Annotated in this window: 59 protein-coding genes (2 of these 59 cut by a window edge); 36 read left to right on the top strand and 23 right to left on the bottom strand. The window is 70.4% G+C overall.

All coding sequences use genetic code 11. From position 1 onward, the window contains the following. The 4 genes from LO931_RS13125 to LO931_RS13110 all read right to left on the bottom strand — a co-directional run. Positions 1-928: the 5' end (the start) of a CocE/NonD family hydrolase gene (locus LO931_RS13125; RefSeq protein WP_229054168.1), read on the bottom strand. The gene continues 983 nt to the left of window position 1, outside the view; only the first 928 of its 1,911 coding nucleotides appear in the window; the start codon lies at positions 926-928; its stop codon lies beyond the left edge, outside the window. 69 nt (positions 929-997) lie between these two features. Further along, positions 998-3,154: a CocE/NonD family hydrolase gene (locus LO931_RS13120; RefSeq protein ID WP_229054167.1), complete on the bottom strand. Its 2,157-nt coding sequence runs from the start codon at positions 3,152-3,154 to the stop codon at positions 998-1,000. A gap of 90 nt (positions 3,155-3,244) precedes the next feature. Continuing rightward, positions 3,245-4,126 carry a MaoC family dehydratase gene (locus LO931_RS13115; protein WP_229054166.1) on the bottom strand — a complete coding sequence of 294 codons (882 nt, stop codon included), beginning with the start codon at positions 4,124-4,126 and terminating at the stop codon, positions 3,245-3,247. Between the two features lie 2 nt (positions 4,127-4,128). Further along, positions 4,129-5,481, bottom strand: a complete 1,353-nt coding sequence (locus tag LO931_RS13110; protein WP_229054165.1) for a 3-oxoacyl-ACP reductase — start codon at positions 5,479-5,481, stop codon at positions 4,129-4,131. 147 nt (positions 5,482-5,628) lie between these two features. On the opposite strand from LO931_RS13110, the gene LO931_RS13105 reads away from it, so the two are divergent. Further along, the gene (locus tag LO931_RS13105; protein ID WP_229054164.1) at positions 5,629-7,080 is read left to right on the top strand and encodes an acetyl-CoA C-acetyltransferase; all 1,452 of its coding nucleotides are present in this window, start codon (positions 5,629-5,631) and stop codon (positions 7,078-7,080) included. A 97-nt stretch (positions 7,081-7,177) separates the two neighbouring features. Here LO931_RS13105 and LO931_RS13100 read toward each other — a convergent pair whose 3' ends face one another. Then, positions 7,178-7,846 (bottom strand): TetR/AcrR family transcriptional regulator, encoded by a 669-nt coding sequence (locus LO931_RS13100; RefSeq protein WP_229054163.1) that lies wholly within the window; start codon positions 7,844-7,846, stop codon positions 7,178-7,180. A 97-nt stretch (positions 7,847-7,943) separates the two neighbouring features. Here LO931_RS13100 and uvrB point away from each other — a divergent pair, with 97 nt between their 5' ends. After that, positions 7,944-10,028: an excinuclease ABC subunit UvrB gene (gene uvrB / locus LO931_RS13095; protein WP_229054162.1), complete on the top strand. Its 2,085-nt coding sequence runs from the start codon at positions 7,944-7,946 to the stop codon at positions 10,026-10,028. An 11-nt stretch (positions 10,029-10,039) separates the two neighbouring features. Here uvrB and LO931_RS13090 read toward each other — a convergent pair whose 3' ends face one another. Next, positions 10,040-10,636, bottom strand: coding sequence for a TetR/AcrR family transcriptional regulator (locus LO931_RS13090; protein WP_229054161.1), 597 nt, complete (start codon positions 10,634-10,636; stop codon positions 10,040-10,042). Between the two features lie 138 nt (positions 10,637-10,774). On the opposite strand from LO931_RS13090, the gene LO931_RS13085 reads away from it, so the two are divergent. After that, positions 10,775-11,269 (top strand): carbonic anhydrase, encoded by a 495-nt coding sequence (locus tag LO931_RS13085; protein ID WP_229054160.1) that lies wholly within the window; start codon positions 10,775-10,777, stop codon positions 11,267-11,269. A gap of 193 nt (positions 11,270-11,462) precedes the next feature. Next, on the top strand, positions 11,463-12,539 hold the full coding sequence (locus tag LO931_RS13080) for a TerC family protein (RefSeq protein ID WP_229054159.1): 1,077 nt from the start codon (positions 11,463-11,465) through the stop codon (positions 12,537-12,539). A gap of 75 nt (positions 12,540-12,614) precedes the next feature. Here LO931_RS13080 and LO931_RS13075 read toward each other — a convergent pair whose 3' ends face one another. After that, positions 12,615-12,890: a putative quinol monooxygenase gene (locus LO931_RS13075; RefSeq protein WP_229054158.1), complete on the bottom strand. Its 276-nt coding sequence runs from the start codon at positions 12,888-12,890 to the stop codon at positions 12,615-12,617. A 10-nt stretch (positions 12,891-12,900) separates the two neighbouring features. After that, positions 12,901-14,304: an APC family permease gene (locus tag LO931_RS13070; protein ID WP_229054157.1), complete on the bottom strand. Its 1,404-nt coding sequence runs from the start codon at positions 14,302-14,304 to the stop codon at positions 12,901-12,903. A 172-nt stretch (positions 14,305-14,476) separates the two neighbouring features. Between LO931_RS13070 and LO931_RS13065 the strand changes: the two genes are divergently transcribed. Then, positions 14,477-15,787, top strand: a complete 1,311-nt coding sequence (locus LO931_RS13065) for a cytochrome P450 (protein ID WP_229054156.1) — start codon at positions 14,477-14,479, stop codon at positions 15,785-15,787. Further along, the gene (locus LO931_RS13060; RefSeq protein ID WP_229054155.1) at positions 15,784-16,758 is read left to right on the top strand and encodes a hypothetical protein; all 975 of its coding nucleotides are present in this window, start codon (positions 15,784-15,786) and stop codon (positions 16,756-16,758) included. Before LO931_RS13065 ends, LO931_RS13060 begins: the two co-directional genes overlap by 4 nt. Positions 16,759-16,762: 4 nt before the next feature. Here LO931_RS13060 and LO931_RS13055 read toward each other — a convergent pair whose 3' ends face one another. After that, complete coding sequence (locus LO931_RS13055) at positions 16,763-17,416, bottom strand: MBL fold metallo-hydrolase (RefSeq protein ID WP_229054154.1); 654 nt, start codon at positions 17,414-17,416, stop codon at positions 16,763-16,765. Between the two features lie 130 nt (positions 17,417-17,546). Between LO931_RS13055 and uvrA the strand changes: the two genes are divergently transcribed. From uvrA to LO931_RS13000, 11 genes are read left to right on the top strand one after another with little or no spacing between them, the layout of a single operon-like run. Continuing rightward, positions 17,547-20,402 (top strand): excinuclease ABC subunit UvrA, encoded by a 2,856-nt coding sequence (gene uvrA, locus LO931_RS13050; protein ID WP_229054299.1) that lies wholly within the window; start codon positions 17,547-17,549, stop codon positions 20,400-20,402. A gap of 6 nt (positions 20,403-20,408) precedes the next feature. After that, positions 20,409-22,355, top strand: a complete 1,947-nt coding sequence (uvrC, locus tag LO931_RS13045; protein ID WP_229054153.1) for an excinuclease ABC subunit UvrC — start codon at positions 20,409-20,411, stop codon at positions 22,353-22,355. Between the two features lie 19 nt (positions 22,356-22,374). After that, complete coding sequence (gene rapZ, locus LO931_RS13040; protein ID WP_229054152.1) at positions 22,375-23,238, top strand: RNase adapter RapZ; 864 nt, start codon at positions 22,375-22,377, stop codon at positions 23,236-23,238. Next, on the top strand, positions 23,235-24,188 hold the full coding sequence (gene yvcK / locus LO931_RS13035; RefSeq protein ID WP_229054151.1) for a uridine diphosphate-N-acetylglucosamine-binding protein YvcK: 954 nt from the start codon (positions 23,235-23,237) through the stop codon (positions 24,186-24,188). The genes rapZ and yvcK overlap by 4 nt, the downstream gene beginning before the upstream one ends. Positions 24,189-24,198: 10 nt before the next feature. After that, the gene (gene whiA, locus LO931_RS13030; protein ID WP_229054150.1) at positions 24,199-25,176 is read left to right on the top strand and encodes a DNA-binding protein WhiA; all 978 of its coding nucleotides are present in this window, start codon (positions 24,199-24,201) and stop codon (positions 25,174-25,176) included. Then, positions 25,173-25,979 (top strand): putative protein N(5)-glutamine methyltransferase, encoded by an 807-nt coding sequence (locus LO931_RS13025; protein ID WP_229054149.1) that lies wholly within the window; start codon positions 25,173-25,175, stop codon positions 25,977-25,979. Before whiA ends, LO931_RS13025 begins: the two co-directional genes overlap by 4 nt. Then, positions 25,976-26,980, top strand: coding sequence for a type I glyceraldehyde-3-phosphate dehydrogenase (gene gap, locus LO931_RS13020; protein ID WP_229054148.1), 1,005 nt, complete (start codon positions 25,976-25,978; stop codon positions 26,978-26,980). The genes LO931_RS13025 and gap overlap by 4 nt, the downstream gene beginning before the upstream one ends. A gap of 20 nt (positions 26,981-27,000) precedes the next feature. After that, positions 27,001-28,197, top strand: coding sequence for a phosphoglycerate kinase (pgk, locus tag LO931_RS13015; RefSeq protein ID WP_229054147.1), 1,197 nt, complete (start codon positions 27,001-27,003; stop codon positions 28,195-28,197). Beyond that, positions 28,194-28,988 carry a triose-phosphate isomerase gene (tpiA, locus tag LO931_RS13010; RefSeq protein WP_229054146.1) on the top strand — a complete coding sequence of 265 codons (795 nt, stop codon included), beginning with the start codon at positions 28,194-28,196 and terminating at the stop codon, positions 28,986-28,988. The genes pgk and tpiA overlap by 4 nt, the downstream gene beginning before the upstream one ends. A gap of 40 nt (positions 28,989-29,028) precedes the next feature. Then, the gene (secG, locus tag LO931_RS13005; RefSeq protein ID WP_229054145.1) at positions 29,029-29,265 is read left to right on the top strand and encodes a preprotein translocase subunit SecG; all 237 of its coding nucleotides are present in this window, start codon (positions 29,029-29,031) and stop codon (positions 29,263-29,265) included. Beyond that, positions 29,265-29,618, top strand: coding sequence for an RNA polymerase-binding protein RbpA (locus tag LO931_RS13000; protein ID WP_255657928.1), 354 nt, complete (start codon positions 29,265-29,267; stop codon positions 29,616-29,618). Before secG ends, LO931_RS13000 begins: the two co-directional genes overlap by 1 nt. Here LO931_RS13000 and pgl read toward each other — a convergent pair. Genes pgl through tkt form a run of 4 tightly spaced genes read right to left on the bottom strand, consistent with a single transcriptional unit; the run spans position 29,615 to position 35,173 of the window. After that, entirely contained in the window at positions 29,615-30,322 is a 708-nt protein-coding gene (pgl, locus tag LO931_RS12995; protein WP_229054143.1) for a 6-phosphogluconolactonase, read from the bottom strand. The genes LO931_RS13000 and pgl overlap by 4 nt on opposite strands. Next, on the bottom strand, positions 30,319-31,887 hold the full coding sequence (locus LO931_RS12990) for a glucose-6-phosphate isomerase (protein ID WP_229054142.1): 1,569 nt from the start codon (positions 31,885-31,887) through the stop codon (positions 30,319-30,321). The genes pgl and LO931_RS12990 overlap by 4 nt, the downstream gene beginning before the upstream one ends. A gap of 2 nt (positions 31,888-31,889) precedes the next feature. After that, positions 31,890-32,978 (bottom strand): transaldolase, encoded by a 1,089-nt coding sequence (gene tal / locus LO931_RS12985; protein WP_229054141.1) that lies wholly within the window; start codon positions 32,976-32,978, stop codon positions 31,890-31,892. Positions 32,979-33,004: 26 nt separating this feature from the next. After that, positions 33,005-35,173 carry a transketolase gene (gene tkt, locus LO931_RS12980; protein WP_229054140.1) on the bottom strand — a complete coding sequence of 723 codons (2,169 nt, stop codon included), beginning with the start codon at positions 35,171-35,173 and terminating at the stop codon, positions 33,005-33,007. Between the two features lie 92 nt (positions 35,174-35,265). On the opposite strand from tkt, the gene LO931_RS12975 reads away from it, so the two are divergent. Then, positions 35,266-36,204, top strand: a complete 939-nt coding sequence (locus LO931_RS12975; RefSeq protein ID WP_229054139.1) for a heme o synthase — start codon at positions 35,266-35,268, stop codon at positions 36,202-36,204. Between the two features lie 5 nt (positions 36,205-36,209). Then, positions 36,210-36,563 (top strand): hypothetical protein, encoded by a 354-nt coding sequence (locus LO931_RS12970; RefSeq protein WP_229054138.1) that lies wholly within the window; start codon positions 36,210-36,212, stop codon positions 36,561-36,563. Positions 36,564-36,566: 3 nt separating this feature from the next. On the opposite strand, the gene LO931_RS12965 is transcribed toward LO931_RS12970, so the two are convergent. Genes LO931_RS12965 through LO931_RS12950 form a run of 4 tightly spaced genes read right to left on the bottom strand, consistent with a single transcriptional unit; the run spans position 36,567 to position 39,860 of the window. Further along, positions 36,567-37,247 (bottom strand): hypothetical protein, encoded by a 681-nt coding sequence (locus LO931_RS12965; protein ID WP_229054137.1) that lies wholly within the window; start codon positions 37,245-37,247, stop codon positions 36,567-36,569. After that, on the bottom strand, positions 37,244-38,173 hold the full coding sequence (locus tag LO931_RS12960; protein ID WP_229054136.1) for a heme A synthase: 930 nt from the start codon (positions 38,171-38,173) through the stop codon (positions 37,244-37,246). The genes LO931_RS12965 and LO931_RS12960 overlap by 4 nt, the downstream gene beginning before the upstream one ends. Positions 38,174-38,178: 5 nt before the next feature. Further along, positions 38,179-38,949, bottom strand: a complete 771-nt coding sequence (locus LO931_RS12955; RefSeq protein WP_229054135.1) for an ABC transporter permease — start codon at positions 38,947-38,949, stop codon at positions 38,179-38,181. After that, on the bottom strand, positions 38,946-39,860 hold the full coding sequence (locus LO931_RS12950; protein ID WP_229054134.1) for an ABC transporter ATP-binding protein: 915 nt from the start codon (positions 39,858-39,860) through the stop codon (positions 38,946-38,948). Before LO931_RS12950 ends, LO931_RS12955 begins: the two co-directional genes overlap by 4 nt. A 203-nt stretch (positions 39,861-40,063) precedes the next feature. Between LO931_RS12950 and LO931_RS12945 the strand changes: the two genes are divergently transcribed. Genes LO931_RS12945 through LO931_RS12935 form a run of 3 tightly spaced genes read left to right on the top strand, consistent with a single transcriptional unit; the run spans position 40,064 to position 42,187 of the window. Then, positions 40,064-41,128 carry an ATP-dependent DNA ligase gene (locus LO931_RS12945; protein ID WP_229054133.1) on the top strand — a complete coding sequence of 355 codons (1,065 nt, stop codon included), beginning with the start codon at positions 40,064-40,066 and terminating at the stop codon, positions 41,126-41,128. Further along, positions 41,125-41,700, top strand: a complete 576-nt coding sequence (locus LO931_RS12940; protein WP_229054131.1) for a YdeI family protein — start codon at positions 41,125-41,127, stop codon at positions 41,698-41,700. Before LO931_RS12945 ends, LO931_RS12940 begins: the two co-directional genes overlap by 4 nt. Before the next feature lie 13 nt (positions 41,701-41,713). Then, entirely contained in the window at positions 41,714-42,187 is a 474-nt protein-coding gene (locus LO931_RS12935; RefSeq protein WP_229054129.1) for an OsmC family protein, read from the top strand. Here the strand turns inward: LO931_RS12935 and LO931_RS12930 are convergent. Continuing rightward, entirely contained in the window at positions 42,180-42,749 is a 570-nt protein-coding gene (locus LO931_RS12930) for a putative glycolipid-binding domain-containing protein (protein ID WP_229054127.1), read from the bottom strand. The genes LO931_RS12935 and LO931_RS12930 overlap by 8 nt on opposite strands. A gap of 3 nt (positions 42,750-42,752) precedes the next feature. Further along, positions 42,753-43,547 carry a GTP pyrophosphokinase family protein gene (locus LO931_RS12925; protein ID WP_229054126.1) on the bottom strand — a complete coding sequence of 265 codons (795 nt, stop codon included), beginning with the start codon at positions 43,545-43,547 and terminating at the stop codon, positions 42,753-42,755. A 264-nt stretch (positions 43,548-43,811) separates the two neighbouring features. Between LO931_RS12925 and LO931_RS12920 the strand changes: the two genes are divergently transcribed. Genes LO931_RS12920 through LO931_RS12910 form a run of 3 tightly spaced genes read left to right on the top strand, consistent with a single transcriptional unit; the run spans position 43,812 to position 44,867 of the window. Further along, entirely contained in the window at positions 43,812-44,105 is a 294-nt protein-coding gene (locus LO931_RS12920; protein WP_229054124.1) for a hypothetical protein, read from the top strand. 7 nt (positions 44,106-44,112) lie between these two features. After that, a complete protein-coding gene (locus tag LO931_RS12915; protein WP_229054122.1) occupies positions 44,113-44,409 on the top strand; it encodes a hypothetical protein in 297 nt (98 codons plus the stop codon). Then, complete coding sequence (locus LO931_RS12910) at positions 44,406-44,867, top strand: hypothetical protein (RefSeq protein ID WP_229054121.1); 462 nt, start codon at positions 44,406-44,408, stop codon at positions 44,865-44,867. The genes LO931_RS12915 and LO931_RS12910 overlap by 4 nt, the downstream gene beginning before the upstream one ends. 25 nt (positions 44,868-44,892) lie before the next feature. Here the strand turns inward: LO931_RS12910 and LO931_RS12905 are convergent, their stop codons facing one another. The 3 genes from LO931_RS12905 to LO931_RS12895 form a co-directional block, all read right to left on the bottom strand. Further along, positions 44,893-45,381 (bottom strand): hypothetical protein, encoded by a 489-nt coding sequence (locus LO931_RS12905; protein WP_229054119.1) that lies wholly within the window; start codon positions 45,379-45,381, stop codon positions 44,893-44,895. Between the two features lie 50 nt (positions 45,382-45,431). Further along, complete coding sequence (locus LO931_RS12900) at positions 45,432-45,722, bottom strand: hypothetical protein (protein ID WP_229054117.1); 291 nt, start codon at positions 45,720-45,722, stop codon at positions 45,432-45,434. Positions 45,723-45,786: 64 nt separating this feature from the next. After that, positions 45,787-46,071 (bottom strand): hypothetical protein, encoded by a 285-nt coding sequence (locus LO931_RS12895; RefSeq protein ID WP_229054116.1) that lies wholly within the window; start codon positions 46,069-46,071, stop codon positions 45,787-45,789. Between the two features lie 94 nt (positions 46,072-46,165). Between LO931_RS12895 and LO931_RS12890 the strand changes: the two genes are divergently transcribed. Then, positions 46,166-46,426 (top strand): hypothetical protein, encoded by a 261-nt coding sequence (locus LO931_RS12890; protein WP_229054115.1) that lies wholly within the window; start codon positions 46,166-46,168, stop codon positions 46,424-46,426. Positions 46,427-46,602: 176 nt separating this feature from the next. On the opposite strand, the gene LO931_RS12885 is transcribed toward LO931_RS12890, so the two are convergent. After that, positions 46,603-47,649 (bottom strand): DNA polymerase domain-containing protein, encoded by a 1,047-nt coding sequence (locus tag LO931_RS12885; RefSeq protein ID WP_229054114.1) that lies wholly within the window; start codon positions 47,647-47,649, stop codon positions 46,603-46,605. A gap of 137 nt (positions 47,650-47,786) precedes the next feature. Between LO931_RS12885 and LO931_RS12880 the strand changes: the two genes are divergently transcribed. The 10 genes from LO931_RS12880 to LO931_RS12835 form a co-directional block, all read left to right on the top strand. Then, entirely contained in the window at positions 47,787-48,473 is a 687-nt protein-coding gene (locus LO931_RS12880) for a metalloregulator ArsR/SmtB family transcription factor (protein WP_229054113.1), read from the top strand. Beyond that, complete coding sequence (sufB, locus tag LO931_RS12875) at positions 48,470-49,921, top strand: Fe-S cluster assembly protein SufB (protein WP_229054111.1); 1,452 nt, start codon at positions 48,470-48,472, stop codon at positions 49,919-49,921. The genes LO931_RS12880 and sufB overlap by 4 nt, the downstream gene beginning before the upstream one ends. After that, the gene (sufD, locus tag LO931_RS12870; protein ID WP_229054110.1) at positions 49,918-51,069 is read left to right on the top strand and encodes a Fe-S cluster assembly protein SufD; all 1,152 of its coding nucleotides are present in this window, start codon (positions 49,918-49,920) and stop codon (positions 51,067-51,069) included. The genes sufB and sufD overlap by 4 nt, the downstream gene beginning before the upstream one ends. Beyond that, positions 51,062-51,397, top strand: coding sequence for a non-heme iron oxygenase ferredoxin subunit (locus LO931_RS12865; RefSeq protein WP_229054108.1), 336 nt, complete (start codon positions 51,062-51,064; stop codon positions 51,395-51,397). Before sufD ends, LO931_RS12865 begins: the two co-directional genes overlap by 8 nt. Position 51,398: 1 nt before the next feature. Next, on the top strand, positions 51,399-52,187 hold the full coding sequence (sufC, locus tag LO931_RS12860; RefSeq protein WP_229054106.1) for a Fe-S cluster assembly ATPase SufC: 789 nt from the start codon (positions 51,399-51,401) through the stop codon (positions 52,185-52,187). A gap of 1 nt (position 52,188) precedes the next feature. Beyond that, complete coding sequence (locus tag LO931_RS12855) at positions 52,189-53,424, top strand: cysteine desulfurase (protein ID WP_229054104.1); 1,236 nt, start codon at positions 52,189-52,191, stop codon at positions 53,422-53,424. A 29-nt stretch (positions 53,425-53,453) separates the two neighbouring features. Then, positions 53,454-53,915 carry a Fe-S cluster assembly sulfur transfer protein SufU gene (sufU, locus tag LO931_RS12850; protein ID WP_229054102.1) on the top strand — a complete coding sequence of 154 codons (462 nt, stop codon included), beginning with the start codon at positions 53,454-53,456 and terminating at the stop codon, positions 53,913-53,915. Continuing rightward, positions 53,912-54,280 carry a metal-sulfur cluster assembly factor gene (locus tag LO931_RS12845; protein WP_255657922.1) on the top strand — a complete coding sequence of 123 codons (369 nt, stop codon included), beginning with the start codon at positions 53,912-53,914 and terminating at the stop codon, positions 54,278-54,280. Before sufU ends, LO931_RS12845 begins: the two co-directional genes overlap by 4 nt. A 169-nt stretch (positions 54,281-54,449) precedes the next feature. Next, entirely contained in the window at positions 54,450-54,623 is a 174-nt protein-coding gene (locus LO931_RS12840) for a hypothetical protein (protein WP_229054101.1), read from the top strand. A 47-nt stretch (positions 54,624-54,670) separates the two neighbouring features. After that, positions 54,671-56,022, top strand: partial view of a LuxR family transcriptional regulator gene (locus tag LO931_RS12835; RefSeq protein WP_229054100.1) — the beginning only. 1,525 nt of this gene lie beyond the right edge of the window; 1,352 of the gene's 2,877 nt are visible here — the first part of the coding sequence; the start codon lies at positions 54,671-54,673; its stop codon lies beyond the right edge, outside the window.

Here is a 56,022-nt window from a genome sequence, read left to right as displayed (position 1 = left end):
GGTCCTCGTCGATGCCGTTGTCGATGTCGCGCAGGTAGTGGTCGAACCAGGCCTGCATGTCGGCCTCGCCGTTGTCGGTCCCGGCGGGGAAGCCGTCATGGCCACCGGCGAGCAGCAGGTGCGACCCGTTGTCGCGCAGCTCCTGGTAGCCCTCGAAGGCGCCCCGTGACTCGACGTCGAAGATCCCGTTGACGGCCAGGATCGGGAGGTCGTTGGCGTCGCCGCGGAACCCGCGCTCGGCCCAGAAGGTGTCGAGCGTGGGATGCAGGAAGCCGGCCTGCAGGCCGCTGTCGAGCAGGCCGACCACGGAGTCGATCGAGGCGACCGGATCGGTCGCCAGCCGGTTCGGTCCCTGGGCGAGGGCCAGTGCGCCGATGCCGAGGATCACGGCCGCGCCGGGCACGATGTTGCTGACGCCGCCGGGCACCAGGAGGTCGCGGTACAGCTCGAAGGTCCCGGAGCGCAGGGTCGCGGTGTCGACGCAGGGCAGCTCCTGGTGCATCGAGTTGTAGACGATGATCGCGCTCGCGGAGAAGCCGTGGATCCCGAGGCGCCCGTTGCTCCAGGGCTGCTCGCAGGCCCACTGCAGGGTCTCCGCCACGTCCTGCTGGCTGCGCGGGCCGAGGGCGTCGAACCCGCCCGTGCTCGAGCCCGTGCCGCGCAGCTGCACGAGCAGGTGGTTGTAGTTCTCGTCGGGGGTGAACGTCGCGCTGCCCGGTCCGTACGGCGTGAACTCGATGACGGTGGGCCGCGCCGTGAGGGGGCCGGGGCCCGTCAGGGTCGTCTGCAGCTGCACGCCGTCGGACGTCGTGAAGCGGATCTCCTGGGTCTCGGTGGCGGCCGAGGCGGAGGTCGCTGTCGTCACGACGAGCAGTGGGAGCAGCAGGACGGCGGTGGCGGCGATGCGGAGCTGTCGCAAGGAGTTCACGCAAGGTCTAACGCGGGCCTGTGACCTGGGTCACGGCTCGTGAGCGCTTTTCTTGTACGAATGTACCGGTTAGTCGCGGGGGTCCGACTCCCACGCGTCCCGCCGCCGCAGCTGCCAGCGCGCCGCGGCAGACATCGCCAGTCCGGAGGCCACGATCAGCAGCACCCAGGTGAGCGGCACGGCCGGGTCGTCGGCCAGGCTCGTCGAGGCGGACTTGGGGGCGTAGCCCGGCACGAAGGACTCGCTCGTCTCGCCCTCCGGAGCGTCGAGGACCTCGCCACCGTCGTAGCCCGCGCGCGGGTCGCCGGCCGCGGCCGAGGCGTCGGCCGCCTCGAGAGCCGAGCGCACGTCCTCGAGCACCGCGGCCTCCGCCGTGGCGTTCTCGCTGCCGGTCGAGCCGAGGGTGGGCAGCGTCAAGCGTGACGGGTGCTCGACGTCGTTGTGGATCGTGATGACCCCGAGCTGCCCGGCCAGGTTCGTGAGCGGCGAGAGCAGGTGCGGGGTGTCGAACGACTGCACCGAGATGCGCAGCCGGTCGCCCTCGTTGACGACGGCACCGGTGGGGAACACCTCGACGTCGACGGGGACGATCTCACCCGGTGCCAGCACGCGCCGGGACTCCTGCGTGAACGGGTGCCACGGCTGGATGATCTCGCCGTCGAGCACCACGGAGCGCGACTCGTCCAGCTCGGCGAGCGAGATGACCTGCCAGCCGCCGGTGAGTCGGTCGACCACGCCGTCCGGCGTGACGCGCGAGACGCTCACCGACAGCATGCCGTCGCCCGTCGTGCTGGAGGTGTACAGCCGAGCGTTGATCGGGCCGAGGACCTCCAGGTCGCTCGTGAGCGGGGCCGTCTCGAAGACGACGCCGGTCGAGTCGTTGACCGCGGCGTTCTGGTTGCAGGTCTCCCACGCGCCGATGAGGTTGAGGATGCCGGCGGTCCACTGCGACGTGCTGCGGGAGCACAGGCCGGCGACCGGGATCGGCAGGATCTGCGAGGAGCCGGGGACGACCTCGCCCTGCGTGAGCTGTCCGTTCGCCCCGCCGAGGGTCGTGGACGTGCCCGAGAGCTTGAACGACGCCGCGGTCTGGTCGCTCAGGTAGGTGTCGCGGTACTTCCACTCGCCCGAGCCGAGCTCGTGGTAGGTGAAGCTCGGGACGTCGCTGTCGAGCGCAGGGTCGGGGAGGCCCTTGACGTAGTGGTCGAACCAGCGCAGCTGGAGCTCGGCCAGCGTGCCGAGGCCCGCCTCGGCCACCTCCGAGCCGCTGGAGCCCTGCAGGTGGTCCCAGGGACCGAGGATCATCTTGACCGGCACGCCGCGCTCCCGCAGGGCCTGGTAGATCAGCGGGGTGCCGCGCTGGAAGAGGTCGTACTCGCCGCCGATCAGGAAGGTCGGCACCTCGATGTTCGGCACGGAGCGCGTCAGGGTGCTGCGCTCCTCGTAGAACGCGCCGTCGTACGCCTGAGGGCCGCCCAGCGCGGCCTCGGCGAGCAGCTGGATCGACGACGACCCGTTGCCCACGAGGTGGGTCACGAGGTTCTCGACGGCCTGGGGCGAGGTGGAGGGGACGAGACCGGTCAGGTTGACCAGGCCGAGCCAGAGCGGCATGAACCCGGTGTCGAGCTGGCCGCCCGAGGCGACGACGTCGCGGTACACCTCGCCGCCGGGGACCTGCGGGAAGATCGCCTTCAGCCCCTCGGGCTGCTGCCCTGCGGCGAAGAGCTGGCTGATCCCCATGTAGGACGGGCCCGACATCGCGACCGCGCCGTTGCTCCACTCCTGCTGCGCGGCCCACTCGACGATCTCCTTGGCGTCGAGCTGCTCCCGCTCGCCGAAGACCTGCCAGGTGCCGCCGGAGCTGCCGGTGCCGCGTGCGTCGACGGTGAGCTGCACGTACCCACGCTTGACCAGGAACTCCGGGTCGGCCCCGCCGAGCGTCGCGCCCGTGGGACTGCCGATGACGGTCTTGCTGTACGCCGTGATCGTCACGACGACGGGCAGCGGAGTCTGCACCGGCTGGCCGGCCGCGTCGACCGGACGCTTCAGGTCGGCCAGGAGCACGGTGCCGTCCGAGGTGGGGATCTCCAGGTTCGTCTCGACCGCGGTGGACGCGTACTCCTCCGCCCGCGGCTGCCAGCCCGAGTCGGACGGGGGAGCCGCGCTCGCCGTGGTGGGCACGACGAGCGCGGCTGCCGTCAGGGCAGCGGCCGTCAAGAGACGCATCTGGACCTCCGGTGTCCTCGGCTGTGTCGTCGTGACCAACGACACAGTGGACGCGGAGTTACAGCAGGGTCGCGGGGTTGCAGCAGGGCCTCAGCCGAGCGGGGTGACCCGTCCGACCATGTGCGGCACGGCCTTGCGGGCGCCGACGACGCCGAGCTCGATCGTGTCGCCGACCGACCGCGAGCCGAAGACGACCGTGGCCGGCAGCAGCACCGGCTTCTTGAACTCCACGTCGACGCGGTAGGCGTCGGGCAGGCGGTTTGCGAGCGCCGCGAGCGCGTGTGCCTTGGTCCACATGCCGTGCGCGATGTTCGTCGGGAACCCGAAGGCCTTGGCCGTCAGCGGGTACAGGTGGATCGGGTTGCGGTCGCCCGAGACGGCCCCGTAGCGCCGACCGAGGTTGCCCGCGAGCTTCCAGTGCACGACACCTGAGGGGGCCGAGACGCCCTCGAGCGGGGCCGTGGAGGTCTCCGGCGCACCGCCGCGTCCGCGCGCGAACAAGGTGGTGACCTCGCTCCAGACCGTCTCGCCGTCCACGGTGACGTCGGTCAGCAGGTCGATCAGGCGGCCCTTGGGGTGGGGCCGGAGGTCGGTCGCGCGGACCGAGACGTCGAACGTCTCGTCGACGCCGATGGGGCGGTGCTGCGTGATCGCGTTGCGCAGGTGCACCAGGCCCATCGGCGCGAACGGGAACGCCGTGTCGGTCATGAGCGACATGTGCAGCGCGAACGCCGCCATGTGCGGGTACGTGACCGGCAGCGTGTCGCCGCGACCGAACCCGCACACCTCGCGGTACCGCTCGAGGTGGTCGGGGTCCGTCGCGACGCCGCTGCGCACGAGGGTGAGGTCCGGTGCGCCGCCCGAGGCGTGCTTGACCCCCGGGAGACCGCCGACCACGGGGATGGCCGGCAGCGCCGCCTTGAGCATCAGCGGCGCCGTCGAGGGCGCCTTCGTGAAGGTGCGGGTGACCATGGTCAGGAGGCCCCGAGGAGCATCTGGCCGTTGACGCCGACGACGTTGCCGCTGACCGACGCCGAGCCGGGGCTCGAGAGCCACGCGATGGCCTCGGCGACGTCGACGGGCAGACCGCCCTGCGACATCGAGTTCATGCGACGACCGGCCTCACGGATGCCGAGCGGGATGGTCTTGACCATCTCGGTCTCCATGAAGCCCGGGGCGATGACGTTGGCCGTGATGCCCTGGTCGGCGACGCGCTTGGCGAGCGACTGGATCCAGCCGATGACGCCGGCCTTGGCCGAGGCGTAGTTCGTCTGGCCGTTGTTGCCCGCGATGCCGGCGATCGAGGCGATGCCGATCACGGTGCCGCCGCGGTTCACGAGGCCCTCCTCGATGAGGTGGTCGGTGATGCGCTGCGGAGCGCCGACCGAGATCTCGACGACGAGCTGCCAGTTCTCGGGCTTCATGTTGCGCAGGCGCTTGTCGCGCGTGATGCCGGCGTTGTGCACGATGACGTCGACGCCACCGTGGTTCGCCTTGATGTACTCGGCAATGAGCGCAGGGGCGTCGGGCGAGGTGATGTCGCCCACGATGTAGCCACCGCCCAGCTCCTCGGCGAGGGCCTTGAGGTCGTCGGCTAGCGGCGGGACGTCGAGGCCGATCACGGTGGCGCCGTCACGAGCGAGGGTGCGCATGTCGGCCTCGCCGAGACCGCGCGAGGCGCCCGTGACGAGCGCGACCTTGCCGGCGAGCGGCTTCGTGACGTCCTTGACAGGACCGGCCTTGGTGATGCCGGTGGTGCCCAGTCGCACGACCTGGCCCGAGACGTAGGCCGACTTGGGGGAGAGCAGGAACCCGAGCGTCGAGCCCAGCGTCTTCTCGGCTCCGGCGGCGACGTAGACCAGGTTGGCGGTGGAGCCGCCCCCGACCTCCTTGCCGAGCGAGCGGGTGAAGCCCTCGAGCGCGCGCTGGGCGATCGCGGCGCTCTCGGTGGCGGCCTCCTCGGGCAGCGCACCGATGACGACGACGCGGCCGCTGCTGGCGAGCTGCCGCAGGACGGGGGTGAAGAACTCCTGCAGGGCGACCAGGCCGGCGGCGGAGTCGATGCCGGACGCGTCGAACACCAGGCCCTTGTACTTCTTGCCGTCGGCGCGGACGCCCGTGGCGTCGATGCCGTAGGCCTTGAGTGCGGCGGTGACCTCCTTGGCGACCGGGCCGGGCTTCGCGCCCGCGCTGCCGGTGAGGACGCTGCCCTTCACGAGCGCGCCGCCGGCGTACCGGTCGAGGTACGGCGGGTTCGGCAGGCCCAGGTTCTTGACGAGGAACTTGCCGACGGGGTTGTGCGCGAGATCCTGGTAGCGATCACTCACGAGGTGTGTCCTATCTCTCGAATACCGGTGGTATCTGAATGCGACACCTGACTGTAACCTCGTGTGACAACACCGGTCCACTCTGCTCCGACGAGGCACACGTCACGTTCTGGGACCATCATCGACCACACCCGAGGAGTCCCGCCAATGGCCGACACCACGCCCGCCAAGAAGACCCCCGCGAAGAAGGCACCTGCGAAGAAGGCGCCCGCCAAGAAGGCACCGGCGAAGGCCGCCGCCTCCGCGAGCGAGAAGGCCCCCGTGACGGAGACCGCCGTCGCCGCCTCCCCGGCCGCTGACGACGCCCAGCGCGTGCGTCGTGTCGCCGTCATCGGCGGCAACCGCATCCCCTTCGCGCGCAGCAACACCGTCTACACGAACGTCTCGAACCAGGACATGCTGACGGCCGCGCTCGACGGGCTCGTCGAGCGCTTCGGCCTCGAGGGCGAGCGCATCGGCGAGGTCGTCGCCGGCGCCGTGCTCAAGCACGCCCGCGACTTCAACCTGACCCGCGAGACCGTGCTCGGCTCCAAGCTGTCGCCCGAGACGCCGGCCACCGACCTGCAGCAGGCCTGCGGCACCGGCCTCCAGGCCGCGTTCGTGGTGGCCGACAAGATCGCGCTCGGCAAGATCGAGACCGGTATCGCCGGTGGCACCGACACCACGTCGGACGCCCCGCTCGCCGTCAACGACAAGCTGCGCAAGATCCTGATCGAGGCCAACCAGCTCTCGGCCAAGGGTGACAAGAAGGGGCTCGTGAAGCTCCTGACGAAGATCCGTCCGTCGTACCTGGCGCCCGACCAGCCGCGCAACGCCGAGCCCCGCACGGGCCTGTCGATGGGTGACCACCAGGCCATCACGACGCACGCGTGGAAGATCACGCGCGAGGCGCAGGACGAGCTCGCCGCGGCGTCGCACCAGAACCTCGCGGCGTCGTGGGACGCCGGCTGGCAGGACGACCTGGTGACCCCGTTCAACGGCGTGACGAAGGACAACCACCTGCGTCCCGACTCCACGGTCGAGAAGCTCGCCAAGCTCAGGCCGGTCTTCGGCAAGCAGCTCGGCGACGAGGCCACGATGACGGCCGGCAACTCCACGCCGCTGTCCGACGGCGCCTCGGTCGCGCTGTTCGCCTCCGAGGACGAGGCGAAGAAGCGCGGCTGGGAGGTCCAGGCCTACTTCGTCGACTACGAGACCGCGGCGGTCGACTACGTCAGCGGCTCGGAGGGCCTGCTGATGGCTCCGGCGTACGCCGTCCCGCGCCTGCTCGCGCGTCAGGGACTGACGCTGCAGGACTTCGACTACTACGAGATCCACGAGGCCTTCGCGGGCCAGGTGCTCTCGACGCTCGCGGCGTGGGAGTCGGCGGAGTTCTGCCACGACCGCCTCGGCCTCGACGTGCCGCTCGGCTCGATCGACCGCACGAAGCTCAACGTGAAGGGCTCGTCGCTCGCCGCGGCGCACCCCTTCGCCGCGACCGGCGGGCGCATCGTCGCCAACCTGGCCAAGCTGCTGCACGAGGCCGGCCCGGGCAAGCGCGGTCTGATCTCGATCTGCGCCGCGGGCGGCCAGGGCGTCGTCGCGATCCTGGAGAGCTGAGGCTCGATTCTGCTCAGAGGCCCCCGGACCCGTCGCGAGACGGCCCGGGGGCCTCTGCCGTCCGCGGCCGCTCGTCCCTCACCGCCCGGGGTCGGCGTCAGGAGGCGGGGCGCGGGGTGGAGCCGGTGGCCATCGCCAGGGCGCCGTGCACCATGAGGGTGCGCAGGGTGTCGGACGCGACGTCGTCGACGACGGGCATGCCCGTGTTGTGCTCGCGGATCGACCACTGCAGGTGCGCCAGGTTGAGGGCGCCGAGGCCCTGGGCGTAGAGCACGTTCGCGACGAGCGACGGGTCGGTGACGCGGAAGTCGCCCGCGTCGGTGCCCTCGGTCAAGGTCCTGACGAGGTGGCCGAGGCACGCGCTGATGGCGGTGCCCAGCTCGATCAGCACCGCGTCGCCGACCTCCAGCTGCAGCTCGGTGCCGCGGCGGCGCAGCAGCGTCTGGGCGCAGTCGACGAAGGCCGGGTGCTCGACGCCGTAGTCGAAGAAGGCGGCCACGATCGAAGCCAGGCGGCGCCGCGGCGGGTCGGACGGGTCGACCCCGGCGGCGAAGGCGGCCTCGAGCTCGTGCAGGTACTCCACGAGGGTGACCGCGAACAGCTCTTCCTTGCTCGTGAAGTGCCGGTAGATGATGGCGCGGTTGATGCCGACGGCGCGGGCGATGTCCTCGATCTGGGCGTCACGGACCCCGCGCTCGTCGAACAGCGCCCGCGTCGCGGCGATGATCTCGCGCCGCCGCGCCGCTCGCCTCTCGTCCACACCCATGCGGATCACCCTAACGAGGTGCGTCGGCGGGCCGTCCGGCGCACGCCTCCCGTTGCAGGCGGCAGGTCCTGTCGGTGGACGGTCGTAGGCTCTCACCATGAGGCCTGTTTCCGAGCTCAGCCGCCAGGTGGCGCCGTTCCACGTCGTCTCCGACTACGAGCCCGCCGGCGACCAGCCGGCCGCCATCGCCCAGCTCGAGAAGCGCATCGAGGCGGGCGAGCGGCACAACGTGCTGCTCGGCGCCACGGGCACCGGCAAGACCGCCACCGTCGCCTGGCTCACCGAGAAGCTCCAGCGGCCGGTGCTCGTCATGCTGCCCAACAAGACGCTGGCGGCCCAGTTCGCCAACGAGCTGCGCGAGTACTTCCCCGACAACGCCGTCGAGTACTTCGTCTCGTACTACGACTACTACCAGCCCGAGGCGTACGTCCCGCAGACCGACACCTACATCGAGAAGGACTCCTCGATCAACGAGGAGGTCGAGCGGCTGCGGCACTCCGCGACGTGGTCGCTGCTGACCCGGCGCGACGTCATCGTGGTCGCCACGGTCTCGTGCATCTACGGCCTCGGCTCGGCGCAGGAGTACCTCGACCGCATGATCGGCTTCAAGGTCGGCGAGGAGAAGCCGCGCGACGAGCTGCTCCGCACGCTCGTGCAGGCGCAGTACGTCCGCAACGACGTCACCTCCACCCGCGGCACGTTCCGGGTCAAGGGCGACACGATCGACATCTTCCCCGTCTACCAGGAGCTCGCGGTGCGGGTGGAGTTCTTCGGCGACGAGATCGAGCGGCTCATGACCCTGCACCCCCTCACGGGCGAGGTGCTCAGCGAGGACCAGGAGCTCTACGTCGGCGCCGCCACGCACTACGCCGTCGGCTCCGAGACGATGCAGCGCGCCATGGGCTCCATCCAGACCGAGCTCGACGAGCGGCTCGCCGAGCTCGACGCCGAGGGCAAGCTGCTCGAGGCCCAGCGCCTGCGCATGCGCACGACCTACGACCTCGAGATGATGCAGCAGGTCGGCACCTGCAGCGGCATCGAGAACTACTCGCGCCACATGGACGGCCGGGTCGCAGGCAGCCCCGGCAACTGCCTGCTCGACTACTTCCCGGAGGACTTCGTCCTCGTGCTCGACGAGTCGCACGTGACCGTCCCGCAGATCGGCGCGATGTACGAGGGCGACATGTCGCGCAAGCGCACGCTCGTCGAGCATGGCTTCCGCCTGCCCAGCGCGATGGACAACCGCCCGCTCACGTGGGACGAGTTCCTGCAGCGCACGGGTCAGACCGTGTACCTCTCGGCCACGCCCGGCACCTACGAGATGCAGCAGGCCGAGGGCGAGTTCGTCGAGCAGATCATCCGTCCGACCGGCCTGATCGACCCGGAGGTCGTCATCAAGCCCACGAAGGGCCAGATCGACGACCTCATCACGCAGATCCGGGGTCGCGTCGAGCGCAACGAGCGCGTCCTCGTCACCACGCTGACCAAGAAGATGTCCGAGGACCTCACCGACTACCTGGTCGAGGCCGGCATCCGGACGCGCTACCTGCACAGCGAGGTCGACACCCTGCGACGCGTCGAGCTGCTCCGCGAGCTGCGGCTGGGCGAGTACGACGTCCTGGTCGGCATCAACCTGCTGCGCGAGGGTCTCGACCTGCCCGAGGTCAGCCTCGTCGCGATCCTCGACGCCGACAAGGAGGGCTTCCTGCGTTCCGGCCGGTCCCTCATCCAGACCATCGGCCGTGCGGCGCGCAACGTCTCCGGCCAGGTCATCATGTACGCCGACCGCATCACCGACTCGATGGCGCTCGCGATCGACGAGACCAACCGCCGTCGTGAGAAGCAGGTCGCCTACAACCTCGAGCACGGCGTCGACCCGCAGCCGCTGCGCAAGAAGATCGGTGACATCACCGACATGCTGGCCCGCGAGGACGCCGACACCGACCGCCTCCTGGCGGCCACGGGCGACCGCCGACGCAAGGGCGCGCCGGTGCCGCTGGGGGAGCACACCGCGTCCCTGGCCGACCTCCCCTCGGCCGACCTCGCCGCGCTCATCGAGTCGCTCAGCGATCAGATGCATGCCGCCGCAGCCGACCTCCAGTTCGAGGTGGCGGCGCGCCTGCGCGACGAGATCGGCGACCTCAAGAAGGAGCTGCGCGGCATGCTCGCCGCCGACGCCTGAGCGTCGTCCGCCTACGACGAGGCGGTGCGCGCGAGCTCGGGCAGGGCGCGTCGCCAGGCGTCCACCCGATGAGCCGACTGCTCCGGATCGACGAGGATGCTCGTCATGGCACTGCCGGTCAGCAGGTCCATCGTGAGCTGCAGGAGCGTCGCGACCCGGGGGTCGTCGTCCGCGCCGAGCAGCTCGACGACCCGGTCGCGGAGGCCCGCGAGCAGGCGCCGCTGCACCGGCAGCAGGTCGGCGCGAAGCCGCTCGTCGGTGCGCGCCGCGACCCACAGCTCCAGCGCGGCGGCCGACGTCTCGGACCGGAAGTCGCGCCAGACCAGCTCGACCACGACGTCCCACGGGTCGTCGCCCGGTTCCACCTCGGAGGTCAGGAGCTGCAACCGGAGGTCGACGAGGTGCTCGGCGGCCGCCGCCATCAAGGTCGCCCGGGTGGGGAAGTGGTGCAGGAGCGTGCCTCGGGCCACGCCGGCCCGTGCCTGCACGGCACCGAGCGAGGTGGAGCCGTAGCCGCGTTCGCCGAGGCAGGTGAGAGCGGCGTCGATGATGCGGTCCCGTGTGCGTGCAGTGCGCTCGTCCTGGGTGCGCCGGGCTGGGCGAGTCATGCGCGCCAGGCTACGGACGGGTTCGCCCTAGCACGGATGCGACGGGACGGCCGGTCGTCTTGCGCGCTGACACGCCCGTCCGCACCCTCGGATCCGGGGCACGGTGGGGGGACCACCCATCTGCCACCTGGAGGAATCATGACCACCACCGACGAGTTCGTCGAGGCCAACAAGAGCTACCAGCAGGGCTTCGAGGGTCCGCTGCCTCTCCCGCCCGCGCGCAAGGTCGCGGTCGTCGCGTGCATGGACGCGCGCCTCGATCCCGCCAAGATCCTCGGGATCGCCGAGGGCGACGCGCACGTCATCCGCAACGCTGGCGGCGTCGTGACCGAGGACGCCCTCCGGTCGCTCGCCATCAGCCAGCGGCTGCTCGGCACCGAGGAGATCGTCCTGGTCCACCACACCGACTGCGGCATGGTGACCTTCAGCGACGACGAGTTCCGCCAGGGCATCGAGGCCGAGACCGGCATCCGCCCGAGCTGGTCGGCCGAGGCGTTCCCCGACGCCGCAGCCGACGTCGTGCAGGGCATCAACCGCATCAAGGCCAGCCCGTTCGTGCCGAAGAAGGACCACGTCCGCGGGTTCGTCTTCGACGTCGCGACGGGAGCCATCGACGAGGTCACCACTGCCTGAGCAGAGCGTCTGCGGCCCGGCGGGCGTGTCTCGATTCGCCCCGTTCCGCCGGGCCTGTCAGAATACTCCGCGGAGGGGAGTACTCCCCAGCCACCTGTTCGTCATCACGATCGCGCCCCGCGATCCGGCAGGTGGGTCGCCTCGCTGAGGCGGCGGAAGAGACCTCCGGTCAGCACAACCGGAGGACCACACCTTGAACGTCTCTACGCTCGAGTGGAGCATCACGATCGGCGTCACGATCGCGGTGCTGCTGTTCGACATCATCGTCGTCGCGCGGAAGCCGCACGAGCCCTCCATCAAGGAGTGCTCCATCTACCTGAGCATCTACGTGTCGATGGCCGTCGCCTTCGGCCTGTGGGTCATCTACTTCCACGACGGTCCCGGCAAGGACGAGGACTACGGTCTGCAGTTCTTCGCCGGCTGGTTGACCGAGTACAGCCTGTCGGTCGACAACCTGTTCATCTTCCTCATCATCATGGCGAGCTTCAAGGTGCCGAGGAAGTACCAGCAGGAGGCCCTGCTGGTCGGCATCATCATCGCCATCGTGTTCCGCGGCATCTTCATCGCGCTCGGCGCCGTGGCGATCAACAACTTCTCGTGGGTCTTCTACATCTTCGGCGCGTTCCTGCTGTACACCGCGATCAAGCTGGTGGCCGACACCGACCACGACGACGACGCGGACAACGCGGTCGTCAAGTTTGCCCGCAAGCGCTTCCAGCTCTCCGAGCAGTGGGACGGCCTGAAGCTGATCGTCAAGGAGAACGGCAAGCGCGCCATCACGCCGATGTTCCTGGTGATCATCGCGCTCGGCACGACCGACCTGCTGTTCGCGCTCGACTCCATCCCGGCGATCTACGGCCTGACCAAGGAGCCGTACCTGGTCTTCACGGCCAACGTGTTCGCCCTGATGGGTCTGCGCCAGCTGTACTTCCTGCTGGGTGACCTGCTGAAGCGCCTGATCTACCTGTCGCAGGGCCTGGCGTTCCTGCTGGCGTTCATCGGCGTCAAGCTCGTGCTGCACGCGCTGCACGAGAACGAGCTGCCGTTCATCAACGGTGGCGAGCACGTGCCCGTCTGGGAGATCCCGACGCTGCTCAGCCTCGGCGTCATCGTCGGCACGCTGAGCATCACGGCGATCGTCAGCCTCGTGGTCTCGGGTCGCCGGGTCCGCGCGGGCCTCAACCCCGACGGCACCGAGCGCACCCCGGAGCAGGAGGCCCAGGAGGCCGCCGCTGCGAAGGAGCGCGAGGACAACCGCAAGCAGGGCTGAGCGCACCTGCACCACGACGAGGGCCCCGACACCGGATGGTGTCGGGGCCCTCGTGCGTGGCGCGTGTAGCCGAGGTCAGGCGGGTCCCACGGAGGAGATCTCGAACCGGCGGACGTCGGCGTCGAGCACCTGTGCCGTCTGCCCGTCGTCCGGGCCGGAGCCGCGGAACGCCAGGAGCGATGCCTCGTCCTCCCACTGCTCGTGGATGCGGATCAGGCCCGGGTCGACGGAGTCGGCCGTGATGGCGAACTCCAGCTGGCCGGGCGCCGCGTGGGCCGACTCCACGACCGCCCTGCAGCTCGCGACGTACTCGTCGCGAGCCGCAGGGTCGACCCGGAGCCATCCGGCCACGATCAGCACGTCACTCGTCCAGCTTGCTGACGTCCTCGAACTTCGAGCCGTCCTGGCCCGTGGCCTTGTTGATGGCCCAGGTGACGAACCACAGCACGACACCGATGACCATGAGGCCGCCGGCGATCTCGTACACGATCGCGTCGCGGTCGACCCACGGTCCCGCCAGGTACAGGCACAGGACCGCTCCCACGGCCGGCATGGGGCCGGGGGAGGTGAAGAACGTCTTGACGTGCTCGTGCCGCTTGCCGCGCAGCACGAGGCAGGAGACGTTGACGATCGCGAACACGCACAGCAGCAGGAACGAGGTCACGGTGGCCAGGTTCAGCACGATGTCGCTGTCGGCGTCCTGACGGACGTACAGGATCAGGCCGAGCGCCAGCAGCGTGGTGAACCCGATCGCGGTCCACGGCGTACGCCGACCGGGCAGGACGGCGCCGAGCTGGCGCGGCAGGACGTTCTGCTTCGCCATGCCGTAGATCAGCCGGCTCGCCATGAGCATGTTGATCAGGGCCGTGTTCGCGACAGCGAAGACCGCGAGGAACGGGAAGATCTTGTCCATCGGGAAGTCCGGTGCGCCCTGCGAGACGACCGCCAGGAGCGCCCGGTCGCCGTCGGCGTTGATCTGGTTGATCTGGTCGGACGTCAGCACGCTCACGACCGCGACGGCCACGAGCATGTAGAGGATCACCGCGATGCCCAGACCCGTGAGCATCGTGCGCGGGAAGATCTTCTGCGGGTCCTTGGTCTCCTCGACCATGTTGACCGCGTCCTCGAAGCCCACCATCGCGAAGAACGCGATCGACGTGGCGATCGTGACCGCGAGGAACAGGTTCTTGCCCTCGGGGTTCTCGAAGACCGTGATGCGGCTCAGGTCGCCGTCACCGCTCGCGATGACGAAGAACCCGACACCGATGACGATCGTCAGCGCCACGACCTCGACGATCGTGAGCACGACGTTGAACTTCACGCTCTCGCCGACGCCCCGGAGGTTGATGGCCGCGAGCAGCACCATGAACAGCATCGCGACGATCGTGATGGTGCTGTCGCTGAAGCCGTCCTCGGAGATCCAGCCGTTGAGCCGGAGACCGTCGCTCAGGAAGCCCGACAGGGTCGCCGAGGCCGTCGAGGCGCTCGTGATGCCCGAGCAGACCACGGCGAACGCGACGATGAAGGTGATGAAGTGGACCCCGAAGGCCTTGTGCGCGTAGAGCGCCGCGCCGGCCGCCTGCGGGTACTTGGTGACGAGCTCCAGGTAGGAGAGCGCGGTGATCGTGGCCACCACGAACGCCAGCAGGAACGGCAGCCAGACGACGCCGCCGACCACACCTGCCATCTGTCCCGTGACGGCGTAGACGCCGGCGCCCAAGATGTCGCCGACGATGAACAGCAGCAGGAGCTTGGGCCCCAGCACTCTCTTCAGCTCGGTCGGCTGTTCCTCTGTGTCCGCAGCGTGCGCCATGCTTCAACCCCGTCCTGAAGAATGCGTGAATACCTCGATAACCCCCTACCGTGGCCCCGCTCGGCGCGGTGCGCAAGCGTGGGGCGTCACGGGGGAGTGAAGTTTTCGGTGTATCTTGCTGGTCGTGTCGACGCTGCAAGTTCGCGTGCCCGGGGTGGTCAAGCGCATGCTGACTTCGCTGGTACTGCGCCGCATCCGCAAGAAGGGGATCGATCTCTCGACGATCTCGTTCTTGCCCGAGGAGACGAAGATCCCGCTCCAGCGTGACGCCACGGACCCGCTGCCGAAGATCGCAGAGTGGCGTGAGTCCGAGCCGATGCACAAGCTGGACCTCCCGTTCGACTTCACGGCGTACCTCGTCACGGGGCACGAGGAGACGCGGCAGGTCCTCACGGCGCGCGACGAGTACTCCAACGACATCCGGCACCTGTTCTCCGGTGACGGCCCGGCGACGTCGGACGACATCGGCGGCCTCGGTTTCACCGATCCGCCGCTGCACACACGGCTGCGCAAGATCATCACCCCCGAGTTCACGATGCGGCGCCTGGCCCGCCTGGAGCCCCTGATCGAGGAGCGCGTCGAGCGCCAGCTCGACGACCTCGCGAAGGCGGCCGCCGACAACGGTGGCGTGGCCGACCTCGCCCAGCACCTCGCCTTCCCGGTGCCGTTCCAGACCATCTGCGACCTGCTCGGCCTCGACTACGACGACCGCGAGACGTTCGCGGGCCTGGGCAGCGCCCGCTTCGACGCCACCAACGGCGCGGCCGCGGCGTTCGGTGCCGTGTCGGCCCAGCGCGAGTTCCTGTTCGACGCCGTCGCGCGCCAGCGCCTCGAGCCCGGCCCGGGCCTGATCGGCCAGATCATCCGCGACGAGGGTGACGCGATCTCCGACGTCGACCTGGCCGGCCTCGCCGACGGCGTCTTCACCGGCGGCTTCGAGACGACCGCCGGCATGATCGCGCTGGGCACCATGGTGCTGCTGCGCGACCCGGCCTACGCGGCGCTGACCCGCGACGGCTCCCGCGAGGACGTCGACGGGGTGGTCGAGGAGCTGCTGCGCTACCTCGCCGTCGTGCAGGTGGCGTTCCCCCGGTTCGCCAAGCGCGACATGATGCTGTTCGGCACCCAGGTCAAGGCGGGCGACGTCATCCTCGCGTCGCTCTCCGGTGCGAACCGCGACCCGGAGGCCGCGGGGGAGTCCCCGGAGTCGTTCGACCCGTACCGCGTGCCGAAGAGCGGGCACCTGGCCTTCGGGCACGGCATCCACCGCTGCATCGGTGCCGAGCTCGCCCGCATGGAGCTGCGCATCGTGCTGCCGCGACTGCTGCGCCGGTTCCCCGAGCTCGCGCTCGACCGTCCCGAGTCGGAGCTCTCGTTCCGCCAGCTCAGCTTCGTGTTCGGGGTCGAGGAGCTCCCGGTCCGGCTCGATTCATGACCGATCTCGACCGGCTCGAGCGCTGGTTCGACGAGCACGGTCTGCCGTACTTCGTCGGCGACCAGGCCGAGACGGTCGAGCGGTGGCTCTCCAGCCGGCGCATCGTCGCGCTGATCGTCGTCCTCATCGGCCTGGGCGTCGGTGCCGGGATCGCGGTCTCGCGCACCATCGGCGACGCGGGCGACGGGATCCTCTCGGGGGTCGCCGTGTTCGTCGCGCTCCTGGCGCTCTACGCGGGTCGGCTGCTGCGGATGGGCACGATGGTGCGGTGGGCCGTGCGCCGCACGTTCGGCTCCCTCGGGCTCCTGCTGCCCCTGCTGACGCGCGCCCTGCCGCTGCTGCTCCTGGCGGTGACGTTCCTGTTCATCAACGCCGAGGTCTGGCAGGTCGCGGCACTCATGTCACGCACCGTGCTGTGGCTGTCGGCCGGCGCGTTCGCGCTCGTCGCCACGGCCTTCCTGCTGGCCCGGCTGCCGGAGGAGGTGCGTGCGGTCGAGGACGAGGTCGTGGGTGACCGCCTGCAGGACTGCTGCGACGGTACGCCGGCCGCGGAGCTGGCGGGGGGCGTCGACGTCCGGGTGGGCGAGCTCCCTCGCTTCGCCCGCGCGAACCTCGTGCTCGTGCTGCTGTTCAGCCAGGCGGTCCAGGTGCTGCTGCTGACGGCCGGGCTCTTCGGCTTCTTCGTCGTGTTCGGGGCGCTGACGATCCCGCCCGAGACGATCGAGTCGTGGACGGGCCAGCCGGTCTCCGACCTGCCCTCGTGGCTGGGCCGGCGCCTGCCGCTGACCAACGACCTCTTCCAGGTCGCGGTCTTCCTGGCCTCGTTCTCGGGGCTCTACTTCACGGTCTACGCGGTGACCGACGAGACGTACCGCCGCCAGTTCTTCTCGGGACTGTCGACCCAGCTCGAGCGCGCCGTCGCCGTCCACGCCGTCTACCGCGCCCTCCGGGAGAACCCGCCGAGCACCTGACCGCCTACCAGCCGCGCTGGCGCCACTCCGGGATGCTGGGGCGCTCGGCGCCGAGGGTGGAGTCGTCGCCGTGGCCGGGGTAGAAGCGGGTGTCGTCGGCGAAGCGGTCGAAGATCTTGCGCTCGACCTCGTCGAGGAGGGTCGTGAAGTCGCCCTCCGACCAGGTCTTGCCGACTCCGCCGGGGAAGAGCGAGTCACCCGTGAACAGGTGCACGATGCCGTCGGGGTCGTCATAGGCCAGGGCGATCGAGCCAGGGGTGTGGCCGACGATCTCGATGACCTCGAGCTCGCACGAGCCGACGCGGACGCGAGCGCCGGTCGCGACCATGACGTCGGTCACGACGTCGATGCCCTCGGCGTCGCGCTCTCCGGCGATCGTCTCGGCGCCGGTCGCGGAGCGCACCGCCTCGAGGGCGGCCCAGTGGTCCGGGTGGCGGTGCGTCGTGACGATGCGGGCCACGTCGTTCTCGCCGACCTCCGCGAGGATGCGCTCGGCCTCGTCGGCGGCGTCGATGATGAGCCGTTCGCCGGTCAGGGTGCACCGCAGCAGGTACACGTTGTTCGACATCGGACCGACCGCGAGCTTGGTGATCTCCAGGTCGTTGGCGTCCTGCACGTCGGCCGGACCGCCGACCTGGACCTGTCCCGTGTACGTCATGACCCCGATCCTAGGCAGCGCTCGACAAGAAACTGTCACACCCCGTGGTTAGGCTGATCGGGTGCCCACACGTACGTCGTCCCGTCCTGCCCGCAAGCCCGCGCGATCCCCTCGCGAGGGCAGCAGCAGCATCGACCAGATCGTCGTCCGGGGCGCGCGCGAGCACAACCTGAAGGACGTCTCGCTCGACCTGCCCCGCGACGCGCTCATCGTGTTCACCGGCCTGTCCGGGTCGGGCAAGTCCTCGCTCGCCTTCGACACGATCTTCGCCGAGGGCCAGCGACGCTACGTCGAGTCGCTGTCCGCCTACGCCCGCCAGTTCCTGGGCCAGATGGACAAGCCCGACGTCGACTTCATCGAAGGGCTCTCGCCCGCGGTCTCGATCGACCAGAAGTCCACCTCGCGCAACCCCCGCTCGACGGTCGGCACGATCACCGAGGTCTACGACTACCTCCGCCTGCTCTACGCCCGCGCTGGCCGCCCGCACTGCCCCGAGTGCGGCGAGCCGATCGCGCGGCAGACCCCGCAGCAGATCGTCGACCGCATCCTCTCCTCGCCCGAGGGCACGCGCTTCCAGGTCATCGCGCCGGTCATCCGTGGGCGCAAGGGCGAGTACCTCGACCTGTTCCGCCAGCTGCAGTCGCAGGGCTTCAGCCGCGCCGTCGTCGACGGCGAGGTGCACATGCTGGCCGACGAGCCGCCGAAGCTGGCCAAGCAGAAGAAGCACACGATCGACGTCGTCGTCGACCGTCTCCAGGCCAAGCGCAGCGCCCAGCAGCGGCTCACCGAGTCGGTCGAGACGGCCCTCGGCCTGGCCGACGGCCTGGTCATCATCGACTTCGTCGACCTGCCCGACGACGACCCGGAGCGCACGCGGCGCTTCTCCGAGAAGCTGGCGTGCCCCAACGACCACCCGCTGGCGGTCGACGAGCTCGAGCCGCGCTCGTTCTCGTTCAACGCGCCCTTCGGTGCCTGCGCCGAGTGCCACGGCCTCGGCGTGCGCATGGAGGTCGACCCCGAGCTGGTCGTGCCCGACCCGCAGAAGTCGCTCGACGAGGGCGCCATCGCGCCGTGGTCGTACAACCAGATGTCCGACTACTTCCTGCGCATCCTGCAGGCCCTGGGCGACGAGCTCGGGTTCAGCACCGACGTGCCGTACGGCGAGCTGTCCGACGACGTGCAGAAGATCCTGATGTACGGGCGTCCCGGCAAGGTGCACGTCGTCTACAAGAACCGCTACGGCCGTCGGCGCGAGTACGACACCGTGTTCGACGGTGCCGTCGAGTTCGTGCAGCGCCGGCACGCCGAGACCGACTCCGACACCAACCGCGAGCGGCTCGAGGGCTTCATGCGCGAGGTGCCGTGCGGCGCCTGCGACGGCACCCGCCTCAAGCCGGTCATCCGCGCGGTGCTGCTCGACCACCCCGAGCTGGGCCCCAAGAACATCGCCGAGGTCAGCAACCTCTCGATCGCCGAGGCCGCCGTGTACCTGCGCGGACTCGCCATGAACGACCGCGAGCTGCAGATCGGCGAGCGTGTTCTCAAGGAGATCGACGAGCGCCTGCAGTTCCTGCTCGACGTGGGCCTCGACTACATCTCGCTCGACCGCGCGGCCGGATCGCTCTCGGGCGGCGAGGCGCAGCGCATCCGCCTGGCCACGCAGATCGGCGCCGGCCTCGTGGGCGTGCTCTACGTGCTCGACGAGCCGTCCATCGGCCTGCACCAGCGCGACAACCGGCGCCTCATCGAGACCTTGCAACGCCTCCGCGACCTCGGCAACACGCTGATCGTCGTCGAGCACGACGAGGACACCATCGCGGTCGCCGACTGGGTCGTCGACATCGGCCCGGGCGCCGGTGAGCACGGCGGGCAGGTCATCGTCTCCGGCCCCGTCGAGGACCTGCTGAAGAGCCCCGACTCCATCACCGGCAAGTACCTGTCGGGACGCGAGAAGATCCCGGTCCCCGCCGTGCGCCGTCCGCGCCAGAAGGAGCGCGCCCTCACGGTGCGCGGCGCGCGTGAGAACAACCTGCGCGACATCGACGTCGAGTTCCCGCTGGGCCAGCTCGTGGCCGTCACCGGGGTGTCCGGCTCGGGCAAGTCCACGCTCGTCAACGACATCCTCTACCGCTCGCTCGCGCGCTCGATCTACGGCGCCCGCACCATCCCGGGCCGCCACCGCACGATCGACGGCCTCGACCAGGTCGACAAGGTCATCCACGTCGACCAGTCGCCCATCGGTCGCACCCCGCGGTCCAACCCGGCCACCTACACGGGCGTGTTCGACCACGTGCGCAAGCTCTTCGCGCAGACGCCCGAGGCGAAGATGCGCGGGTACCAGCAGGGCCGCTTCTCGTTCAACATCAAGGGCGGCCGCTGCGAGGCCTGCTCCGGCGACGGCACGATCAAGATCGAGATGAACTTCCTGCCCGACGTCTACGTGCCGTGCGAGGTCTGCCACGGCGCTCGCTACAACCGCGAGACGCTCGAGGTGCACTACAAGGGCAAGACGATCGCCGAGGTCCTCGACATGCCGATCGAGGAGGGCGTCGAGTTCTTCGAGGCCATCCCGCCGATCGCCCGTCACCTGCGCACCCTGGTCGACGTGGGCCTGGGCTACGTGCGGCTCGGTCAGCCCGCCCCCACGCTGTCAGGCGGTGAGGCGCAGCGCGTCAAGCTCGCCTCCGAGCTGCAGAAGCGCTCCACCGGGCGCACCCTCTACGTGCTCGACGAGCCCACCACGGGTCTGCACTTCGAGGACATCCGCAAGCTCCTGCTGGTGCTCGGTCGCATCGTCGACACGGGCAACTCGGTCATCGTCATCGAGCACAACCTCGACGTCATCAAGACCGCCGACTGGATCATCGACATGGGCCCCGAGGGCGGCAGCGGTGGCGGCATCGTGATCGCCGAGGGCACCCCCGAGTCCGTGGCCCAGGTCGAGTCCAGCCACACCGGCCAGTTCCTCGCCCCGCTGCTGGACTGACTCGACGTGGCCGATCCAGCGACCTACCGTCCCAAGACGGGGGAGATCCCGACCGAACCGGGGGTCTACAAGTTCCGGGACGCCGATGCGCGGGTCATCTATGTCGGCAAGGCCAAGTCGCTGCGTCAGCGGCTCACGTCCTACTTCGCCGACCCCGACGGGTTGCACGAGCGCACGCGGCGCATGGTCACCACGGCCGCCTCCGTCGAGTGGACGGTGGTGTCGACCGAGGTCGAGGCCCTGCAGCTCGAGTACACCTGGATCAAGCAGTTCGACCCGCGCTTCAACGTCAAGTACCGCGACGACAAGTCCTACCCGTGGCTGGCCTTCACGGTCGGTGAGGAGGTCCCGCGCGTGCAGGTCATGCGCGGCAGCCAGCGCAAGGGGGTGCGGTACTTCGGGCCCTACTCGCACGCGTGGGCGATCCGCGACACCGTCGACACCCTGCTGCGCGTCTTCCCCATGCGGTCGTGCTCGGCCGGGACGTTCCGCAGCGCGCGGGCCGCCGGACGGCCCTGCCTGCTGGGCGACATCGGCAAGTGCGCCGCCCCGTGCGTCGGTCGGGTCACGCCCGAGGAGCACCGCGAGATCGTCGACGACTTCATGGGCTTCATGGGCGGCAGCACGAAGGTCATCACGCGCGACCTCAAGGAGAAGATGCAGCGCGCGTCCGACGGCCTCGAGTTCGAGCTGGCCGCCAAGTACCGCGACGACCTGGGCGCGATCGACAAGGTGCTCGAGAAGCAGACCGTCGTGCTCACCGACGGCACCGACGCCGACGTGCTGGGCTTCGCCGAGGACCCCCTCGAGGTGGCCGTGCAGATCTTCTCGGTCCGGGGTGGTCGCATCCGCGGTCAGCGTGGCTGGGTCGCCGACCGGGCCGACGAGGCCGAGCTGCCCGAGCTCGTGCAGCGCGCCGTGATGACGTTGTACGCCGACGGCTCGCCCACGGCCGTGCCACGTGAGGTGCTGGTCCCGGTCGTGCCGGCCGACGCGACGCTCGTGGAGGAGCTGCTCGGTGAGCACCGCGGCGGTCCCGTGCGCTTCCGCGTGCCGCAACGGGGCGACAAGCGACGGCTGCTCGAGACCGTCGAGCAGAACGCCAAGCAGGCGCTCGCCCGCCACAAGATGAAGCGAGCCGGAGACCTCACCACCCGCAGCGTCGCGCTCGAGGAGCTCCAGGCCGCCCTGGGCCTGCCGGACGCTCCGCTGCGCATCGAGTGCTTCGACATCTCGAACCTGCAGGGCACCGAGATCGTCGCCTCCATGGTCGTCTTCGAGGACGGCCTGCCCCGCAAGTCCGAGTACCGGCGCTTCGTCGTGCGGCACGAGGGCCAGAGCGACGTCGCCGCGATGCACGAGGTGATCGGACGCCGGTTCAAGCGACACCTGGAGGGTCCGCAGGCGGTCGAGCACGGCGACCTGCCCCCCGAGCCGGCCGAGGCGGTCGCCGAGAAGCGCCGCTTCGCCTACGCGCCCTCGCTCGTCGTCGTCGACGGTGGTCCGCCGCAGGTCGCCGCGGCGAAGCAGGCGCTCGACGAGCTCGGCATCACCGACATCGCCCTGGTGGGTCTCGCGAAGCGGCTGGAGGAGGTCTGGCTCCCCGACGACCCCCACCCCGTGATCCTCCCGCGCACCAGCGAGGGTCTCTACATGCTGCAGCGGGTCCGCGACGAGGCCCACCGCTTCGCCATCAGCCACCACCGCAAGCGGCGCAGCACCTCGATGACCGCCTCCGTCCTCGACGAGGTCGAGGGGCTCGGTCCCACCCGACGCGCCGCGGTCATGAAGCACTTCGGCACGCTCAAGAAGCTGCGCGCCGCGTCGGTCGACGACATCGCCGGTGTGCCGGGCGTGGGGCGCACTACGGCAGAATCGATCGCGACGGCACTCGGCGCGGCGGCACCGGCCCCCTCGGTCAACACCGCCACCGGCGAGATCATCGACGACTGACACGAGGAGCGACCCGGTAATGAGCCAGCTGAACGAGGCCGTGGTCGTCACCGGCATGACCGGAGCCGGACGCGGCACGGCCGCGAAGGTGCTGGAGAAGCTCGGCTACTACGTGATCGACAACCTGCCGCCGGTGCTGCTCGACAGCACGATCGACACGATCGAGAAGGCCGCCGACATCGACCTGCTCGCCGTCGTGGTCGACGCCCGCTCGCGATCGTTCTTCGGGGAGCTCGACGAGGCCCTGGTCCGACTGCGCCAGCGCGGCGTGCCCACGCGCGTGCTCTACCTCGAGGCCAGCGACGAGGTCCTGGTGCGGCGCCAGGAGGCGGCGCGTCGGCCGCACCCCCTGAGCCTGGAGGGCCGACTGATGGACGGCTTCGTCCAGGAGCGCGCCCTGCTGCGGCGGGTCCGCGCCGGCGCCGACCTCGTCGTCGACACCACCTCGCTCAACGTGCACCAGCTGGGCCAGCGGCTCCGGGCCGCGTTCGGCGAGCCGGGCTCGCGGGGCCTGCGAGCCTCGGTCATGTCCTTCGGCTTCAAGTACGGCATCCCGATCGACGCCGACATGGTCGCCGACATGCGGTTCCTCCCCAACCCGTACTGGGAGCCCGAGCTGCGCCCGATGAGCGGCCTCGACGCCCCGGTGCGGGAGTTCGTCCGCAGCCAGCCGCGCGCCGAGGAGTTCCTCGACCAGTACGAGCAGCTCATCTCGCTGTTCACCGACGGGTTCCTGCACGAGGACAAGCACTTCCTGACGCTCGCGATCGGCTGCACCGGCGGGCGGCACCGCTCCGTCGCGATGTCGGAGGCCTTCGCCGAGAGGCTCCGCGCGCACGGCGTCAGCACCCTCGTGGTGCACCGCGACCTGGGACGCGAATGAGCACGCCCGCACCGGCGGGCCTGCTGCGCGTCGCCGCACTGGGCGGAGGTCATGGGCTCGCCGCAAGCCTCACGGCCCTGCGTCGTCTGACGCCCGATCTCACGGGCATCGTCACGGTCGCCGACAACGGGGGCTCCTCGGGACGCCTGCGCGAGGAGTTCGGCATCCTGCCGCCCGGCGACCTGCGCATGGCGCTCGCGGCCCTGAGTGGCGACGACGAGCACGGTCAGCGCTGGGCGAGCGTCCTTCAGCACCGGTTCGCCGGTGAGGGTCCGCTGGCGGGGCACGCGATCGGCAACCTGCTGATCGCCGCGATCTGGGAGCGCCTCGGCGACCACGTCGCCGGGCTCGACCTCGTCGGCGAGCTGCTCGGCTCGAAGGGGCGCGTCCTGCCGATGGCGGCGGTCCCGCTGCACATCGAGGCCGACGTGCACCTGGTGTCGGCCCCCGACCGGCTCACGATCGTGCGCGGTCAGGCAGAGGTCGCCTCGGTCGACGGGCAGGTCGTGAGCGTCCGGCTCGACCCGCAGGACCCCCCGGCGTGCCCGGAGGCCGTCGCGGCGGTCCACGACGCCGACTGGGTCGTCGTGGGGCCGGGCTCGTGGTTCACCAGCGTCATGCCCACGCTGCTCGTGCCCGGGCTGCGCGACGCCTTGGTCGGCACCCGGGCCCGCCGCGCTCTCGTCCTGAACCTGCGGGGCGACCGTGAGACCGAGGGGCTCAGCGCCACCGACCACCTCGAGGTGCTCTCGGCGCACGCTCCTGAGCTCGCGATCGACGTCGTCCTGGCCGACTCCAGCGTGGTCGACGACGCGGGTCACCTGGAGGCCACGGCCCGTCAGCTGGGGGCCCGGCTGGTGGTCGACGACGTCGCCCAGTCGCTCGGCAGCGACCAGCACGACCCCACCAGGTTGGCGAAAGCGTTCGGACGGTTTCTGACCCCGGCATAGAGTGACCCGCATGGCGTTGACGTCCCAGGTGAAGTCCGAGCTCGTGGCCACCACCGTGACGAAGGCTTGCTGCCGCAAGGCCGAGGTCGCCTCGATCCTCCGCTTCGCCGGTGGGCTGCACCTCGTCGCAGGCAAGGTCGTGATCGAGGCCGAGCTCGACAGCGGTGGAGCCGCGCGGAGGCTGCGCAAGGACATCGGTGACATGTACGGCCACCAGAGCGAGGTCGTCGTCATGCAGCCCAACGGCCTGCGCAAGAACACGACGTACGTCGTGCGCGTGAGCCAGGGAGGCGAGGCCCTCGCCCAGCAGACCGGCATCATCGACGGCTCCGGCCGCCCGATCCGCGGACTTCCCCCGGCCGTCGTCGGCGGCTCGTCGTGCGACGCCGTGTCGGCCTGGCGCGGCGCCTTCCTCGCCCACGGCTCGCTGACCGAGCCGGGACGCTCCTCGGCGCTGGAGATCAGCTGCCCCGGGCACGAGGCCGCGCTCGCGCTGGTCGGGGCGGCCCGCCGGCTCGGCATCTCGGCGAAGTCCAAGGAGGTCCGTGGCTCCGACCGCGTCGTGATCCGCGACGGCGAGGCCATCGGTGCCCTGCTGACCCGGCTCGGCGCCCACGAGACCCTCCTGTCGTGGGAGGAGCGGCGCCTGCGTCGCGAGGTGCGAGCCACGGCCAACCGCCTGGCCAACTTCGACGACGCGAACCTGCGCCGGTCCGCCCGGGCGGCCGTCGCCGCCGGCGCCCGTGCCGCACGAGCGCTCGAGATCCTCGGCGACGACGTCCCCGACCACCTCAAGCTGGCCGGCGTCCTGCGCGTCGAGCACCGTCAGGCGAGCCTGGAGGAGCTGGGTCAGCTCCACGTCCCGCCGCTGACGAAGGACGCGATCGCCGGACGCATCCGCCGGCTCCTCGCGATGGCCGACAAGATCGCCGCCGAGCAGGGCATTCCCGACACGGAGGCCACTCTGGAGGACCTTCCGGAGTCGTGACCGACTCCCTCGTCGAGCGCCTGCGCTCGGCCGGCTGCGTCTTCGCCGAGGAGGAGGCCCAGCTGCTGCGGGCCGAGGCCACCGGCGCGAGGCTCGACGAGCTCGTCGCGCGTCGGGTCGGGGGAGAGCCGCTCGAGACGGTGCTCGGCCGTGTGGACCTCGACGGTGAACGCCTGCAGGTCACCGCCGGCTGCTTCGTGCCGCGCCGCCGCACCCTGCTGCTGGTACGTCTCGCCGTCGAGGCGCGTCCGTCCGTCCTCGTCGAGGTCTGCTGCGGCGTGGCACCGGTCGCCGCCCTGGCAGCCCGCCGGCTCGACGGCCTCGAGGTCCATGCAGCCGACCTCGACCCGGTGCCCCTCGTCGCGGCGCGCGTCAACCTGGGCGACCGGGGGCGCGTGCACGAGGGCGATCTCATGGCGCCCCTGCCGGCGGACCTGCAGGGACGCGTGGACGTGCTGGTCGCCAACGCTCCCTACGTGCCGACCGCGGAGATCGCCCACATGCCGTCCGAGGCACGCCTGCACGAGCCACGGCTCGCCCTCGACGGGGGAGCGGACGGCCTCGACCTCCACCGGCGCATCGCGCACGCCGCACCCGGCTGGCTGAGGCCGGGGGGAGTGCTGCTGATCGAGACCTCGGAGCGACAGGCCCGGGCCACGGCGGCCGCGTGCGCCGAGGCCGGGCTGGCAGCCGAGATCGTGCGCGACGACGAGCTGGACGCCACCGCGGTCAGGGCGGTCTCGGACTTCGATAGGCTGACCCCTGATCCAGGTCCACCCCACTTCAGGAGCATCACGCCGTGACCGTTCGCGTTGGCATCAATGGCTTTGGCCGCATCGGCCGCAACTTCTTCCGCGCGGCTCGTGCCGCGGGCGGCGACATCGAGATCGTGGCCGTCAACGACCTCACCGACAACAAGACGCTCGCGACCCTCCTGAAGTACGACTCGATCCTGGGCCGCCTCGACGCCGACGTCACGTACGACGACACGTCGATCACCGTCGGTGACCAGAAGATCGCCGCGTTCGCCGAGCGCGACCCCGCGAAGCTCGACTGGGCCAGCGTCGGCGTCGACATCGTCGTGGAGTCCACCGGCTTCTTCACCGACGCGACCAAGGCCAAGGCCCACGTCGACGGCGGCGCGAAGAAGGTCATCATCTCGGCGCCCGCCAAGAACGAGGACATCACGATCGTGATGGGCGTCAACCACGAGCTCTACGACGGCACGCAGCACACCGTCATCTCGAACGCCTCGTGCACCACGAACTGCCTGGCGCCGCTGGCCAAGGCCCTCAACGACGCCCTGGGCATCGAGCGTGGCCTGATGACCACGATCCACGCCTACACGCAGGACCAGAACCTGCAGGACGCGCCGCACAGCGACCTGCGCCGTGCCCGTGCCGCCGCGATCAACATCGTCCCCACCTCGACGGGTGCGGCGAAGGCCGTCAGCCTCGTGCTCCCCGAGCTCGCGGGCAAGCTCGACGGCTACGCGCTGCGCGTCCCGGTGCCCACGGGCTCCGCGACCGACCTGACGTTCACGGCCAGCCGCGAGACCACGGTCGAGGAGGTCAACCAGATCATCAAGGACGCATCCGAGGGCGCGATGAAGGGCTTCCTGGTCTACACCGACGACCCGATCGTCTCCAGCGACATCGTGACGGACCCGGCGTCGAGCATCTTCGACTCCGGCCTCACGAAGGTCATCGGCGACCAGGTCAAGGTCGTCTCCTGGTACGACAACGAGTGGGGCTACTCCAACCGCCTGGTCGACCTGGTCAAGCACGTCGGCGCCTCGCTCTGATCGGCGAGGGAGCTCCGACCGTGCAGACCATCGACGACCTGGGCGACCTCACCGGCAAGCGCGTCCTGGTCCGCAGCGACCTGAACGTGCCGCTCGACGGTGCGACGATCACCGACGACGGCCGCATCCGTGCGAGCCTGCCGACCCTGAAGCGGCTGGCCGACGCGGGCGCGAAGGTCCTCGTGACCGCTCACCTCGGGCGCCCCAAGGGCACGCCGGACCCGGCCTACACGCTGAAGCCGGTCGCCGAGCGTCTCGCGGAGCTGCTCGGCAGCCCGGTGCTGTTCGCGGGCGACACCGTGGGTGAGGAGGCGCGCCACATCAGTGCCGCCCTGACCGACGGCCAGGTCGCGGTGCTGGAGAACGTCCGCTTCAACGCGGGCGAGACCAGCAAGGACGACGCCGAGCGCGGCGCGTTCGCCGACGAGCTCGCGTCGCTCGCCGACGTGTTCGTCTCCGACGGCTTCGGCGTCGTGCACCGCAAGCAGGCCAGCGTCTACGACGTCGCCACGCGGCTGCCTGCTGCGGTCGGCGGGCTCGTGCAGGCCGAGGTCGAGGTGCTCCGTCGTCTGACCGACACCCCGGAGCGTCCCTACGTCGTCGTCCTCGGTGGGTCGAAGGTCTCCGACAAGCTCGGCGTCATCGACAACCTGCTCGACAAGGCCGACACGCTGCTCATCGGCGGCGGCATGGTGTTCACCTTCCTCGCGGCCCAGGGCCACGGGGTCGGCTCGTCACTGCTCGAGGCCGACCAGCTCGAGGTCGCGCGCGGCTACATCAAGCGCGCGGCCGAGCAGGGCGTCGAGCTCGTGCTGCCGACCGACGTGGTCGTCGCGCCGGCGTTCTCCGCCGACGCCCCGGCCACCGTCGTGGCCGCCGACGCGATCCCCGACGACCAGATGGGCCTCGACATCGGCCCGGACTCGGCGAAGGCGTTCGCCGAGCACGTCCGCGGGGCCCGCACGGTGTTCTGGAACGGCCCCATGGGCGTGTTCGAGTTCCCCGCGTTCGCCAACGGCACCCGAGCCGTCGCGGAGGCGCTGACCCAGACCGACGGCCTGTCGGTCGTCGGTGGTGGCGACTCGGCCGCCGCCGTGCGCCAGCTGGGCTTCGCCGACGAGGCGTTCGGCCACATCTCCACCGGCGGCGGTGCGAGCCTGGAGTATCTCGAAGGCAAGACCCTCCCGGGTCTGGCCATCCTGGAGGAGACGTCATGACCCGCACGCCCCTGATGGCCGGCAACTGGAAGAGCAACCTCAACCACCAGGAAGCCGTGGTGCTGGTCCAGAAGCTCGCCTGGACGCTGCAGGACAAGAAGCACGACTTCGAGAAGGCCGAGGTCGTCGTGGTCCCGCCGTTCACCGACATCCGCAGCGTGCAGACGCTGATCGACGGTGACCACCTCTCGATCCGCTACGGCGCGCAGGACGTCTCCGAGCACGACGGCGGCGCGTACACCGGCGAGATCTCCGCTGCCATGCTGGCCAAGCTCGGCTGCTCCTACGTGGTCGTCGGGCACTCCGAGCGGCGCGAGCACCACGCCGAGAGCGACCAGGTCGTCAACACCAAGGCGGTCAAGGCCATCGCGGCCGGCATCACGCCGATCGTGTGCGTCGGCGAGGGCCTCGAGGTCCGTCAGTCGGGCGAGCACGTCGCGTACACGCTGGCCCAGGTCGACGGCTCCCTGGCCGGCCTGACGGCCGAGCAGGTCGCCGACCTGGTGGTCGCGTACGAGCCCGTCTGGGCCATCGGCACGGGCGAGGTCGCCACCCCGGACGACGCCCAGGAGGTCTGCGCGGCGATCCGATCGCGTGTTGCGGAGACCTTCTCGTCCGAAGCCGCCGAGTCGTTGCGTATCCTGTACGGAGGATCGGTCAAGGCGGCGAACGTCGCGTCGATCATGGCCCAGCCCGACGTGGACGGGGCCCTGGTCGGTGGCGCAAGTCTCCAGGCGGACGAGTTCGCGGGCATCGCCCGCTTCTACGCACTGCCCTCGACCGGCGCCTGAGCCCGATCCCACCCGTTCCCCGAAACCGGAAGTCACCTCCGTGATCCTGATCTTCTCTGCCGTGCTGGTGATCTGCAGCCTGCTGCTGATCCTGCTCGTGCTCATGCACAAGGGCCGGGGCGGAGGCCTGTCCGACATGTTCGGCGGCGGCGTCTCGAGCTCGCTGGGTGGTTCGTCCGTCGCCGAGCGCAACCTCGACCGCATCACCGTCGGCATCGCCGTCGTGTGGTTCGTCTCGGTGTTCGCCCTCGGCCTTCTGCTGAAGGTGAGCAACTAGTGGCCACGGGAGCAATCCGCGGAAGTCGTATCGGCTCCGGACCCATGGGTGAGGCGGAGCGCGGCGAAGCCGCCCCCCGCCAGCGCATCCAGTACTTCTGTGCGAACGACCACGAGACGTCGCTGATGTTCTCGATCGAGGCCGAGGTGCCCGAGTCGTGGGACTGCCCGCGCTGCGGCCTGCCGGCGAGCGTCGACGCCGAGAACCGCCCCACGGCCAAGAAGACCGAGCCGTACAAGACGCACCTGGCCTACGTGAAGGAGCGCCGCTCCGAGGAGGAGGCCAAGCAGATCCTCGACGAGGCGCTCGACCTCCTGCGCACGCGCCGCAAGTCAGGCGACCTGATCTTCTAGAGCTGGTCGGTCGGGATCCTCGAGGCCGCGGCGGCGTCGACGATCCAGGCCGTCTCGGCGCGCCCTCGCACGCCGCGGGCCGGGGTCTCGTGCACGGAACCCTCCGGCGCGAGGGCCCGGGCGATCGCCTCGGCCTTGCCGTCGCCCGAGGCGACGAACCAGACGGCGTCGGCGGCGTTCAGCGTCGGGAACGTGAGCGAGATGCGCTCGGCCGGCGGCTTCGGCGATCCGAAGACCTCCACCGCGCGGCGCTCGACCTCGTCGAGCTGCTCGAAGCCGGGGAACAGGGAGGCGACGTGCCCGTCGGGGCCGACGCCGAGCAGCACGACGTCGAAGGCGTCGGGCAGCGTCGCGGCGTAGGCGTCGGCGGCCTCGGCCAGGCTCAGGTCGCACCCGTGGGCGGGTGCGGCGTGGATGCGCTCGTCCGGGACCTCGAGGCGGTCGAGGAACGCCTCGCGTGCCTGCTGGTCGTTGCGGTCGGCGTGACCCTCGGGGACGAAGCGCTCGTCGCCCCACCACAGGTCGACCCGCGTCCAGTCGACGTCGGGGTTGGCGCCCAGGAGCCGGTAGGCGTCGTTGGCGATCGTGCCACCCGTCAGGGCGACACGCGGCACGACCCCACCAGTCTGCAGCAGGGCGAGGCGCGTCTCGAGCGCCTGGGCCAGCGTGGCAGCGGCGTCGTCGACGACAGCGGCGGAGCTCATGCGAGGGCCTCTCGGAGACGGGCGAGACCGGACTCGACGTCGGTCAGGTGGAGCCGCAGCACGGGGCGGCCGCGGTCGGTGAGGACGTGACCGTCGCCGACGGCCTGTGCGGTGATGAACTGGCCGAAGGAGAAGTCGCGGCCGGGCACCTCGAGGTCGGGGGCCGGCGTGCCGGTGACCTGCAGGAACGATCCGGTCGGCGTGCCGCCCTTGTGGTACTGCCCCGTGGAGTGCAGGAAGCGGGGTCCCCACCCGAAGGTGACGGGTCGGCCGATCTTGAGGCTCAGCGGCGAGCGCACCTGGGCGAGGCCGGCGTGCGTCCAGCGGTCGAGGTAGACCTGCAGCGCGAGGTAGCCGAGCGGCTCCCGCACGGAGGCGAAGAGCTCGGCGAGCGCCTCCTCGACCGTGGTGGCCGTCGTGCCGAAGAGCTCGATGTCGCCGTCGACGGTAGCCGGCGACGGCAGCTCGACGTCGTCGCCCAGGAGACCGCGGGCGGCCTTCTTCGCGCTCTCGACGTCGGGCTGGTCGAAGGGGTTGATGTCGATGATCTCTCCGGCGACGGAGGTCGCGATCTCCCACAGAATCATCTGCGACCCGAGCGGGAGGTCGACGGCCGCCGCGTAGCCGGACGGCGCGTCCGGCACGACCTCGGTGCCGATCGCGACGACCAGGCAGTCCGGGGTGATCGCGCCGAGGGCGTCCGGCGTGGTGACGACCGGCAGGATGCCGCGGTCGTGCTTGCCGGTGGACTCCGCCACGAGCTGCTCGATCCAGTCACCGATGCCGGTGCCCGTGTGGTCGACCAGCACGAGCTTGTCGACGTCGTTGTCGGCGGCCACGCCCAGCAGCACGCCGAGCCGCAGCGCGAGGTTCTCGACCGAGTCGGTGAGGTAGTCGTCGTGGACCGCCGCAGCCTGCTCCAGCAGGCCTGCGAGAGGGACGCCGGCCAGTCCACAGGGCACCAGGCCGAAGGCCGTGAGGGCGGAGTAGCGGCCCCCGACCTGCGGGTCGGCGCGGAAGACCCGGTATCCGGCCGCGGTCGCGTACTCGTCGAGGGGGGAGCCCGGGTCGGTCACGATGACCAGGTGGTCCTTCGCCGAGAGCCCGGCGTCCTCGTAGGCCTGCTCGAACGTGCGACGCTGGCTGTCGGTCTCGACGGTGCCACCGGACTTGCTGGCGACGACGACGACCGAGGTGGCCAGTCGGTCGCCGACGGCCTGGCGGACCATCGCGGGATCGGAGGAGTCGAGCACCGTGAGCTCGACACCGGCCGTGGCGCAGATGACCTCCGGGGCCAGCGACGACCCGCCCATGCCGCACAGCACGACGTGGTCGAGTCCCGAGGCGCGGAGGTCGTCGCGGGCAGCGGCGATGCGGGGGAGCAGGGGGCGGGAGGTCTTGGCGAGATCGACCCAGGCCAGACGCTTCGCGGCCTCCTCCTCCGCCCCGCGGCCCCACAGCGTGTGGTCGCGGGCGGCCAGGCGGGACGCGAACCGGTCGTCGACGAGCCGGCGCAGGACGGCCTCGTAGCTCTTGACCGGGGCGGCGACGTGGACGACGCCCATGCTCAGGCCTCGTCCAGCGCGTCGCTCACGGTCTGCACGAGCTCCGCCCAGGAGTCGTCGAACTTCTGCAGGCCTTCGTCCTCGAGCTTCTTGACGACCTCGTCGTAGTCGATGCCGGCCTCGGCGAGCTGGTCGATGACCTGCTGCGACTCGGCCTCGGTACCGGTGACCGTGTCACCCCGGACCTCACCGTGGTCGGCGAAGGCCTGGAGAGTCTTCTCGGGGACCGTGTTGACGGTGCCGGCCACGACGAGGTCGCTCAAGTACAGCGTGTCAGGCAGGTCGGGGTTCTTCACCCCGGTGGACGCCCAGAGCGGACGCTGCGGACGAGCACCCTGCTGGGCGAGTGCCGCGAACCGCTCGCCGCCGAAGACCTCGGCGTAGGCCGCGTAGGCGAGGCGGGCGTTCGCCAGCCCTGCCTTGCCGCGCAGCGGGCTGTCCTCGGGAAGGCGCGCATCGACCTCGGAGTCGACGCGGCTGATGAAGAACGACGCCACCGAGTGGATCGTCGACAGGTCACGGCCCTCGGCCGCGGCCTGCTCCAGGCCGTAGAGGTAGGCATCCATCACGGCGCCGTAGCGCTCGATGGCGAAGATCAGGGTCACGTTGACGCTGATGCCCTTCGCGATGGTGGCGGCGATCGCCGGCAGGCCCTCCTCGGTCGCCGGGATCTTGATCAGGAGGTTGGGACGGTCGACCCGTGCCCACAGCTTCTGGGCGAGGGCGACCGTCGAGTCGGTGTCGCGGGCCGCGCCCGGATCGACCTCGATCGAGACCCGGCCGTCGACGCCGTCGGTGCTCTCGTAGACGGGACGGAGGACGTCGCAGGCCTCCTGGACGTCGGTCGTCGTGAGCTCGAAGATCGTGTCGTCGACCGCGGTGCCGGCCGCCTTCAGCTCGGCCACCTGGGCGGCGTAGCGCTCACCGTTGGCCAGGGCCGCCGCGAAGATCGTGGGGTTGGTCGTGACACCCACGACGCTGCTCTCGGCCACGAGCTCGGCCAGGTTGCCCGAGGCCAGGCGCTCGCGGGAGAGGTCGTCGAGCCAGATCGAGACGCCGGCGTCGGACAGGGCCTGCAGTCGTGCGTTCATGGTGCTCCTTGGCGATCAGAGAGGGATCAGTGGGAGGAGGTGTCGGGCAGCACGGGTCCGGACGGACGGGCGAAGACCGGGACACCCCCGGTGTGGGCGGAGGCCTCGATCGACTCCTTGGCCGCCGCGGCGACGGCGTCGGCGGTGATGCCGAACTCGTCGTAGAGGCGCTGGTAGTCGGCCGAGGCGCCGAAGTGCTCCAGACCGACGATGCGGCCGGCGTCGCCGACCACGTCGCGCCAGCCGAACGAGACACCCGCCTCGACGACCACGCGGGCACGCAGGGCCGGCGGGATGACGCTGTCGCGGTACGCGGCGTCCTGCGCCTCGAACCACTCGCGCGACGGCATCGAGACCACGCGGGCGTCGATGCCCTCGGCCGCGAGCTGCTCGCGCGCCGCGACGGCGAGCTTCACCTCGGAACCGGTGCCCACGAGGACGACGTCGGGCTCGCCGTTGGCCGCGTCGACCAGGACGTACGCGCCCTTCGCGGTGAGCGAGGCGTCGCCCCACCCCTCGCCACGGGGGAAGACCGGAAGGTTCTGGCGGCTCAGCGCCAGGGCGGCCGGCGCCTGGTGCTCGAGGATCTCGCGCCACGCGGCGACGGTCTCGTTCGCGTCGGCCGGTCGGACCACCGCGAGGCCCGGGATCGCGCGCAGCGAGGCGAGGTGCTCGACCGGCTGGTGGGTCGGTCCGTCCTCGCCGAGGCCGATCGAGTCGTGCGTCCACACGTACGTGACCGGCAGCTGCTGGAGCGCGGCCAGACGGACGGCGGGGCGCATGTAGTCGCTGAAGACCAGGAACGTGCCGCCGTACGGACGGGTGGGACCGTGCTGGACGATGCCGTTGAGGATCGAGCCCATCGCGTGCTCGCGGATGCCGAAGTGCAGCACCCGGCCGTACCAGTCGCCGGAGAACTTGCCGGTCGAGCGGCGCGGCGGCAGGAAGGACGGCTCGCCCTTCGGCGTGGTGTTGTTCGAGCCGGCGAGGTCGGCCGAGCCGCCCCACAGCTCGGGCAGCTTCGGTGCGGCGGCCGTGAGGAACTCGCCAGAGGCGACGCGGGTGGCGACGCCCTTCTCGTCGGCCTCGTAGACCGGCAGGTCGGCGTCCCAGCCGTCGGGGAGGGTGTGCGACTTCAGGCGGTGGAGCAGCTCGTCGCGCTCGGGGTTGGCGGCCTTCCACGCGGCGTACTGCTCGTCCCAGGCGGCGCCCGCCGCAGCCCAGCGGTCGCGGGCCTGGTGCACGTGCGCGAGGACGTCGTCCTCGACGATGAACGTCTGGTCGGTGGGGAAGCCCAGGAGCTCCTTGGTGGCCGCGATCTCGTCGGCGCCGAGCGCGGACCCGTGCGAGGCGCCCGTGTTCTGCGCGTTCGGCGCGGGCCAGGCGATGATCGTGCGCAGCACGATGATGCTGGGGCGCGAGGTCTCGGCCTTCGCGGTCTGGATCGCGTCCCAGAGTGCAGGCACGTCCTCGTGGTAGCTGCCGGTCGAGGTCCAGTCGACGGTCTGGACGTGCCAGCCGTACGCGGCGTAGCGGGCGGCGACGTCCTCGCTGAAGGCGACGTCGGTGTCGTCCTCGATCGAGATGCTGTTGTCGTCGTAGATCAGGGTCAGGTTGCCGAGCTCCTGGTGGCCCGCGAGCGAAGACGCCTCGGCCGAGACGCCCTCCTGCAGGTCGCCGTCCGAGGCGAGCACGTAGACGTGGTGGTCGAACGGGCTCTCGCCGGCCGGGGCCTCCGGGTCGAACAGGCCCCGCTCGCGGCGGGCCGCCATCGCGAAGCCGACCGCGTTGGCGATGCCCTGGCCGAGGGGGCCGGTCGTGACCTCGACGCCGGGGGTGTGCTTGTACTCGGGGTGACCGGGGGTCTGGCTGCCCCAGGTGCGCAGGCTCTTCAGGTCGTCGAGCCCCAGGGGGTATCCCGCGAGGAAGAGCTGCACGTACTGCGTGAGGCTCGAGTGACCGCACGACAGGATGAATCGGTCGCGACCGATCCAGTCTGGATCGGCGGGGTCGTGCCGCATGACCTTCTGGTAGAGCAGGTAGGCGGCCGGAGCGAGGCTCATCGCCGTTCCGGGGTGACCGTTCCCGACCTTCTGCACCGCGTCCGCGGCCAGAAGTCGTGCGGTGTCGACCGCACGGGAATCGAGATCGGACCAGTCGAGCGTGGTGCTGTCGACGGAGGGGGCAGAGGTCACGAAAGAGCTCCTCGAGAAGGCGGAACGTGGGTCGCCCCGTTCTGGGCGACGCCGTCACGTCGAGCCTACTCGGGTGGCTTAGACTTTGACGTGTGAGTCTCGTCGATGCGGAACAGCAGAAGGTCGAGACGTCGTCCCGCGACGTCGTCGGTGCCTACATCGCTCTGATGAAGCCCCGCATCATCGAGCTGCTCCTCCTGACGACGGTGCCGGTGATGTTCCTCGCCGCCCGGGACGTACCCGACCTGTGGCTCGTCGTCGCGACCGTCGTCGGCGGCACGCTGTCGGCCGGCAGCGCCAACGCGCTCAACTGCGTGGTCGACGCCGACATCGACCAGAAGATGAACCGCACTAAGCGTCGCCCGCTCGTGCGCCACCAGGTCTCCACCCGGAGCGCCCTGGTGTTCGGCCTGGTGCTCGGTGTCGTCTCCACGCTCTGGCTCGGGTTCTTCGTCAACTGGCTCTCGTCGCTGCTCGCCCTGACCGCCAACGTCTTCTACGTGGTCGGCTACACGATGCTGCTCAAGCGCCGCACGTCGCAGAACATCGTCTGGGGCGGCGCCGCCGGTTGCTTCCCCGCGATGATCGGCTGGACCGCGGTCACGAACGAGCTCGCCTGGACGCCCGTCGTGCTGTTCCTGATCGTGTTCTTCTGGACGCCGCCGCACTTCTGGTCACTCGGCATGCGGTACCGCGAGGACTACGCCGCGGCCGACGTCCCGATGCTGCCGTCGGTCACGAGCTCGCGCGAGGTCGGTCGCCAGATCGTGGCGTACTCCTGGATCATGTTCGCGACCTCGCTGGCGCTGTGGCCCGTGGCCGGCATGGGCTGGTTCTACCCGGCCACCGCGATCGTGCTCGGCATCGTGTTCCTCGTCGAGGCGTACGACCTGCAGAGCCGCGCCCGCGACACCGAGGACCTCAGCATCATCAAGCCGATGCGCCTGTTCCACTTCAGCAACGCGTACTTGGCGCTGCTGTTCGTGGCGGCGGCGGCCGACCCCTTCATCCACGGCGCCCTGATCGGCTGACCGTCGTGATCCCGTCGGACTGGGTACCGCGACGGCGGTCCGGTGACGGCGAGACGATCGGCTACGTCGAGATGGTCGGTGATGACGTGGTGCCGCGTGGCCTCGTCGGCAACGCCCTGGCAGGTCCGACCCCGGACTGGGACGTCGCGGAGCAGGTGGTCGACGACGTCGCGATGCGCCAGCTCGGCGAGAAGTGGGTGCTCACGACCGACGAGGGGCACGAGCTCACGGTCGTGGTGCTGGAGATCGATCCCACACGGGTCGTGGTCGGCCACGCTGCCTCCGCTCAGGTGGTCGGCCGTCCGGCCGAGGACGGCTGGCGGATCGAGGTGCCGACCGACCGCCTGCGTCCGCTCTGAGCCTCAGAACGTGATGCGCCAGCTCGCGACGTCGATCGCGAAGTACGAGACGACCAGCGCACCGGTGTAGATCGTCGACACGGCAGCCGCGGCCGCGATCTTCACGACCACGGACCGGCCGACCGTCGCGCCGAAGCCCACCGCTGCGGCCCAGCCGAGCACCGCTTCCGCCGGGGGGACGTAGACGGCCACACCGAGGATCCGCGCCGTGTCGCCCGTCGGCTCCCAGAGGCCGACGACCGGAGCCAGCAGCTCGGCGACCGCGAACACCGCGAAGGCGGCCACGGCGGCCCGGCCCGGCCGCAGGTCCGCCGCCACGAGGGCGATGAAGAGGGGCGCGACCCACATCAGAGCCATCGCCACCGGGACGATGTCGTCCATGCGCGGGCCACCCTGGTCGGGGAAGGCGAGCGTTCCGAGGACGTCCGCGAGGATCCAGTCGGGCAGCACCTGGAACACCGACACGAGGCTGAGGAACCCGACGAGCGGCAGCAGGTCGGTCCGCCGGCAGGAGTACGCGAGGCCTGCGACGTACGCCACGACCGTGGCGAGCACGGCCCAGCCGCGAGCGGGGGTCTCCAGGGAGAGCGCGATCGTGCCCAGGACGGCCAGGCCCACGTGGGGCAGGACCAGAGGTCGCAGGTCGCGGCGCGTGCCGGGGGTGGTCGTGGTGTCGGTCGTCACACCGGGATGCTAGCGGCCTGCTGAGGAGCGGGCTGGTCCTTTCGGACGTCGACGGCCCGGACCAGCACCCAGGTGGCGGCCGCCATGAGCACCGCGGCGCCGACGAGGTGGGCGGCGACCAGCGCGATCGGCAGGTCGTTGAAGTACTGGACGTAGCCGATCAGGCCCTGCGCCAGCTCGACGCCGAGGAGGGTCGCCACCGGAACGAGCAGTCGGGTGCGTCGCACGACCACCAGCAGCACGACCGTGACGGCGACCAGCGTCCACACCGAGAGCGCGTGGATGCGGCTCCACAGCTCCGGGTCGAACCCGTTGCGCTCGGTCGAGGCGTCGCCGGCGTGGGGGCCGCTCCCCGTGACGACCGTGCCGAGGACGATGGCGAGCCAGGCGACCAGGTACGTCAGCAGGGCCAGGCGGTGTCCCGCGCCGGTGGCGGCGCCCTGCGGGCGAGCGGTGACGCGGTGGAGCAGCAGCACCGACCCGGACACCAGGGCCATCGACACGAGCAGGTGCGCGGAGACGATCCAGGGGTTGAGCCCCGTCAGGACGGTGATGCCGCCCAGGATCGCCTGCGCGGGGATGCCGAGGGCCAGGACCGTGGCGAGGCGGCGGACGGTCCGGTTCGTGCCGCTCCAGCGTCGGACGGCGACGAAGGTGCCGATCGCGACGACCACCAGCACGTACGTGAGCAGCCGGTTGCCGAACTCGATGGCGCCGTGGATGCCGAGCGAGCTGTGCGGGACGAAGGACTCCTCGGTGCACCGCGGCCACTCGGGGCACCCGAGGCCTGAGCCCGTGAGCCGCACGACACCGCCGGTGAAGATGATGACCGAGTTCGCGACCACGGACGCCCACGCCCAGCGCTCGACGTGGTCGAAGAGACGCAGGAACGTCACCCAGAGTCGTTGCCAGAGCGGCTGGTCCATCGGTGTCACTCCCACTTGAAGCTGCGGATCGTGGCGAGTCCCGCGACGGCGGCCCAGCCCAGGAGCACCAGGAGGGGCACCAGGCCGGAACCGCCGGCGAAGACCTCGCGGAGTCCCTCGCCGAGCGCACCCGACGGGACGATCTCCATGACCTGACGTGCTCCCTCGGGGTACCGCGACAGCGGCACCATGAGCCCGCCACCGACGAGGAGGAGCACGTACACGAGGTTGGCGACGGCGAGCGTGGCCTCGGCACGCAGGGTGCCGGCGATCAGCAGCCCGAGAGCACCGAAGGCGACCGTTCCGGCGATGACGAGCAGGACGGCCCAGATCCAGGCGACGGCACCGCCGTGGGGCTCCCATCCGAGGGCGAGCGCGGTCGGCACGAGGACGGCGAGCTGGATCGCCTCGACCGCGGCGACGGCGCCGACCTTGCCGAGCAGCAGGACCGAGCGGGGGAGCGGTGACGCCCCGAGCCGCTTCAGCACGCCGTAGCGGCGGTCGAAGCCGGTGCTGATCGCGAGCGAGGTGAAGGAGGTCGAGAGGACGGCCAGGGCCAGCACGCCCGGCGCGATGATGTCGATCGTCCGTCCGGGGCCGAGGTCGACGACCTGGTCGGCGCGCGTGCCCATCACGAGCAGCAGCAGCGGGATGACCAGGGTCAGCAGCACCTGCTCGCCGTTGCGGAGCATGAGCTTGAGCTCCATGCCGGCCTGCGCGCGCAGCATGGCGCCCAGGGGAGCGGAGCCGGGCTTTGGCGTGACGTCGAGGCTCATCGCAGGCTCCTCCCGGTGAGGTCGAGGAAGCGGTCCTCGAGGGTCTGCCGCTCGACCAGGATCGACTCCGGGAGCACGCCGCGACCCGCGCACCAGGCGGTGAGGGTCGCGAGCATGGCGGGATCGACGTCTCCGGCGACGACGTAGGAGCCGGCGACACGCTCCTCGACCTTCGTGCCGTCGGGCAGCGCCTGCATGAGGTCGACGACGTCGAGACCCGCTCGAGCGGTGAAGCGAATCGTGTTGCGGGCGGACTCGCGGGTCAGGTCGGCGGGCGTGCCACTGGCGATCACGCGACCTGAGTCGATGATGTGGATGGTGTCGCTGAGGTGCTCGGCCTCGTCCATGAAGTGCGTCGTGAGCACGGTCGTGACGCCGTGGTCACGGAGCTCGGTGACGAGCTCCCAGGTGGCGCGACGGGCCTGAGGGTCGAGACCGGCGGTGGGCTCGTCGAGGAAGAGGAGCTCCGGACGGCCGATGATCGCCATCGCGAGCGAGAGGCGCTGCTGCTGTCCGCCCGACAGCCGCCGGTAGGGCGTCCGTCCGCACGACGCGAGCCCGAGGCGCTCCACCAGGGCGTCGACGTCGAGCGGGTGGGCGTGCAACGACGCGATGTGGCGGAGCATCTCGTGCGCGCGGGAACCCGACCACGCGCCGCCCGACTGCAGCATCACGCCGATGCGCGGGCGCAGCGAGGGGTCGCGTGGGTCGAGGCCGAGGACCGACACCGAGCCGGACTGCACGGCCCGGAAGCCCTCGCAGGTCTCGACCGTGGTGGTCTTGCCCGCGCCGTTGGGGCCGAGGATCGCGGTGACGGAACCGACCGGGACGGTCAGATCGAGGTGGTCGACTGCCTGCGTCTCGCCGTAGGTCATGACGAGATCGCGGATCTCGACGGCGGGAGCTGGCACCGGGACAGTCTAGGTGGGCCACCTCGGACCGACCGACGAGAGGCAGGCCTTGCCCGGTGGTCCTCACGATGTGTGCCCTTCGAGGGGTTCTGCAGCGCCATCAGCACCCCCGCGCGCACACATCGTGCAGACGGACCCCGCGGAACGCACACATCCCGCGGCGGGGATGGTTCGCGTCGGCGCGCCGCCCTAGGCTGACGGACGTGGACCTTCCTGTGATGCCGCCGGTCACGCCGATGCTCGCGAAGTCGACGCCGCGCGTGCCGGCTGCCGATGCCGTCGACGGTGGCTACCTCTACGAGCCCAAGTGGGACGGGTTCCGGTGCCTGGTCTTCCGCGACGGCGACGAGGTCGAGCTGACGAGCCGCTCCACCAAGCCGCTCACGCGGTACTTCCCCGACGTCGTGGCTGCGGTGCTCGAGCAGCTGCCCGAGCGGTGCGTGCTCGACGGTGAGCTCGTGGTCACGCAGGGCGACCGGCTCGAGTTCGACCTGCTGAGCCAGCGCATCCATCCCGCCGAGTCGCGTGTGAACGAGCTCGCCGTCACGATGCCGGCGAGCCTGGTCGCCTTCGACCTGCTCGCCGAGGGCGACACCTCCTACCTCGATGCCCCGCTGCAGGAACGCCGCGCACGCCTCGAGCAGCTGCTCGAGGGTGCCGCGAGCCCGATCCATCTCACCCGGGTGACGCACGACGCCGCCGAGGCCGAGCAGTGGTTCTACCAGTTCGAGGGAGCCGGCCTCGACGGTGTCATGGCCAAGCAGCTCGCCTCGCCGTACGTGCCCAACGGCCGCACGATGCTGAAGGTCAAGCACGCGCGCACGGCTGACGTCGTCATCGCGGGCTACCGCCTGCACAAGACGTCGACCGACGACCAGCCGCTGCTCGGCTCGATGCTGCTCGGGCTCTTCGCGTCCGACGGGTCGCTGCACCACGTCGGGGTGGCGGCATCGTTCACGGCCGCTCGTCGCGCCGAGCTCGTCGACGAGCTCGCCCCTGACGTCGTCGACCTGGCCGACCACCCCTGGGCCGAGATCGAGATGGGCCAGAACCGCTGGTCCTCCGGGAAGGACCTCTCCTTCGTGCCCCTGGCGCCGGTGTGCGTCGCCGAGGTCGGGTACGAGCACATGGAGGGTCCGGGGGAGCAGGCCCGGTTCCGGCACACGGCGCAGTTCAAGCGGTGGCGGCCTGATCGCGAGCCCGACTCGTGCACGTACGCCCAGCTGGAGGAGGTCGTTGGGTACCGGCTGTCGGAGGTGCTGCGATGAGCATCCACGACGACGCCGTGGTGCACCCGTCCTCGGCCGAGGAGTGGGGTGCCTGGCTCGCGCAGAACCACGCGAGCGCGCGAGGCGTCTGGGTGCGCATCGACGACCGCACGGGTCGCGACGGTCGCCTGTCGTACGAGGACTCGGTGTGCGAGGCGCTCCGCTGGGGCTGGGTCGACGGCCAGACGCGATCGGGTGCTGAGCTCGGGTCGCAGATCCGGTTCACGCCTCGCCGGTCCCGCAGCGCGTGGGCAGCGACCAACAAGGCGCGGGTCGCGCGCCTTGAGGCCGAGGGTCGCCTCCAGCCGCCTGGTGTGGCGGTGATCGCCGCGGCCAAGGCCAACGGCATGTGGTCGGTGCTCGACGGTCCCGAGGCGGGTCTCGAGCCCGCGGAGCTGACCGTCGCGCTCGACGCCCAGCCCGCGGCGCGCGACTTCTGGGACGGGCTGTCGGTCAGCGCCCGCAAGTACGCACTGACGCAGATCGCCCTGGCGCGCAAGGACGAGACCCGTCTGGCCCGCATCTCGAAGACCGTCGACCAGTGCGCCGCCGGCGTGCGACCCGACCGCTGAGGAGGAACGAGTCGTGGACCATCACTACGCCGTCGACGTGGCCTGGCAGGGCAATCGAGGCACCGGCACCAGCGGCTACCGCGAGTACGGCCGCGACGTGCTCGTGCGTGCCTCCGGCAAGCCCGACCTGGCCGGCTCTGCTGACGTCCCCTTCCGGGGCGCTGCCGACCGCTGGAATCCCGAGGAGCTCCTGCTCGCCGCCCTGGCCCAGTGCCACCTGCTGTCCTACCTGCACTCTGCGGTGCAGCACGGCGTCGTCGTCGTCGGCTACACCGACGACGCGGTGGGCACGATGGAGCAGGTCGGTCAGGGTGGGCGCTTCACGTCCGTCACGCTGCGACCTCGGGTCACCATCACGGACGCGGCGATGACCGACGTGGCGCTGGCGATCCACGCCGAGGCGAGCGAGAACTGCTTCATCGCCGCCTCGGTGAGCTTCCCCGTCCTGCACGAGCCGGTCGTGGCGGTCGCGGACGACGTCAGCTGACGCGTTCGGCGATCCCGGGATAGCTCGTGATCAGCCCCGCGGCGTCGTACTGCAGCTCGCAGGCGAAGTCGAAGGTCGCCGAGGTGTAGGCGTACCGGCCGGCGTCGTCGAGCCGCGTGTAGGTCTGCTCGAGACGTTCGACGCGCAGGTCGTCGGCGCGGATGAAGGCAGCCGGCACGCTCACCGTCTCGCCGATCCGGAGCCCGAGACGGCGAACGGGGAGGAGGTTGGTCACGCTCGACGACTCGAGGTCGACGTCGATGCAACCGTCCAGGTCGGGACGAGTGGCCCCTCCGACCAGCCAGCCGTCGGTGCGGCGCTCGAGCACCACCTCGAGGTCTCCGGTGGCGGTACGGGCCGTCGCGCGCACGTGGCGGGTGCGCCATGCCTCGTCGGTCGCGACGTCGTAGCCGACCGACCACGCGCGCCCGGCTTCGACCGCCGTGGTGTGCCCGCGCAGTCGATGGCCTGTGACGAGGGCCGAGTGGAACAGGACCTCGAACCGGTCGCGGGCCCCGACGTGGCGCCAGGTCGCGTGGTCGGGGAGGGCGAGAGGAACCACGGCCTAGTACCGGCCGTCACCGTCGGCGAGGCGCCGCAGCTGAGCGATCAGCGCGTCGGACGGCTCGATCTCATCGGTGCTCAGCCCACGACGGATGTCGTCGGGCAGCGTGGCCACGCCGTCGGCGTCGAGCGACTTGACCTCCTCGTGGAGGTCGAGCATCAGCCCGTCGAGCGCGTGGGCCGTGTCGGCGGCGTCGCGGAGGCGGTCCGCGAGGTCGGCCGGCACCGCGCCGCGGTACTTGTAGTGGATCTTGTGCTCGAGGCTCGCCCAGAAGTCCATCGCGATGGTGCGCAGCTGCACCTCGACCGTCACCGGGAGCGGCCCGTCGGTCAGGTGGACCGGCACCTCGATGAGGGCGTGAAGGCTGCGGTAGCCGTGGGGCTTCGGTTCCTGGATGTAGTCGCGCACGTCGAGCACCGTGATGTCGCTCTGCGACGTCAGCAGCTCGAACACGTGGTAGACGTCCGACACGAAGCTGCACGTGACCCGCACGCCGGCGATGTCGGTGATGGTCTCGCGGATCGAGGAGAACGTCGGCTCCGAGCCCTTGCGCTGCATCTTCTCGGCGATGCTGTCGGGGCTCTTCAGCCGGGACGCGATGTTCTCGATCGGGTTGCTGTCGTGCATCAGGGTGAACTCGTCGCGCAGGATCGTCAGCTTCGTGACGACCTCCTCCATCGCGAAGCGGTGGGGGAGCATGAAGCGCATGAAGTCCTGGCGCAGGGCGCGCATGTCGTCGAAGCGCACCAGTGCATCGTCGTCACCGCGGGCGACACGGGGCTGAGGAGTCTGCACCCCCACAGGGTAGGCCGGTCGGCTGAGAAGTGCCTCGGGGCCAACCTGTGCCTAGGCTCCCGCGCATGTCCGCGACCCTGACTCTCCTGTGAACTCGCTCGAGCGGCTCTGGCTCGTCGAGGGGAGTACCTCGTGAACGAGGTGCTGCCTGGAGTGCGGTCGAGAGGCCGCCGGAACGCCTGAACCTGCTCCGGCAGGTGAACATCACGATCTGAGCCCGGGATTTCCGCCCCTGGTGGACCCCGGGCTCAGTATCGTGAGCGCATGGATTTCCAGGTGTTCTGGTGGTCGCTCGCCGCCGCAGGGTTCGTGATCGAGGCCGTGGGCGCGTGGGGCATCTACGACCTCTCCAAGCTTCCCGAGCCCGCCTGGCAGGCCGCCGGCAAGGACCGCGTCACCTGGATGATCCTGTTCGCGGTGCTCGGACCGTTCGTGCTGCCGTTCTACGTGCCGGTGCGGGCCGCCGTCCGGCGTGCTCAGGCGGAGCTCCCGCCGCCCGTCCCGTGGGGCCATCAGCCGGCACCTCCCGGGGTGTTCGTGCACTCCCACCACGAGTGAGGTCGCGGTGACGAACGAACCCTCGCCGCGTGCAGGCGACGACCTTCCCGAGTGGGCCACGGCTGCTCCTGACCCGGTGCACCTCGCCGACGCCGGCCACGGACCGCTCGTCGTGGGCGGGATCCTGCTCCTGCTCGTCAGCGTCGTCCTGGTCGGCGTGGAGGCGTGGCACCTGCTCGACGGCATCCCGGACGCCGAGCCAGAGACGGTGTGGGAGCGGCTGGGGTGGCCGATGGTGCCGGGCGTGGTCGGGCTGTTCGCGCTGCTCGAAGTCTGGCGCCGCAACCGGTCCATCGACCTGTGACGGACGAGTCCGCGGCGCGGCGTCGCGTGCGACTCGAGACCACCGTCCTGGGTCTTCTGGTCGTGAGTGCACTGGTGCTGCTCGTCGTGACGGCGCTCGGTGGACTGTCCGGGTCCACGGCGACGATCCTCGGTCTCGCCGTCGGCGCCGCGCCGTTCCTGCTGAACCTCGGGCAGAAGGAGCGGGAGAAGGAGGCGGCCGATCGCGACGTGGTGCTCCCACAGGGAGTCACCACCCCTCCCCGGATGCCGTTCGCCGTGTCGGTCGTGCTGTGGCTGGCGCTGGCGGCCGTGCTGGTCTACACGTTCTTCGGCCTGCTCTCCGCAGGTCAGCGGTCGGCGTTCGAGCCGTTCGCGCCGGCGGTCGCGCTCGTGGGCCTCGTCGGTCTCCAGATGGGCCGTGTCGACGCGGCGCGCCGGAAGCTGTACATGGCTCCGCGTCTGCCCGTGTCCAGGTAGGTCGCGCCCGCGCCGCCCGTCGTGGCTACCGGTTCAGCTCGGCGAGGACGGCCATCACGAAGGCGTCGACGTCATCGTCGGGAGCTCCTCGCCGCGGGGCGCGGAAGTACGGGACGGGAACGGCCTCGTCCCCCGCCTCGATGACCAGGTCCGACCGCACGGTGAAGCTGCCGACGACCTCGCTGCGGAGCGTGTCGAGGTTCTCCAGCCGGTAGGCCGCCGCCTCGATGGAGCTCGAGGTCACCTCGACCGAGCTCGGCCCGGCTCCGAACGGGTCCTCCCACTCGCCTCGACCCCGGGCGACGACGCGGACGAGGCGCTTGGGCAGCAGACCCGTGTACACGACGGCCGACCCGCCCTCGGGCAGTTCCTGCCGCTCCGCCATCTCCGCGAGCGGTGCCGCTGCCCCGGAGGTGGCGACGAGGTAGGGCGCCCAGACCGACTGGTGCGTGATGCGACCGTCCGGACCGAGTCGTCGCAGCCGATCCCTGACGTCTTCTCCTGCGATCTCCACGACCACTCCTCCCGTGCCCCGACGTCGCCACGCTATCGAGGGGAGGTGCGTCAGCGCTTCTTGCCCTCCGCGGAGGCCTTGAAGATGGTCAGGACCCTCGCGGCTGCCGCGCCGACGATGGCGACCGGGAGCGTCACGTAGGCCCAGGCGCGATCGAGCGTGCCCTGCTCGACCAGCACCAGCACGACGACGACGGCCGCGACGACCAGCACGATCGCGATCATCGCGAAGCGCCACGACCCGTGGCCGAAGCCGAGCCGCCCGCGCAGCGGGTGCCGATGGACCTTCTCGCCGGTCGCGTCCGGCACCGGGCTCCGATGCGTTCGATCTGGATCCTTCATCGCCGCCTCCTGTGCGTCACCGAGGGAGTACCCGGCCCCGGAGGGTTGAAGCGGATGGTCGCGATCACGCCGGACGGAGCTGGTGCGCGCCCAGCCATGCCAGGTGCGCCGTGACTCGGCCGGATCCGTCGGTGAGGGGGGAGGTCCAGACGACGTGGGCCTCCCAGCCCTTCACCCCGCGGCACCATCCCAGGATGAGGCCCGGGTACTCCAGCACGGCATGCTTCGAGCGCAGCTCCGTGAGATTGACCCAGACGTGCGCGTGCTTCGGCACGGTCGGCACCTCGATGCCGGAGCCATCGGCCTCGACGGCTCCGTAGCCGGATCGTGTTCCATCGGGGGCCTCCACCGCACCATTAGAACACGCGTTCGAGCGTTCGTGAGAGATGTGATCTTCTCGACATGGACGGGCGTGTGTTGATCAGCGTCGCTACGTTCTTCGAGTGATTGACGATGAACCCAGCGGTGCTATCGCTGATGCTCGAGCGGTCGTGAGTGAGTGGCTCGACGAACCGGGAGACCCGCTGGAACAGCTCGAGAAGCTGCGGCTGCTCCGGGGAGCGATGGGCGAGCTGGAGGCCGCCATCTCTGCCCGCCACGCCGCCGCTGTGCGAGGCCTGATCGAGGTTCACGGCACCACCGTCGCGGCACTTCGCCTGAAGGTTCATCCTTCCGAGCTCTTCGCGCTCGCCCGCGAGGCCTGAGGCCCGAGGCCTGCCGTCCCTCGTCCTGGCCCGGATCCGCATCGGCGGCGTGCTCGATGCTCCCGCGACGCCCACCCTGTGTGCTCAAGGTGGACGCCAGTGATGACGTACCCCTGTCGCGACGGCCCAGACCGATTCGGGCTCCCGGGTCTTCGCGCCAGCGTCGCTGGCTCACGTCACTCGGACTCCTTGCGCGCCTTGCTCGGCTGCACACGCTTCGGCTCGCCCGGCATCTTCGGATAGTCCGGGGGATAGGGCATCTCGGTCGGGTCCTCGGCCCAGAGGTCGAGCAAGGGGGTGAGGTCGTGGGCGACGTCGTCGATCTCGGCCCAGGCGTCGCCCTGGGAGGCGAGGAGGTCCGGGACCGTGCCGAGGTGGAACTGGCGGGGGTCCTCGATGCCGGGCAGGTCGTCCCACGACACCGGGAACGAGGCGGGCGCCCCGGGCTTCGGACGCAGGCTGTAGGCGCTGGCGATCGTGCGGTCGCGGGCGTTCTGGTTGAAGTCGACGAAGATCTTCGAGCCGCGCTCCTCCTTCCACCACGCGGTCGTCACGCCGTCGTGGCGCTTCTCGAGCGCACGTCCGACGGCGATCGCCGCGTGACGCACCGAGGTGACGGTCCAGCGCGGCTGGATGCGCACGAACACGTGGACGCCGCGGTTGCCGCTGGTCTTCACGAACGCGCGGACACCGAGCTCGGCGAGCAGCTCGCGGGTGGCGAGCGCAGCGTCGACGGCGTCGTGGAAGTCGGTGCCGTCCTGCGGATCGAGGTCGATGCGCAGCTCGTCGGGACGGTCGACGTCGGCGCGGCGCATCGCCCACGGGTGGAACGTGATGGTGCCCATGTGGGCCGCCCATGCCAGGTCCGCGGTCTGAGTCGGACAGATCTCCTCCGCGGTGCGGCCGGACGGAAAGTACACCTGCACCGTCGGCACGTGCGAGGGAACGCCCTTCGGCACCCGCTTGGAGTAGAAGGCGTCGCCCTGACCCTGCGACGACGTGAGCCTCATGCCCTCGCGGACGCCCTTGGGCCAGCGCTCGAGGGCGGTCGGCCGGTCGCGCAGGGCTCGCAGCAGACCGTCACCCACTGCGACGACGTACTCGACGACCTGCAGCTTGGTGAACTCCGGTGTCGTGTCCGTCGCCTCGAACACGACCCGGTCGGGACTGGACACGCGCACCGCGATGCCATCGGCATCGATCTCCGTCGCCTTGGCCGCCATGGCCAGCAGCCTACGCGCGCAGGCGGGGCAGATGAGGTCTGCCTCACTGAGGCGAACCTTCGTTGAACGGGCGGAATCAATAAGGACACACTGGCGTTGTGAAAAACATGGCGACAACTGACGGACCGGCGGGGAGTGTGTCTCACGACGACTCTCCGACGCGTGCGCGCGTCGCCGAGGCGATCCTGCGGGGAGGCCCCTCCACGGCGGCAGCCCTCGCACGCGAGCTCGACCTCACTCCGGCCGCGATCCGGCGTCACCTCGACCACCTGGTGGGCGAGGGCATGCTGGAGCCGCGTGAGCAGCGGATCCTCGGCCAGCGTGGTCGAGGCCGTCCGGCGAAGGTGTTCGCCCTGACCGACGCGGGCCGTGGCCAGTTCGCGCACGCCTACGACGAGATCGCGGTCGACGCCCTGGCGTTCGTGCGCGACACCATGGGCGACGACGCCGTGAAGCGGTTCGCGTCCCACCGGCTCGACGACCTCCGTGCACGGCTCGCCGTGCGCCTGGCCGACCTCGAGCCGTCGGCACGACCGGCCGCCCTGGCCGACGCCCTCAGCGCCGAGGGCTTCGCGGCGTCCACCAGCAACACCCCCGCCGGCACGCAGATGTGCCAGCACCACTGCCCGGTCGCGCACGTGGCCGAGCAGTTCCCCCAGCTGTGCGAGGCCGAGGCGGAGATGTTTGCCGGCCTCCTCGGCACCCACGTGCAACGACTGGCGACCATCGCCCACGGAGACGGCGTGTGCACGACGCACCTGCCCGACCCGGCCACCCCCACACACTCCACCTCGTCCCCCCACGCAGAGAAGGTGACGTCATGACCACCACGTCCCACGAGAACTCCGGCGCGGCTCCCTCCATCGAGGAGCTCAACCCCGGACTCAAGGATGTCGGCCGCTACGAGTTCGGCTGGTCCGACAAGAACGACGTCGGTGCGACGTCGAAGCGCGGCCTCAGCGAGGAGGTCGTGCGTAACATCTCGAACCTCAAGAGCGAGCCGCAGTGGATGCTCGACCTGCGTCTGAAGGGCCTGAAGCTCTTCGAGCGCAAGCCCATGCCCACGTGGGGCTCCGACCTCGGCGGCATCGACTTCGACAACATCAAATACTTCGTGCGGTCGACCGAGAAGCAGGCCGCGACGTGGGACGACCTCCCCGAGGACATCAAGAACACGTACGACCGCCTGGGCATCCCCGAGGCCGAGAAGCAGCGCCTCGTCTCGGGCGTGGCCGCGCAGTACGAGTCCGAGGTCGTCTACCACTCGATCCGTGAGGACCTCGAGGAGCAGGGCGTGCTCTTCCTCGACACCGACACGGCGCTGCGGGAGCACCCGGAGATCTTCCAGGAGTACTTCGGCACCGTCATCCCCGTCGGCGACAACAAGTTCTCCGCGCTGAACTCGGCCGTGTGGTCGGGTGGCTCGTTCATCTACGTGCCCAAGGGCGTCCACGTCGACATCCCGCTGCAGGCGTACTTCCGCATCAACACCGAGAACATGGGTCAGTTCGAGCGGACGCTGATCATCGCCGACGAGGACTCCTACGTCCACTACGTCGAGGGCTGCACCGCGCCGATCTACTCGAGCGACTCGCTGCACTCGGCCGTCGTCGAAATCATCGTGAAGAAGGGCGCCCGCGTCCGCTACACGACGATCCAGAACTGGTCGAACAACGTGTACAACCTGGTCACCAAGCGCGCCGTCTGCGAGGCCGGCGCCACCATGGAGTGGGTCGACGGCAACATCGGCTCGAAGGTCACCATGAAGTACCCGGCCGTCTACCTGATGGGCGAGGGTGCTCGCGGCGAGACGCTGTCGATCGCGTTCGCCGGCGAGGGCCAGCACCAGGACGCCGGCGCCAAGATGGTGCACGCCGCACCGCGCACGTCCAGCTCGATCCTGAGCAAGTCCGTCGCCCGTGGCGGTGGCCGCACGTCGTACCGCGGTCTGCTCCAGGTCAACGAGGGTGCCGAGGGCTCGGCCAGCACGGTCAAGTGCGACGCGCTGCTCGTCGACCAGATCAGCCGCTCCGACACGTACCCGTACGTCGACGTCCGTGAGGACGACGTGACGCTGGGTCACGAGGCCACGGTCTCCAAGCTCAGCGACGACCAGCTCTTCTACTTCATGTCGCGCGGCATGGAGGAGGACGAGGCCATGGCGATGATCGTCCGCGGCTTCGTCGAGCCCATCGCCCGCGAGCTCCCGATGGAGTACGCGCTCGAGCTGAACCGCCTCATTGAACTGCAGATGGAGGGTGCTGTCGGATGACCGTCGTTGACAACATCAACGAAGTGCTGGAGCTCGACCACGTCGAGTCGCACCTGCACCCGGAGCCGTCCTACGACGTCGCCACGCACCCCGTGCCGACGGGGCTCGAGGAGATCTGGCGCTTCACCCCGCTCAAGCGCCTGCGCGGCCTGCTCGACGGTGAGCCCAGCGACGCCCACCTCACGTGGGAGCAGCAGCTCCCGGAGGGCGTCACGCTCAGCGAGATCAGCACGGAGGAGGCCCAGGGCCTCGCCGTGTCGGCCCCGCTCGACCGGCTGGGCGCCCTTGCGGCAGCCAACGCCGGCGGCGCCGTGCTGCTCGACGTGCCCGCCGACCTCGTGGTCGACGAGCCCATCCGCATCACGCTCAGCGGCGACTCGGTCGACAGCACGGTGTGGGGTCACGTCGTGATCCGCGTGGGCCTGCACGCCAAGGCCACCGTCCTGATCGACCACGTGGGCAGCGCCGTGTACGACGCGTTCACGCAGGTCGTCGTCGGCGACGGCGCGCAGCTCGACCTCGTCACCATCAACGACTGGGCCGACGATGCCGTGCACGCCGAGCAGATCAACGTCCGTGTCGGTCGCGACGCCACTGTGCGCGCCTTCGAGTTCACGCTCGGCGGCGACCTGGTGCGCACCAGCACCAACGTCGACTACGCCGGGGCGGGCGGCAGCGCCGACCTGTTCGGCGTCTACTTCGCCGACGCCGGTCAGCACATCGAGCACCGCCTCTTCGCCGACCACACGGCGCCCCGCACCCGCAGCAACGTGCTCTACAAGGGTGCGCTGCAGGGCAAGGACGCGCACACCGTGTGGGTCGGCAACGTGCTGATCCGCAAGGTCGCCGAGGGCATCGACACCTTCGAGCAGAACGACAACCTGGTCCTGACCGACGGCGCCCGCGCCGACTCGGTGCCGAACCTCGAGATCGAGACCGGCGACATCGCCGGCGCCGGTCACGCCAGCACCACCGGGCGGTTCGACGACCAGCACCTGTTCTACCTGCAGAGCCGCGGCATCGAGGAGGACGAGGCCCGCCGCCTCGTCGTCCACGGCTTCTTCAACGACATCATCCGGCGCATCGGCATCCCCGACGTGCAGGAACGTCTGGTCAAGGCGGTCGAGCACGAGCTGGCCGATGTCTGAGTCGACGTTCGCAGCACCGCTCGCGGACGTCCCCGACGGGGGCGTCCTGGCCGTCGAGGTCGAGGGCACCGAGATCGCCCTGGTCCGCCAGGGCGACGAGGTCTACGCGATCCGCGACGAGTGCTCGCACGCCTCGATCCCGCTCTCGGAGGGCGACGTCAACGTCGATCCCGCGAAGGGCCCGTCGATCGAGTGCTGGCTGCACAGCTCGACGTTCTCGCTGCGCACCGGCGAGCCGCTGAACTTCCCGGCCACGGAGCCGGTCCCGACCTACCCCACCACCATCGAAGGCGGCCGTGTCTACGTCGCCCTCCCCGAGGAGAACTGACATGAGCACTCTCGAGATCAAGAACCTGCACGTCTCGGTCGAGACCGAGGACGGCCCGAAGGAGATCCTGCGCGGCGTCGACCTGACCATCAAGTCGGGCGAGGTCCACGCGATCATGGGCCCCAACGGCTCGGGCAAGTCGACCCTGGCGTACTCCATCGCCGGCCACCCCAAGTACGACGTCACCGACGGCGAGGTCCTGCTCGACGGACAGAACGTCCTCGAGCTGAGCGTCGACGAGCGCGCCCGTGCCGGCCTGTTCCTGGCGATGCAGTACCCCGTCGAGGTCCCCGGCGTCTCGGTCGCGAACTTCCTGCGCACCGCGAAGACCGCGATCGACGGCGAGGCCCCCAAGCTCCGCACGTGGGTCAAGGACGTCAACGCGGCACTCGAGCGGGTCACGCTCGACCCCACCTTCGCGCAGCGCAGCGTGAACGAGGGCTTCTCCGGTGGTGAGAAGAAGCGCCACGAGATCGCCCAGCTCGAGCTGCTCAACCCGAAGTTCGCCGTGCTCGACGAGACCGACTCGGGCCTCGACATCGACGCGCTCAAGGTCGTCTCCGACGGGGTCAACCGCTACAGCGAGCAGGGCGACCGCGGTGTCCTGCTGATCACGCACTACACGCGCATCCTCAAGTACATCGCGCCCGACTTCGTGCACGTCTTCGTCGCGGGCCGTCTGGCAGAGACGGGCGGGCGCGAGCTCGCCGACGAGCTCGAGGCCAGCGGCTACGACAAGTACGTCAAGGCCAGTTCTGCGGCTGACGCCGCGGGTGCTGCGGCGGTCTGACATGTCCGCCACCTACGACGTCGCACGGGTTCGGGAGGACTTCCCGATCCTGCAGCGTCGCCTGGCCGGGGACCTGCCGCTGGTCTACCTCGACAGCGCCAACACGTCGCAGAAGCCGCGGCAGGTCGTCGACGCCATCGACGCTCACTACCTGGCGCACAACGCCAACGTGGCGCGCGCGATGCACCAGCTCGGCGCGGAGGCCAGCGAGGCCTTCGAGCTCGGCCGCACCAAGGTCGCCGGCTTCATCGGCGCGAGCCGTCGCGAGGAGGTCGTGTTCACCAAGAACGCGTCCGAGGCGATCAACCTCGTCGCCCGCGTGCTGGGTGACGCGGGTGCCGTGGGGCCCGGTGACGAGATCGTCATCAGCCAGATGGAGCACCACTCCAACATCGTGCCGTGGCAGCTCCTCGCGGAGCGCACCGGAGCGACGCTGCGCTGGTTCGGCATCACGCCGGAGGGTCGCCTCGACCTCGAGGACGACCCGATCACCGAGCGCACCAAGATCGTCGCGGTCACGTGGGTCTCGAACATGCTCGGCACGATCAACCCGGTCGCCGAGGTCGTCGCCCGCGCGAAGGCGGTCGGCGCCTACACGTTGATCGACGCCTCGCAGGCCGTCCCGCAGATCCCGGTCGACGTCGCCGCGCTCGGGGCCGACTTCGTGGCGTTCACCGGTCACAAGATGGTCGGTCCCACCGGCATCGGCGTGCTCCACGGCCGGTACGACCTGCTCGCGTCGCTCCCGCCGTTCCTCGGTGGTGGCGAGATGATCGAGACCGTCACGATGGAGCGGTCGACCTTCGCGCCTCCGCCGGCACGGTTCGAGGCCGGCACGCCGCCGATCGCGCAGTCGGTCGGTCTCGGTGCCGCCGTGGACTACCTGACGGCGCTCGGCATGGAGAACGTCGCCGCGCACGAGCAGGCCATCACGGCCTACGCGCTCGAGCGCCTCGTCGAGATCGACGGCCTCACGGTCGTGGGTCCGAAGGAGGCGGTCGACCGCGGGGGAGCGATCAGCTTCACGCTCGACGGCGTCCACCCGCACGACGTCGCCCAGCTGCTCGACAGCAAGGGAGTCGCGGTGCGGGCGGGCCACCACTGCGCCAAGCCGGCTCACGCCCACTTCGGCGTGCAGTCCACGACCCGCGCGTCGTTCTACCTCTACACGACCGAGGCCGAGATCGACGCGCTCGTCGACAGCATCTGGCACACCAAGAAGTACTTCGGAGCGTGACCATGACCAACAGTGCCAATTCCGACGCCATGAACGTGGACTCTCTGTACCAGGAGATCATCCTCGACCACTACAAGCACCCGCACGGGGCCGGACTGCGCGACGGCGGCGACGCCGAGGTGCACCACGTCAACCCCACCTGCGGCGACGAGATCACCCTGCGGGTGCACCTCGACGGCGACGTCGTCCGCGACGTCTCCTACGACGCCGAGGGATGCTCCATCAGCCAGGCCTCGGCCTCGGTGATGAACGAGCTCGTCGTGGGTCACTCCGTCGCCGACGGCTTCGCGACGCTCGATGCCTTCCAGGCCCTCATGCAGGGCAAGGGGCAGGTCGAGCCCGACGAGGACGTGCTCGAGGACGGCATCGCCTTCGCCGGTGTCGCCCAGTTCCCCGCGCGCGTGAAGTGCGCGCTTCTCTCCTGGATGGCCTTCAAGGACGCGGCCACACAAGCCACGGGGGCCCAGGCCGCCGGAAAGGACGCATCATGACCACCGACCACACCGACCTTCCCGAGGTCGACACCGCGGCTCCCGCCGCCGGAGCCACGACCAGCGAGGACGTGCTCGAGGCGATGAAGGACGTCGTCGACCCCGAGCTCGGCATCAACGTCGTCGACCTCGGCCTCGTCTACGGGGCGCACGTCGACGAGCACAGCAACACCGTGCTGCAGATGACCCTCACGTCCGCGGCCTGCCCGCTGACCGACGTCATCGAGGACCAGACGCGCTCGGCGCTCGACGGCATCGTCAACGAGTTCCGCATCGACTGGGTCTGGATGCCGCCGTGGGGCCCGGACAAGATCACCGACGACGGCCGCGAGATGCTGCGCGCCCTCGGCTTCAACATCGGCTGAGGTTACCCAGGCTCTCGCCGTCCACAGCGCCCCGACTTCGGCTTCCCGCCGAGGCCGGGGCGCTGTTGCGTGGATGTGTGAGCCTTGCTGCCGATCTGAGGTAGCCGGTTCCCCGATCTAGGGATCTCGCCCGATGTGGGCGCCTACCTCAGGCTTCCAGGATCGAGACATGATCATCGATCCCCAGACCTTCGTCCAGGTCGAGGCGCAGCGCCGTCTCGCCGACACGCCCCCGCCGCGGACGCGCGTCGAGCGGGTGGTGCGCCCCCGGCGTCACCGCCACCACCGCGGACCCGTGCTGCGGCTCGCCGCGTGGGCCACCGGCCGCACCGCCTACATCTGAGCGTGGACACGGCCGACTCGTCAGTCCCGTCGGCCATCATGGAGGACATGGCGACCGAGCGTGCTCCCTCGACACCTCTCGTGGGTCGCCGTCGTGAGCTCGACCAGCTGCTCGCGGCGTGCGGCGTGACCGATGTCGAGTCCCGTGACGTCGTCCTGCTCGGGGGTGACGCCGGCATCGGCAAGACCCGGCTGCTCCGTGAGCTGAGCATCCGGGCTCGTGACGCCGGGCACCGCGTCCTCGTGGGCCACTGCCTCGACCTCGGTGACAGCGCCCTGCCGTACCAGCCGTTCGCCGAGGCTCTCGCGTCGCTGTCCGACGACGAGCGGGAGGACCTGGGCGGCCGCTTCCCGGCGCTCGGGCCCTTGCTTCCGTGGTCTGCGGCCAACCCGGGAACCGGCGTGGAGCGGGCCGAGCTCTTCGCGTCCGTCGTCGCCGCTCTCGACTCGGTGGCGGTCGACCAGCCCCTGCTGCTCGTCATCGAGGACGCGCACTGGGCCGATGCCTCGACCCGGCACCTGATTCGTTACGTCCTCGCGCAGGGCTTCCACGGTCCGGTGCACCTGGTGGTCAGCTATCGCGCGGACGACCTGCACCGCAGGCACCCGCTCCGCCAGGCGCTCGCCGAGTGGGTGCGGCTGCCCGGGGCACGTCGTCTCGAGCTCGAGCCGCTGGCCGATGCCGACGTGGCCGTGCTGGCGCAGGAGCGAGTCACCGGCGGCCTGACGAACGACGAGCTCCGCGCGGTGGTGCAGCGGGCCGCGGGCAATGCGTTCTTCGTCGAGGAGCTGCTCGATGCCGGCGGCGACGACCACACGGCGGCCCTCCCGGAGACGCTGAGCGACCTCCTGCTCGTGCGCCTCGACCGCCTCGACGAGCCGGCTCGTCGTCTCGTGCGGGCGGCGTCGGTCACGGACGGCCGGGAGGGCTTCGCCGCTCTGGCGGCAGCCGCCGCGCTGACCGAGGACGAGCTCGACGCTGCGCTCGGCTCTGCCGTCGACCACAAGGTGCTGAGGCGCACCGGCACCGACGACTACGGCTTCCGGCACGCGTTGCTCGGCGAGGCGCTGCGTGACGACCTGCTGCCGGGGGAGCGGCGTCGCATCCACGCCGCCTTCCTGGCGGCGCTCGACGACACCGCTCCGTCGGCCACCGTGGCACGCCACGCCCTCGCTGCCGGCGACCGCGAGACCGCGTTCGCCGCCACGGTGCGGGCCGCCGAAGCCGCCGGCCGGGTGGCGGGCTACGACGAGGCAGCCCGCCACTACGAGCAGGCACTCGCGCTGATCGACGCCGCCCCGGCCGGCACCGACGAGGTCGACCTCGTGATCGATGCCGCCAACGCGCTCGTGACCTCGGGCGAGCTGCTGCGGGCGCTCGAGCTCCTGCGCGACCACCT

The sequence above is a fragment of the Aeromicrobium sp. Leaf350 genome (genome assembly GCF_916858655.1).
Classification (GTDB): Bacteria; Actinomycetota; Actinomycetes; order Propionibacteriales; family Nocardioidaceae; genus Aeromicrobium.
The sequence above is the reverse complement of the archived record's forward strand: the minus strand, read 5'-3'. Positions and strand labels throughout refer to the sequence as shown.

Excerpts from the sequence above, each read along its gene's own strand:
- LO931_RS13060 (WP_229054155.1), top strand. The coding sequence starts at position 15,784 with ATGACCGATCTCGACCGGCTCGAGCGCTGGTTCGACGAGCACGGTCTG.
- LO931_RS13120 (WP_229054167.1), bottom strand. The coding sequence starts at position 3,154 with ATGCGTCTCTTGACGGCCGCTGCCCTGACGGCAGCCGCGCTCGTCGTG.
- LO931_RS12990 (WP_229054142.1), bottom strand. The coding sequence starts at position 31,887 with ATGGGCGTCGTCCACGTCGCCGCCCCGGTCAAGAGCTACGAGGCCGTC.
- LO931_RS13090 (WP_229054161.1), bottom strand. The coding sequence starts at position 10,636 with ATGACTCGCCCAGCCCGGCGCACCCAGGACGAGCGCACTGCACGCACA.
- LO931_RS12885 (WP_229054114.1), bottom strand. The coding sequence starts at position 47,649 with ATGGCGGCCAAGGCGACGGAGATCGATGCCGATGGCATCGCGGTGCGC.
- LO931_RS13105 (WP_229054164.1), top strand. The coding sequence starts at position 5,629 with ATGGCCGACACCACGCCCGCCAAGAAGACCCCCGCGAAGAAGGCACCT.
- sufD (WP_229054110.1), top strand. The coding sequence starts at position 49,918 with ATGACCGTCGTTGACAACATCAACGAAGTGCTGGAGCTCGACCACGTC.
- LO931_RS12960 (WP_229054136.1), bottom strand. The coding sequence starts at position 38,173 with ATGGACCAGCCGCTCTGGCAACGACTCTGGGTGACGTTCCTGCGTCTC.
- LO931_RS12865 (WP_229054108.1), top strand. The coding sequence starts at position 51,062 with ATGTCTGAGTCGACGTTCGCAGCACCGCTCGCGGACGTCCCCGACGGG.
- LO931_RS13115 (WP_229054166.1), bottom strand. The coding sequence starts at position 4,126 with ATGGTCACCCGCACCTTCACGAAGGCGCCCTCGACGGCGCCGCTGATG.
- yvcK (WP_229054151.1), top strand. The coding sequence starts at position 23,235 with ATGAGCACGCCCGCACCGGCGGGCCTGCTGCGCGTCGCCGCACTGGGC.
- LO931_RS12855 (WP_229054104.1), top strand. The coding sequence starts at position 52,189 with ATGTCCGCCACCTACGACGTCGCACGGGTTCGGGAGGACTTCCCGATC.
- LO931_RS12940 (WP_229054131.1), top strand. The coding sequence starts at position 41,125 with ATGAGCATCCACGACGACGCCGTGGTGCACCCGTCCTCGGCCGAGGAG.
- LO931_RS12900 (WP_229054117.1), bottom strand. The coding sequence starts at position 45,722 with ATGAAGGATCCAGATCGAACGCATCGGAGCCCGGTGCCGGACGCGACC.
- pgl (WP_229054143.1), bottom strand. The coding sequence starts at position 30,322 with ATGAGCTCCGCCGCTGTCGTCGACGACGCCGCTGCCACGCTGGCCCAG.
- uvrB (WP_229054162.1), top strand. The coding sequence starts at position 7,944 with ATGAGGCCTGTTTCCGAGCTCAGCCGCCAGGTGGCGCCGTTCCACGTC.
- sufB (WP_229054111.1), top strand. The coding sequence starts at position 48,470 with ATGACCACCACGTCCCACGAGAACTCCGGCGCGGCTCCCTCCATCGAG.
- LO931_RS12845 (WP_255657922.1), top strand. The coding sequence starts at position 53,912 with ATGACCACCGACCACACCGACCTTCCCGAGGTCGACACCGCGGCTCCC.
- whiA (WP_229054150.1), top strand. The coding sequence starts at position 24,199 with ATGGCGTTGACGTCCCAGGTGAAGTCCGAGCTCGTGGCCACCACCGTG.
- LO931_RS12920 (WP_229054124.1), top strand. The coding sequence starts at position 43,812 with ATGGATTTCCAGGTGTTCTGGTGGTCGCTCGCCGCCGCAGGGTTCGTG.
- tal (WP_229054141.1), bottom strand. The coding sequence starts at position 32,978 with ATGAACGCACGACTGCAGGCCCTGTCCGACGCCGGCGTCTCGATCTGG.
- LO931_RS13100 (WP_229054163.1), bottom strand. The coding sequence starts at position 7,846 with ATGGGTGTGGACGAGAGGCGAGCGGCGCGGCGGCGCGAGATCATCGCC.
- LO931_RS12955 (WP_229054135.1), bottom strand. The coding sequence starts at position 38,949 with ATGAGCCTCGACGTCACGCCAAAGCCCGGCTCCGCTCCCCTGGGCGCC.
- rapZ (WP_229054152.1), top strand. The coding sequence starts at position 22,375 with ATGAGCCAGCTGAACGAGGCCGTGGTCGTCACCGGCATGACCGGAGCC.
- LO931_RS13085 (WP_229054160.1), top strand. The coding sequence starts at position 10,775 with ATGACCACCACCGACGAGTTCGTCGAGGCCAACAAGAGCTACCAGCAG.
- sufU (WP_229054102.1), top strand. The coding sequence starts at position 53,454 with ATGAACGTGGACTCTCTGTACCAGGAGATCATCCTCGACCACTACAAG.
- tpiA (WP_229054146.1), top strand. The coding sequence starts at position 28,194 with ATGACCCGCACGCCCCTGATGGCCGGCAACTGGAAGAGCAACCTCAAC.
- sufC (WP_229054106.1), top strand. The coding sequence starts at position 51,399 with ATGAGCACTCTCGAGATCAAGAACCTGCACGTCTCGGTCGAGACCGAG.
- LO931_RS13055 (WP_229054154.1), bottom strand. The coding sequence starts at position 17,416 with ATGACGTACACGGGACAGGTCCAGGTCGGCGGTCCGGCCGACGTGCAG.
- LO931_RS12840 (WP_229054101.1), top strand. The coding sequence starts at position 54,450 with ATGATCATCGATCCCCAGACCTTCGTCCAGGTCGAGGCGCAGCGCCGT.